This is a genomic window from Novosphingobium sp. KN65.2 (assembly GCF_001368935.1).
Classification (GTDB): Bacteria; Pseudomonadota; Alphaproteobacteria; order Sphingomonadales; family Sphingomonadaceae; genus Novosphingobium; species Novosphingobium mathurense.
Window position 1 is genome coordinate 1 of sequence record NZ_CCBH010000193.1, and the last position, 55461, is coordinate 55461.

Consider the following 55461-nt stretch of genomic DNA (forward strand, 5'->3'; position numbering starts at 1 on the left):
TTTCAAACAAAAAAATGAAAAAGGCCCGCCGGCATCGAACCGGCGGCCCTTTCATGTTCCCGACCGTGAAGGTCTGCGGGCTCAGCCCTGATAGCAGACCTTCTTGACCGCCTCGACGATGCGGGGCGTGTCGATCAGCGCGGCCTTCTCGAGGTTGGCCGCATAAGGAAGCGGCACGTCCTCGTTGCACACGCGCAGGACCGGGGCGTCAAGATCGTCGAAGCCTTCTTCCATGCAGATCGCGATGACTTCCGATGCGATCGAGCAGACCGGGAAGCCTTCCTCGGCGACGACCAGGCGATTGGTCTTGGCGAGGCTTTCCAGGATCGTCTGCTTGTCGAGCGGACGCAGGGTGCGCAGGTCGATGACTTCCGCATCGATGCCTTCACCGGCCAGCTGTTCAGCCGCTTCAAGCGCCAGGCCGACACCGATCGAATAGGAAACGATCGTGACGTCCTTGCCTTCGCGCATGATGCGCGCCTTGCCGATCGGAAGAACGTGGTCGTCCAGTTCCGGCAGTTCGAACGAACGGCCGTAGATCAGCTCGTTCTCGAGGAAGACCACGGGGTCTTCGCTGCGGATGGCAGCCTTGAGCAGACCCTTGGCGTCCGACGCGTCATAAGGCGCGATGACCACCAGACCCGGAACGTTGGCATACCACGGACCGTAGTTCTGCGAGTGCTGCGCGCCAACGCGCGATGCCGCACCGTTCGGGCCGCGGAACACGACCGGGCAACGCATCTGGCCGCCCGACATGTAGTTGGTCTTGGCCGCCGAGTTGATGATGTGATCGATCGCCTGCATGGCGAAGTTGAAGGTCATGAACTCGATGACCGGGCGCAGACCGCCCATCGCCGCGCCGGTGCCGATACCGGCGAAGCCGTACTCGGTGATCGGCGTGTCGATGACGCGCTTGGGGCCGAATTCCTCGAGCAGTCCCTGGGTCACCTTGTAGGCGCCCTGGTACTCGGCCACTTCTTCACCCATCACGAAGACGCGTTCGTCGCGGCGCATTTCCTCGGCCATCGCGTCGCGCAGGGCTTCGCGCACGGTCGAGGTCTTCATGTTGGTGCCATGCGGCACTTCCGGGTCCTTGCGCGCAGGTGCCGGAGCTTCCTCGGCCTTGGCCTTGGCGGGCTCGGACGATGCGGGCGCCGGGGTCGGAGCCGGAGTTTCCGAAACACTTTGGGCCACGGTCGAAGCATCCTCGCCCTCACCGGCGAGGACCGCGATCACGGTGCCGACCTTGACGTTCTCGGTTCCCTCGGGAACGACGATCTTGCCGATCGTGCCTTCATCGACGGCTTCGAATTCCATCGTCGCCTTGTCGGTCTCGATCTCGGCAAGGATGTCGCCGGAGGAGACTTCGTCGCCTTCCTTGACCAGCCACTTGGCCAGCTTGCCCTCTTCCATCGTCGGCGAGAGCGCGGGCATCTTCAGTTCGATCGCCATCAGTAACGCTCCACCAGGACGTCGGTATAGAGTTCGGACATATCGGGCTCGGGTGAATTCTCAGCAAAGTCTGCGGATTCGGCAACATCGGCGCGCACGCGCTTGTCGATCGCCTTCAGTTCAGCCTCGTCCACGCCCATTTCCATGAGCTCGGCCTTGGCATGCTCGATCGGGTCGCGCTTGTCGCGCACGCCCTGGACTTCCTCACGGCTGCGGTACTTCGCCGGGTCGGACATCGAGTGACCGCGATAACGGTAGGTGTTGAGTTCCATGAGAACCGGACCGTTGCCGCCGCGCACATGCTCGAGCGCGACTTCGGCCGCCTTGCGGACCTCGAGCACGTCCATGCCGTCGACCTGCATACCGGGGATGCGGAACGCCGTACCGCGACGGTAGAAGTGCGTCTCGGCCGACGAACGGGCGACTGCCGTGCCCATCGCGTACTGGTTGTTCTCGATCACGAAGATGATCGGCAGGTTCCAGAGGGCAGCCATGTTGAAGCTCTCGTAGACCTGACCCTGGTTGGCCGCGCCGTCACCGAAGTAGGCCATCGCGACGCCGCCGTCTTCACGGTACTTGTGCGCAAAGGCGAGACCGGTGCCGAGCGAGACCTGCGCACCGACGATGCCGTGGCCGCCGTAGAAGCGGTGCTCGACGCTGAACATGTGCATCGAGCCGCCCTTGCCCTTCGAGATACCCGAATGGCGACCGGTGAGTTCGGCCATGATGACCTTCGGATCGATGCCGTAGGCCAGCATATGGCCGTGGTCGCGATAACCGGTGATCACCGAGTCCTTGTTGCCGTCGAGCGCCGACTGAAGGCCGACCGCGACCGCTTCCTGGCCGATGTAGAGGTGGCAGAAGCCGCCGATCAGGCCGAGTCCGTACAGCTGGCCGGCCTTCTCCTCGAAACGGCGGATGAGCAGCATCTGCTCATAGAGCTTGAGAAGCTCTTCCTTGCTCGCCTTGTAACGGCGATCGGCCGCATGGGCTTCCTGGAGGCTGCGCAGGAGAAAGTCCTGGTCCTCTGCCGGCGACCCGGTCGAATTTGCGCCGGGCTGGGCGTCAGTCTTGGCTTTGGGCAATGAGGTTCCCCATCGTCGATGTGATCAATTTCGGGCGGTATAGGTAAGAGGTGGACAAAGCGAAAGCGCCCGGACGGGAAAATACGAATTCAGCAACAAAAAATTATTGCCTGCCGGATGCCTGCTTATCGCGGCTCAGGGGATGAGCATCACCATTTCGTCGGAACGGGCGACGTTGAGATTGCCGCGCAGCAATTCGCCGGCAAGGTCCGGATCCACGTGCTTGGGATCGAGCAGGTCGACGCGATTCTGAATGCGTGCGCGTTCCAGCTTGAGCGAAGCGAGATCGGCACGGCGCTGTTCGAGCAGGCGCTGGTTTTCACCCCAGGCGATCAGGCCGCTCGGACCGGCAATAACAAATGCGCCCATGAGCAGGAGCACGGCAAGGGACAGGCCCTGCACGAGTCGCTCTTTCGCAATGTTGGGTTCAGGGCGCATAGTCCTCATGGGAAGGGATAGAATCACAAGTGAATCAGCGTTGCAAGCACTATTCAATACGCTTTAACCTCAGGCACGCACAGCGCCCGTCCGGCCGTTCCAATGCCGGGGTACAAGGAATGATGTTGATAAGTCCTGTAGCGATGCCCGGATCAACGTTGGGCAACATTCTGCACTAAGGGATTTTCCGGAGTGTTGCCGATTGCCTTGTTGACGGCGACGTAGCTGGCGCGCAGCAGCCCTTCGTTCTCGGACAATTCCCGGCGGGCCTGGATCAGCGCTCTCTTCGCTTCGATCAGGCCCAGATAATTGATCGCCCCGCTTTCATAGCTCGCTTGCGCGATGGCGAGGGACGATTGCGTGGCTCCGAGCTTCCTCGTCAGGCTTTCGTGCTCCTGACGTGCGGCCGTGGAGCGGTTGAGGGCGTTGTCTATTTCCTGCCAGGACTTGAGCACCGTGGTCTGGAACGCGACGGCGGCCTCGCGCTGCTCCAGCTTGCGCAGCTTCACGACACTGCGCCGCCGACCGCCGTCGAAAAGCGGGAGATCGAGGCTGGGACCGATGGACCAGTTGCGGCTGGCCCAGTCGAAGAGATTCTGACTTCTGTAGGATTCCAGTCCGAAGCCGCCTCCGAGCCGGATGCTGGGATAAAGGTCCGCCACGGCCACGCCGATGCGCGCGGTAGCCGCGTGCAGGCCGGCCTCTGCCGCGCGGACATCGGGCCGCCGCAAGGCTACTTCGGAAGGCAGGCCAAGGGAAAGATCGGGCGGCAATTGCACCACATCGTTCCCGCGCGGAGCCAGCTTTTCCTTGAGACTGCCCGGAGGCTTCCCGAGTAACAGGGCGATTGCATTGGCCTGCGCGGCCTCCTTCGCCAAGGTTGCCGGCAAGCGCGCTTCCATGCCCTGCAGCGCCGCATCCTCGCGGTCGAGATCGCCGTGACTGTCGAGGCCGCCTTCGACGCGGGCCTTCACCAGCGAAATCCGATCGCGCAGCAAGGCGATATCCTCGCGCAGCAGGGCGATGTCCCGCTGGCTCGTGCGCAAGTCGAAATAGGTTGAGGCCACTTCGCTCGCCACGCTCAGGCGCGCCTGGTCCAGCAAGGCGCCCTTCTGTGCGACCGTCGCGTCCGCTGCCTCGATCGAGCGCCGCACCTTGCCCCACAGGTCGATTTCCCAGGAGGCATCGAACCCGCCGCGAAAGAGCGTGAAGGGTTGGGAGAGCAACTTGGCCAGGGCATCGCGGTCAGACCCGATGGCATCGAACAAACGGGTGCCCGCGCCATATTCGCTTTGCCGCTGCCTGCTGACGTCTGCACTCGCGCCGACTTGCGGCAAGGCTGCAGAAGCCGTGCCCGAACGCTGCACGCGCGCCTGTGCAAAGTGCAATGCGGCAGTCTCGAGATCCGGACTGGCCGCAAGCGCCTGACTGACGAGATCGTCGAGAACCGGGTCCTTGAAGGCAGTCCACCAATCGGTCGGCATCACGACGTCGGCATTCGCTGGCGCGAGCAATGACGGGTCGGCGCTGCGCCAGCTGGTCCAGTCCTGCGGCGCGTCGGGAGCGGAGCTGACATAGTTCGGGCCGACCGTGCAACCGCCCGGCGTGGCAAGGGCTATGGCGATGCCGGCAGACCGGCTCAGGCGATGGATTTTCGAGTTTGGGGACATGGCGGGCATCCGAAGATCAGGCAAGACGGTGACGAAACAGCCAGGCGGCAAGTGGCAGGGTCACGCCTGCCACCAGCACCAGGGGAATGAAATCAGTCGCGACGTCGGCCAGCCCCGCGCCTTCGAGATAGACGCGGCGGACCAGATCGACGCCGAAGCGCAGCGGATTGACGTACGTCGCTAGCTGCAGCACCTCGGGCATGTTGCGGATCGGGGTCAGCAAGCCGGAAAGCATCGTCAACGGCATGATGACGAGGAACGAGTAGAGCATGGCCTGCTGCATGTTCAGCGCAAAGGCCGATAATGACATGCCGATGCCGACCGCGGCGCCGGTGAAGCTGAGCAGGCCGAGATAGAGCAACCAGGGCGAACCGCTCATCGGTATCCGAAACCAGAACAGTACGATCATCAACACGATCGTCGACTGGGCGATTCCGACGAGGATCGAAGGCAAGGCCTTGCCCACCAGGATCTGCAGCGGCGATAGCGGCGTGACCAGCAACTGGTCGAAAGTCCCCTGCTCTCGTTCGCGAGCGACGGACAGGGCTGCCAGCAGAAGCGTCTGCAGCATACTGAGTGTCGCGATCATCGCCGGCATGATCTGCCAGCGCGAATTGAGGTTGGGATTGAACCACGCCCGTCGCTCTATCGTAATCGGAGGAGCCGCACCGCGCGCTGCATTGGCCCCTTGAGCGATGGCGTTGAGGTACCCCGCTGCCGCAGCGGCGGTAGACGAATTGCGACCGTCCAGGATGACCTGGATCGTCGCCCCCTCACCCCGTGCCAGTCTCTGATCGAAATCCGCCGGGATGGTGATGGCCAGCAGAACCTTGCCCGGATCGATGACAGAGGCAATCTGCTTGGCCGAAGTGAGCGTTGCCGCGCGCTCGAACACACCGGTGCCGTCGAGCCGGGTCACGAACTCTCGCGCCGCTGCGCCCCTGCTCTGGTCCAGCAATGCATAGGAAACGTGCGTCAGGTCGAAGGTCGCCCCATATCCGAAGAGCATCGTCTGGAAGAAGGCCGGGGCGAGCAGAATGATCCGGTTGGCCGGGTCCTTGAGGATCGCCAATACCTCCTTGCGGCAGAGGAAAGCGATCTGGGCAATATAGGCAATCACGGCCTGCATGGCGTCAGTCCAGCGTCTTGCGCAGGGTCCTGCGCGTCGCGAAAATGAGAACGAAGGCGTATGCCGCCAAGATCGTGCAATTGCGTGCGACCATCATCCAGTCCGTCCCGGCGAGGAACAGCGACTTCACCATGCCCATGAAGTGCGTGGCGGGCAGGAGCTGGGCGATGACCTGTACCGCGACAGGCACGTTGCGCAGATCGAATATAAAGCCCGACAGCATGAGCGCCGGCAGGAAGCTGGTCAGCAGGGCCACCTGGCTCGCCGCAAACTGGTTGCGGGTACGGCCCGATATGAACAGGCCGAGGAGCAGGGAAACGGCCAGATAGAGTGACGATGCCAGGACGATCGCGAAGAGCGAACCGCGGATCGGCACATGGAAGAGGAACCGGGCTGCCAGCAGGCACGTCGCCAGATCGACCAGGCCCACCACCATGTAAGGCAACAGCTTGGCCAGCACGATCTCCAGCGGCCTGACCGGGGTGACGAACAGCGCTTCCAGCGTTCCGCGCTCCCATTCACGGGCGATCAGCAACGAGGTCAGGAACGCCCCGACCAGCGTCATGACCAGGACGATCAGTCCCGGCACGAGATACCAGGTGCTGATCCCCGCTTCGTTGAACCAGGTGCGCTGCATCAGGGTGATCGATCCGCGATGGGGGGCTGCGCCTTCGCGGTCCATCCGGCGCAGCATGGCGTTCGATACGGAAGCCGAAACGTAGGCATCCAGCGAAGTCGCCGTCGTTGAATCGATGCCGTTCAGGATGAGCTGGATCGTGGCGCTCCCCGTGGCCTGTCGTCGGGAAAAATCGATCGGAACCCGAACGATCGCATCGACCTTGCCCGACTGAAGCATGGCTTCGGCACGCGCCATCGTGTCGACGTATACCGGCGAGAGGCAGCGCGAGCCTTCGATCCCAGCCACCGCTTCGCGCGCGATGGCAGAGTTGTCGTCCAGGACCACCGCGACAGGCGCGTCGCGCACATCGAACGACAGTCCGTATCCGAACAGCAGGATCAGGGCGACCGGCAGCAGAAGTCCAACCATCAGGTTGCTGCGATCGCGCAGCATCTGGCGGGCTTCCTTTCGGGTCAGCGCGGTCAGGCGGACGAGAAACTCGGAACGCATCACGCCGCTGCCTGTTCATCGGAAGCGCGAGCCCGGCCCTGCTCGACGATGGCGATGAAGGCACGGTCCATGTCGTCGGTTTCGCCGTTTCCGGCCTGCTCACGCACTTCGCGCGGCGTTCCCAGAGCCAACAGGTGCCCGGCATCCTGTATGGCTATACGGTCGCAATACTCCGCCTCTTCCATGAAGTGGGTCGTGACGATGATCGTCACGCCCTCATCGGAAAGCGCCGTGATCGTGCGCCAGAACGCGCGCCGCGCCAGCGGATCGATGCCGCTGGTCGGCTCGTCGAGGAAGAGAATGTCGGGCTCGTGGATCAGGCCGGTCGCCATCGCCAGGCGCTGCTTGTAGCCCAGCGGCAGCAGGCCGCAGGTCGCCGAAGCATCGAGATTGAACCGTTCTAGCGTTTCGCGCACGCGCCGGCGCAGCATCTTGCCGCGCAAACCATAGGCTCCGCCGAAGAATTCCAGGTTCTCTCGCACGCTAAGGTTCGAATAGAGCGAGAATTTTTGCGCAACATAACCGATGCGCGCGCGCGCAGCGGCGCGGGCGGTCCGCAAGTTGACGCCTGCAACATCGAGTTGTCCGCTGGTCGCCGGCAACAGTCCGCACAGCATCCGGAACGTGGTCGTCTTGCCCGCGCCATTGGGGCCGAGCAGCCCGAAGATCTCCCCTTTCACGACATCGAAAGACGTATTGGCGACAGCGGTGAAATCGCCGAACCGACGCACCAGATCGCGTACGCGGATCATGACTTCGCGCTCGCTCCCGCTGTCTTCACTGCCCACAGCCGGTGCAGCATTGGAGGCACCTGCGGTGAGTGGCGGCGGCTTGTGGGCTTCGCCGGACGTCTCGTGCTGGCGCAGCAGGAACATGAAGGCATCTTCCAGTTCCGCGGGACGAGGCTCGATCCGGGCGCCTCCAAGAAGCTCAGAGATCGATGCCGGCTCATGATCCTGAGCGCGGATGAGGCGCACTGCACCGCCACGCGGCACGGCATCGACGATGCGATCCCTTGCATCGATCAGGCGGGCCTGCAGGTTGCGGGCCAGCATGCCATCCGCCGGTGTGGCGATATAGGTCAGTCCATCGGCCTTGCCGCGCAACTGCTGCGGTGTTCCCTCCGCCAGCAGGCGTCCCTTGTTGAGGACGAAAATCTCGTCGCACCGCTCGGCTTCATCCATGTAGGCCGTGCTGACGATGACGCTGAGCCCTTCGTCCCCGATCAACTGCTCGAGGATCTGCCACAAGTCGCGCCGGGAAAGCGGATCGACGCCGACGCTCGGCTCATCGAGCAGGAGCAGTTCGGGCACCCGTACGAGGGTGCAGGCAAGTCCCAGCTTCTGCTTCATCCCGCCCGAAAGCTTGCCCGCCGGACGCTGGGTGAAGCGTGCCATGTCGGTCATTTCCAGCATCCGGGCGAAGCGCTCCTTGCGCTCGTCCAACGGAACACCGTGGAGGTCAGCATAGAGATCGAGGTTCTCCTGCACCGAGAGGTCCTCGTAGAGACCGAAACGCTGCGGCATGTAGCTGATGCGGTTCTGCACCTCCTGCGGATCCCGGCGCACATCTACGCCCAATACCGAAAGGGCACCTTCGTCCGGAGCCAGCAATCCGGCCATCATGCGCATCATCGTCGTTTTCCCGGCACCATCCGGTCCGACGAAGGCGCTCAAGGTTCCGGGCCTAACCTTGAACGAAACCTCGTCGATAGCGTTGAAGGACGTGCCGTCTGGCGCGGTAAAAGTCTTGCGCAAACCTTCGCTGACGACGGTTGCGACGGTTTCACTCACCGCGCCGGGCCCGCCGCGATCCGCACTGTCACTGGCTGCCCCAGTCGCAGGCGGTTCTGCGCGTCGTCCACCCGCACACGCACTTCATAGACAAGGCTCGTGCGCAGCTCTTCGGATTCGACGGACTTGGGCGTGAATTCGGCAACCGACGAGATATAGCCGACCTTGCCTGCAACCGGCTGGTCCGGAAAGCTGTCGCTCGTCACTTTCGCGGACTGACCCGGCTTGACGCGACCAAGATCTGCCTCGTCGATATAGACGCGAACCCATTTGGGACTGGTGAGCGCCAGTTCGTAGACCGGCCTTTGCGGCGATGCCATGTCGCCCACTTCGAGGAGACGCGTACGCACGACTGCATTTTCCGGCGCACGCAATTCGCCCTCCGCGATCTGGTGATCGAGCAAGGCCAGTTGCGCCTGCGCCCCCTTCAACTGGGCCTGCGCAGCGGCGACGTCTTCCGCCCTCGGCCCCTGTTCGGCCAGTCGCAACGCTTCCCTCTGTTCATTGGCGCGAGCCGCGGTAACCTTTGCCGCGTTGCGGGCGCTGTCGATCTCCTGCCGACTGACGCCGCGACCGTCGGTCCTGTCGGAAATCGCTTCCATCCGCGCCAGATCGTCGCCCGCGCGCTTGGCGTCGGCCATCGCCGCGGCAAGCCGTTCGCGAGCCTGCCGGATTTCCTCGGGCCGTGATCCGTTGCGCATGCGCAGCAGGTTCTGCTGGCTGGCCGACACCTGCGCGCGGGCCTGCTCTGCCTGCAATGACAGGGTTGTCGTATCGAGCCGAGCCAGAACCGTCCCGGCCGTGACCGCATCGCCCTCATCGACATTCAACTGCTCGACCCGGCCGTTGCCTTCGAAGGCCAGTGAGACCTGGCGAATATCGACATTGCCATGGAGGACGAGACCGTCGCCATCGGCACTTTGGCGCCCTTGGGAAACCCAGTACCCAAAGGCGATTACCACGATGAGTCCGATGATTGCGGCAGCGATCTTATTCATGCGGGCTTCCGATTTCGGTCCGGGGTGTCTGGCATCGCGGTTCTACCATCCATCATGCGGCTTCGCGATGGCAGCGCCTTAACTTAAATTGAATTTAAATTGAAGATTGGCTATTGTCCAGCCTCGATGAGCCAGAAGAAGCGAACCGACCGGAACGATGAAGAAGCCCCGCAGCGCACCACGCGTGGCGACGGGGCAAGAACCCGCGCGCGGATCATCGATAGCGCCGGACGACTGATCGGTGCCAACGGTTTTGCCGAAACCACCAGCAAAGCGATCGCTGCCGATGCGGGCGTCGATCTTGCCTCGATCAACTACCACTTCGGCAGCCGCGACGGCCTCTATAAGGCGGTACTGGTCGAAGCGCATCGGCGCTTCATCACCCTCGACGAACTGCAGGCCATCGCGACTGGAGACGGGCTCCCGCAAGACAAGCTGCGGCGAATCCTCGACAGGCTGGTGACGCGCGCCCTCGCCCCCAAGGAGTGGAACGGCAACGTCCTCGCCCGGGAACTGCTCTCCCCCGGTTCGCATATCGAGGTTCTGTTCGAGCAGGAAATCGGCCCCAAGTTCCGCGCCCTGTCTTCGGTCCTGAGCGAAATCAGCGACATCCCCGTAGGAGACCCCGCGCTTGTGCGCTGTGCTGTCAGCGTCGGCGCCCCTTGCGCCATGATCTTCGTCGCCCGCCGCAACGACAATCCCCTGTCCCGCCGGATCGAGGACATGGGCAAGGACGAACTTGTCGATCACCTCCTGAGCTTTGCCCTCGGCGGGCTGCAGGCGATCGGTCGCAGCCACTCGGCGGCTGTATCAGGATCAGACTGAAGCAAGGTCTAGCAAGTCCGCTTGGGATTCGCCGCGCCTCCTGCTAGGCGCGCGGCCATGTTGACGATCCGCGATCTGACCGTGCGCCTTGGTGGGCGCACCATCCTTGACCAAGCCACCGCCACCATTCCCAATGGCGGCAAGGTGGGCCTGATCGGCCGCAACGGCGCCGGCAAGTCGACTCTGGTCAAGGCAATCATAGGCGAGATCGAGCCAGACGGCGGCGCTGCCGAAATGCCGCGCCGCGCGCGGCTGGGCTATATCGCCCAGGAAGCACCGAGCGGCACCCGAACGCCCTTCGAAGCCGTGCTGGAAGCCGACGTCGAGCGCACCGAGCTGCTCGCCGAATCCGAGACCTGCACCGATCCGCACCGGCTGGGCGACGTGCACGAGCGGTTGATCGCCATAGACGCCTACAGCGCACCGGCCCGTGCCGCGCGCATCCTCGTCGGCCTCGGCTTCGATGAGGATATGCAGTCGCGTCAGCTCGACAGCTTCTCGGGCGGCTGGAAGATGCGCGTGGCGCTGGCCGCACTGCTGTTCTCGGCACCGGACGTGCTGCTGCTCGACGAGCCTTCCAACCACCTCGACCTCGAAGCGACGCTCTGGCTGGAAAGCTTCCTGCAAAGCTATCCGGGCACGCTCGTGATCATCAGCCACGAGCGCGACCTGCTCAACACCGTGGTCGATCACATCCTGCACCTGCAGCAAGGCAAGCTCACACTCTATCCCGGCACCTACGACAGCTTCGAGCGCATCCGCGCCGAACGCGTCGCGCAGGCCGAGGCCGCGCGGGCCAATCAGGAAGCCCAGCGCAAGAAGCTGGCCGACTATGTTGCACGCAACAGCGCCCGCGCCTCTACCGCCAAGCAGGCGCAGTCGCGCGCCAAGATGCTGGCCAAGATGCAGCCCATCGCGGCGATGAGCGAAGACCCCTCGCTCAGCTTCGACTTCCCGAGCCCGGATGAACTGCGCCCGCCGCTGGTCACGCTCGATCTCGCTGCCGTCGGCTATACGCCGGGCGAACCGGTCCTGAAGCGACTGAACCTGCGGATCGATCCGGAAGACCGCATTGCCCTGCTCGGCCGCAACGGCAACGGCAAGACGACGCTCGCGCGCCTGCTCGCGCGACAGCTGGAACCGATGGAAGGCGATATCACCTTCTCGGGCAAGATCCGCATCGGCTACTTCACCCAGTATCAGGTCGAGGAACTTCCGAGCGGTTCCACCCCGCTCGAGCTGATGACCCGCGCCATGGCCGACAAGCCGCCGCTGGCCGTGCGCAACCAGCTCGGCCGTTTCGGCTTCTCCGGCGAGCGGGCGACGGCGGAAACGCATACCCTGTCCGGCGGTGAGCGCGCGCGCCTGGCTCTCGCCCTCGTGACCCGCGATGCGCCGCACCTGCTGATCCTCGACGAACCGACCAACCACCTCGACGTCGATGCGCGCGAGGCGCTCGTACAGGCGCTCAATGCCTTCGAGGGCGCGGTCATCCTCGTCAGCCACGACCGTCACATGGTCGAACTGGCCGCCGACCGGCTCGTGCTGGTCGATCAGGGCAGCGCCAGGCCCTACGATGGATCGATGGAGGACTACATAGACTTCGTCCTCGGGCGGAACCAGCCCAAGGCGGAAGAAAGGCCCGGAGTCCCGGAAGCAAAGCCCCAACGCAAGGCCGGTGCCATCGCCCGTGAGGAACTCAAGGCCGCGCGCCGCAAGGTGTCTGAGGCCGAAACGCGCATGTCGCGACTGCAAAAGCAGCTGGACGAACTCGACAATGCCCTCGTCGATCCGGCCAAGGCCAAGGGGGAACTGGCGCGCCTGGGCATTGGCGAGATCGGCAAGCGCCGCACCGCGACTGCCGAAGAGCTCGAAGAAGCCGAAATGGCGTGGCTGGAGGCCAGCGAAACACTGGAATCGGTCATGGGAGGTGCAGCATGAGCGTCGCGTTCCGCCGCGAGAGCGACGAGGAACATCTCGAGCCCAAGTTCGAAGTGCCGATCCCGCCCGGGCCGAACCTCGTCACCGCGCAGGGCCTCGTGCGGATCCGTGCCCGCATTGCCGAGTTGGAGAGCGAGTTACCGACGCTGACCGAGGACGCCGACCGAAACTCGGCCAAGCGCGACTTGCGTTACTGGCGCGCCCGGCTGGCGACCGCACAGGTCCAGCCCGCTCCGACTGGCGAACTGGTCGCTTTCGGCTGCCAGGTGCGCTTCGTGCTGGCCGGCAAGCACCGCACGATCGAGATCGTCGGACACGACGAGGCCGAACCGGCCCGGGACCGGCTGGCTTTCACAGCGCCCCTCGCCCGCGCGATGATGGATGCGCAAGTCGGTGAATTCGTCGATTTCAATGGAAAGGAAGAGGCCATCGAGATCGTCTCGATAGCGCCCCTCAACGCGGAATAACCCTCTGGGGAGACGTCAGTCTCCCCGGCGATCCTTGCGCGGCTTCTTGCCGAACTGGCCGGGGCCGCCGGCCTTGTGTCCCGTCGGACGCGGCTGGTAGCGCTTGCCTTCACCGCGCGGCGGACCGCCCTCGCCTCGCGGGTGGCGGCGCGGAGCACCTTCTTCGCGACGACGTCCCTTGGCGACATCGCGCGGGGTATCGGGGGCCAGCTCGATCAGCACACCGCTTTCGTCATCAGCACCTTCACGCGCCGTGCGTGCCACGGACTTGGAGAACTGGTCTGCCTGTTCGCTGGGGATCTGGAAGTAGGTCTCATTGGCGGAAATGCGGATCGCGCCCACGGCATTGCGGGTCACATGACCGCGGCGGCAGAGCAACGGCAGGATCCAGCGCGGGTCGGCGTTCTGGCGCTTGCCGATATCCATGCGGAACCACACCACATCATCGAAGCCGGGGCGCTGGCGCTTCTGCTGCGCGTCCGCCGATGAACCGATGAGCTCCTCAGGCTGCGGCATACGCTCGCGGAAGCTGCGAACCAGGGCGGCTGCAAGCTCTTCCGCGCTCGTCTTGGCCAGCAGGTCCTTGGCGATCTCGCGATCCTCCTCGTCGAACTCCACCGGCTGCATGATCTGCTCGATCAGGCGCTCACGGTCGTTACGGCGGATTTGCTCGGGCGTGGGTGCTTCGATCCATTCCGCCTGCACGCGCGCACCGCGAAGCATGGTTTCGACGCGGCGACGGCGCGGGAACGGCACGACGATGACGGCCGTGCCCTTCTTGCCAGCGCGGCCGGTGCGGCCCGAGCGGTGCTGCAGTGTCTCGGCATCGCGCGGAATTTCCACGTGAATGACGAGGCTAAGCGAAGGAAGATCGATGCCACGCGCAGCAACGTCGGTGGCAACGCACACGCGCGCCCGACGATCGCGCAGGGCCTGCAGCGCGTTGTTGCGCTCATTCTGCGAATGCTCGCCGGACAGCGCCACGGCCGAAAAGCCGCGCTCGGTCAGCGTCGCATGCAGGTGCCGCACGTTATCGCGCGTGGCGCAGAACAGGATGGCGGTTTCCGCTTCGTGCAGGCGCAGCAGGTTGACCACTACGCGCTCGATGTCGGCCGGCGCGACGGTCACGGCCTGATAGGAAATGTCGCCGTGGCCACGCGATTCGCTCATCGTCGAGATGCGCAGCGAATTCTGCTGGTAGCGACGGGCCAGCGCCTCGATCGGCTTGGGCATCGTCGCCGAGAAAAGCAGCGTGCGACGGTTCTTTGCCGTGGCATCGAGGATTTCCTCGAGATCTTCGCGAAAGCCCATGTCGAGCATCTCGTCGGCTTCGTCGAGGATCGCGACACGCAGTTGCTCGAGGTCGAGCTTGCCGCGTTCGAGGTGATCGCGCAGACGCCCGGGCGTGCCGACGACGATAGTGGCGCCGTGCTCAAGCTGCTTGCGTTCACGAACCGGGTCCATGCCGCCCACGCAGGTCACGATACGTGCGCCGGTGCGGGCATAGAGCCAGGTCAACTCGCGGCTGACCTGCAAGGCAAGCTCGCGGGTCGGGGCAATGACCAATGCCAGCGGCGCGCCGGGGGATGTAATCCCCTCGCCCGCCAGAAGTTCGTCCGCCATGGCCAGGCCAAAGGCGACGGTCTTGCCGGAACCGGTCTGCGCGGAGACGACGAGGTCTCGTCCTTGCGCCTCGGCCTCGACGACAGCCGACTGAACTGCGGTCAGCGACTCGTAGCCATGCGCTTCAAGCGCCTCTGCCAGCGGCTGGGGAACCCGGGTAAATGTCATAGAAATACAATATCCTGCCGCAAATGCGGCCTGGCTGAGAAGGGATGACGGGATGCACGGCTCATAGGCCGGAATTTGCCTCCCCATAGAGGCATTCGGCAAAATATGCGCGGTTCATTTTTGACAAGGTGTAATTAGTTTTACGCGAACGCGATAAATTCCGGTGCAAACGGCTCTGCGCGCTACTCCCAGCCGCCGCCCAGGGCGAGGAAAATGGCGATCTGATCGTCGACCAGTCCGGCCTGTGCATTGGCGTAATTCGCTTCCGCCTCCGCCAGCGAGCGCTGCGAATCGAGCAAGGTCAGGAAATCGCTGCGTCCGAAGCGGAACAGCTTGCCGGCCTGTTGTGCCGAAAGTGCGGCACTTTCACGCGCCCGGCCCAAAGCCGCAGTCGTGTCGCGATCGCGTGCATAAACCTCGAGCGCGGTTTCGGTCTCGCGCAGAGCGGACAGCACGGTCGAATCGAAGCCCGCGATATCGGCTTCCACTTGCGCGTTGGCCTGGTCGATCGCGGCGCGCACCACCGGGCGATTGGGAAACGACCAGCTGATCAATGGACCGAGGCTGAAACCGAATGAGGTCGGGCCGCCGATATCCTTGAGCGGGCCGGAAACCCCAAGCGAACCGCCAAGGCTGACCTGCGGATAGAGGTCTGCCGTTGCCACACCGATGCGCGCCGTATCGGCGGCCATGGTGCGTTCGGCCTGGCGAATATCGGGACGCCGCCGGATCAACGCCGCGCCATCTCCCACCGGCATTGCCTTCGCGAGCGCGGGAAGTGTGTCGCACTGCTCGACTTCGCTCGGATATTCGCTGGGCGGGCGTCCCAGCAATGTGGCAAGCAGATAAAGCGCGCTGCGGCGCTGCGCCATGAAACCCGGCAATTTCGCTTCGCTGGCATCGACTTGCGCCTGCGCCCGGCTGACATCGAAGGCCGTGCCGCGACCGCCCTTTTCCAGCCGACGGGTGGCATCGAGGGTCTGGCGCTGCAGGGCGACGATGCGCTTCGTCGCCGCGAGACGGAAATTCGCGCCGCAAACGTCTGCGTAGGCCTTGGCCGTCGTGGCCGCGACGCTGACGCGCACGGCATCGCGGGCTGCGGCCACCGCATCGCGGTCGGCCTCACTGGCCTCGATGGCACGGGCAATCTTGCCGCGCAGGTCGAGCGGCAGGGCGAGCGCAATGCCCGCATCGTAATCGACCACGCCGGGGAGCGAGTAGCCGGTCGAAGATGGCCGCGCGAGACTGGCGCCGCCGGAGATCCGGGTGCTGAGAGTGCGGTTGGCGGCGGTTCCGCGAATGACCGCTTCGGCCCGCTTCAGGTTGGCATCGGCAGCGCGCAAGTCGGCATTGGCGGTCAGGGCTTGCTCGACCAGGCCATCTAGAACCGGGTCGTCATAGAGGCGCCACCAGCGTTCGGGCAGCGACTGCTGGGAAAAGGCGGCGTCGCTCGCCGAAACGAAAGCGCCATTGGCACTGTCGCTCGTCGCGACCGAATTGGACGGCGGCGCGTAATCGGGACCGGCCGTGGCGCAACCGGCAAGCAGCAGCGCAGCAGCGATGGGCAGGCACTTGCGCATCACTTGCCGTCCTTGTCTGCCGGCTAGATCGTGACGGTAGCAGTACGCCCGACGATGAGCCGCAGGTCCTTGGGCACATCGGTGAGGCGCACGCGCACCGGAATGCGCTGGGCCAGCCTGACCCAGGTGAACGTCGCCTCGACGCTGGGCAGGAGATTGCCCGAGTTGCTGCGGGCGGTATCGTTGATGCCGGCGGCAATGCTTTCGACCACGCCCTCGATCTTGCGATCCTCACCCATGAGCACCACCGTCACCGGGGCGCCAACGCGGATGTAGGGCAACTTGGTTTCCTCGAAGTAGCCCTCCACGCGGATGCTGTCGCTGTCGATCAGGGCCATGGCCTGGTTGCCCGCCGCCACGAAGTCTCCCGGATGCAGGTCGAGATTGGTCACGGTGCCGTTGACCGAAGCCTTCACTTCAGTGCGCGCAAGGTTGAGCTTCGCGGCCGCCAGCGCGCTCTGCGCTTCGGCCAGAGCCGCCTGCGCGGTTTCAACCGTCGCGAGGTTCTGTTCGTGGGTCTCGGTCGCCACGAGATCGCCGAGGGCAGTATCGCGCCGGGCCACGCGCCGGGCCTGATCGAGCGTCGCCCGGGCACTTGCCACGTTGGCCTGCGCCTGTGCGGCTGCCAGCGAGTAACGCGGCCGGTCGAGCACGAACAGGAGGTCGCCCTTGTGCACCTTCTGGTTGTCCTGCACCGCCACCGACGTCACGAGACCACTGATGTCGGGCGTCACGCGCACGACGTCGGCGCGCACGCGACCGTCACGGGTCCAGGGACTGGTTTCGTAGTGCCGCCACAGCCAGATCGCAACGAACGTCGCGATCACAACGATGACGATGGTGGCAAGGCTGGGGGCTATGCGCGAGAAGAAACGCTTCATTGGGGGAAACCGATCAGGGGGGCTGTCATGGCCAGAAGGCCAAGGACGAGAATGAACAGGCAGACGTCTACCAACGCACGGTAGGCGACGAAACGATAGAAACCGAAATCGTTGGCGAGCCGGACGACCACCGCCGTCAGGATGGCCGCGATGATCGCGAGAACGAGCAGCGTGGGTACGAACACGCCGAAGATGGAAAGCTCTCCCCTCATGCGGGCGTCTCCTTCATGGGCTCTGCTTCCGGGAAAAGATTGCGCCGCAGGCTGATGAGGGCAAGGGCGCCGGAGCGCACGAACCGGGGGTTCTCATCGCCCAGAACCTCCTTCAGGGCGCGGTCGATATCCGCCAGCAAGGCCGGAGCGGCTGGTTTCTCGCGTTCAGGCTCAAGCTTGCGGTAATATTCGCCGACATCGCGCAGGACCTTGGTCACCGGGGCCGACTTCTCCGCAGTCATGGCAAGGCGCAGGTCACGAAGCTCGCCGATCGCCACGCCCGTGCGCAAGTCTCGCAGGGCATCGTAGAGCGGCGAGCCGGGCGACTTTCCGCTCATGGCGAGGCGCGGGGCAAGTAACGCGATGCGGTCCAGCATGCGGTTGATCCAGCCCTGAAAGTCCGCAGGAGCCATGAGATTGCTGCGCTCGGCGATATCTTTCCAGCCTGCGCGAATGGTCCGACGGATTGCTGCCTCGAGACCCGAAGACTGCAGCAGCCGGATCATCGTAATGGCAAAGACGATCCCCACGAGTTGGGCGAGCGCCCCGTCCACGTAGCTGCCGAAGCGGCTGACATACGTGGGAGCGATCAGCAACGGACTGCCCAGGCCCAGCAACATCGGCAAGGCAAATCCGCCGTACCGCGGGGATGACATCAAGGCTCCCAGCAAGAGCAATGCCGGAGCCAAGGCCGCAGCGAATTCGGGGAAGCCATGCAGGGCAGGCAGGATCGCGTAGCCATAGATGGCGCCAATGACGATGGCGATCAGGGTGCCCAGGAAGAAGGCGCGCAAGGGAGCCAGCGGATCGGGCGCGGCGGAAAAGAGTGCGGAAAAGACGCCTGCAAGCATGACTCCCGCGTAGGCCTCGGTCCACCCGCTGCCGATCCAGAGCGCCGATCCTACGGCAATCGTGATGAATGCGCCTATCGCGCCCCTCGCCGCACCGCCGACATCGTAATGCAGTTCCCGCCCGCGCCTCCCTTCAAGAAGCTCGGCAGCGCGCGCGGAGACAGGCCTTCGGTCCAGCGAGGAAAGTTGTTCGGACAGGTCGCGGCAATCGCGGTGCGCCCGGATCAGGGTCGAAAGGCGCGAAACGAGACTGAGAAGCATGAGATCGTGCCAGCTCGAATCCGTCGAAACCACCGGCTCAAGCTCTGTGCAGCGCGCCTGCAACTGGCGGGCCTGTTCCTCGCGCTCCGCAGCCTCCAATCGATCAAGGTTTCGCAACCAGTCGCGCGCATCGTCCAGCAGGCTGTGCACATCGTCGGGAATTGCGGCTTCGACATCGAGTTGTTCGATGCGGTCGGTCACCGCCGCACCAAGCGGCATGATGAGAGAGAGCTGGTCCTGCAGGGCGCGCACGGTCCGGATCCGCGGCGCGACCCGTGCAGTCTCGAACGGCAGGTGGATCGAGAGCTGATGCAACTCGGTAATGTCCAGCGCCAGTCTTCGCCTCTCGGCGTCGACGCTCGGGTCGGGATTGGGCTGTAGGGAGTCCGAAGACCAGCGCTCTGCATCGAGCAGGATCGTTGAGACCCTGCGCAACAGGAAGGAAGAAATCGACTGCGGCAGAACAAGGCCATGAACCAGGCTACCGCAGAGGATGCCGACAGTGATTTCCTGCAGGCGCAGGCTCGCCGTCTCGAAGATGGCACCGGGCGTGTCGACGCTCGGCAGGACGATCAGGACTGCGGTGTAGCCTGCCAACACGAAAGCGTAAGCGCGTGGCGTACGATCAAGCAGCGAAACGAACACGCAAAGCGCAAGCCACAGGCCGATCGCGCCGACCAGAAGAACCGGCGAATTGACGAGGCCGGGCACCATGACCACGCTGGCCGCCGCGCCGACGAAAGTCCCGATGACACGGAACAGCGCCTTCGACAGCACCGCCCCCGCGAGCGGCTGGGCGACGATATAGGACGTGAGAAAAGCCCAGTACGGCCGCTCCAACCCGATCTGAATGGAGAAATAGACCGCCATCATCGCCGCGATGTAAGCCTTGAGCGAGAACACCGCAGAGTCGATTCCGAAGCGTTTCATCATCGACGGCCGGCCGCCTCTGCCATGCGGTCGGACAGGCGTCCAAGGACGTCGACGACCGTCGCGAGTTCCTTGTCATTCAGGTCCGCCAGCAGCTCACCACGTACGGCCACGAGACGATTGTCGATGCGGTTGCCAAGATCAACGCCTTTTGCGGTCAGCCGTACGTGCTTCGCACGCCGATCCTGCTCGTCGGCCCGTCTCTCGAGAAGGCCGGATTCCTCGAGGCGATCGAGCGTGCGGACCAGCGACGGCTCGGTGATGCCGATGCTTCGCGCCAGGTCGCCCTGCCTGACATCGCCGCCCATGCGAAGGAGATGGACAAGTGCCCAGCCTGCCGAGTTGGAGATGTCGAGGGACGCGAGGGCGGCATCGCCAAGCTGCTGCCAGGCGCGTGCCACCGGCCCCATCCGGGTCGCCAGGGTTCGTTGCAGACGCTCACGTTCGTTCATGACTAATAATTAGCACGCTAACGAATAAGCTCAAGCGGGCCGGCGCCGTCAATATCGCAAGCCAACTTTCCCAAAACGCAATCGCGTTTATACGGGTTTGAATCTCAGGGGCAATCCAGCTGCGACCATGACAACTTCGTCCGCCACCCTGGCAACGGCCTGATTGAGTAAGCCAGCTTCGTCCCGGAATTGCCGGGCCAGTGCGTTATCCGGTACGATGCCGAGCCCGACTTCGTTTCCGATCAGGGCAATGGGCACCTGGCAAGCCGCGATGGCATCGATCAGTCCCATCCGTCCCTGCCCGACGCAATGCTCGCCCAGCATCAGATTTGTCAGCCAAAGCGTAAGGCAATCGACCAGCAGGGCATCGCAGCGACTTGCCATCCGTGCAATCGCATCGGACAGTTCGAGAGGCGCCTCGCAGGTCTCCCAGCGCTCGCCGCGTCGCGCGCGATGCAGGTCGATACGCGCGGTCATCTCGTCATCGTGGGCCTGCGCCGTGGCGATATACCCGAGCCGCCCCGGCAGTGCTTCCAATCGCTCCTCGGCGTAACGGCTCTTGCCCGAGCGCGCGCCTCCGATCACCAGAAGGCGCTTCATCGCCACGAGTTCCCGGCCAGTTCGAGCAATCCGGGAATATCGACATGCGCTTCCAGCACTTCTGCAATCTCGTCGAGCGCCGTGTCCACCACATGCGACTGATCGAACGCAGTGCCCTGTGCCCCGATCCTGCCCAAAAGCGCCTTGCGCAGACCGGGAGTGCCAAGGAAACCGTGGCAATAAGTGCCAAGCACGAGGCCATCGGCGCTGATGGCGCCGTCGCTGCGCCCGTCATCGAATTGCGCGAAGGGACGGCCGCATCCCGGCCCATCGGTCACGCCCATGTGCATTTCATAGCCGCGGAGCGCCTCATCGAGAGCCGTGCCGCTGACGGCTTCAAGGCTTTTGACGACACCGATCTCGGTATCGACTTCGAGTAGGCCGAGCCCGGTGACCTGCGAAGGCGCTCCCTCGATCCCGCGCGGATCGGCGAGAGTGCGCCCAAGCATCTGGTAGCCCCCGCAGATACCCAAGACCATGCCGCCCCGGCGCCGGTGCGCCAGAATATCGATGTCCCAGCCTTGCTCGCGCAGAAAGGCCAGGTCGGCGATGGTCGCTTTCGAACCGGGTAGAACCACGAGAGATGCCTGCGCCGGGATCGGCGTGCCCGGCGGGATCATGGCAAGGTCGATTTCCGGCTCGCCGCGCAAGGGATCGAGGTCGTCGAAATTGGCGATGCGCGGCAAGATCGGACACGCGACCAGCTTGCGCCCGGGCCTTGCCCCCTGCCCGCGCTCGAGCACGACGGCATCCTCACTGGGCAGACGCGACGCCGCCGACAACCATGGCACGAGCCCATAGCCGCGCCAGCCGCTCCGCTCGGCAATGGCGTCGTAGCCATCCGTGAAAAGCGCGGGATCGCCGCGGAACTTGTTGATCAGGAACCCGCGGATCATCGCCGCGTCCTCTGGATCCACGACATTGCGGGTGCCCACGACCGCGGCAATCACGCCTCCCCGGTCGATATCGCCGACCAGTACCACCGGCACCCCGGCAGCCCGTGCGAAGCCCATGTTGGCTATGTCACCCGAACGCAGGTTGATCTCGGCCGGAGACCCCGCGCCTTCGACGACCACCAGGTCGCACTGCGCTTCGAGACGCCGATAGCTCTCCAGCACATCGGGCAGGAGATTGCGGCGGCCTTCACGAAAATTCCCCGAGCCAAGTGTCCCACGCACCTTTCCATGGACGATTAGCTGGGACGTGCGGTCAGCCTGCGGTTTGAGCAGCACCGGGTTCATGTCGACGTGCAGTGGCGCACGCGCGGCGATGGCCTGCAGCGCCTGCGCCCGGCCGATCTCCCCGCCTTCGGGCGTGACGGCCGCGTTGTTCGACATGTTCTGTGGCTTGAACGGCAGGACCCGCAAGCCCCGATTCGCCAGCGCCCGGCACAGTCCCGCCACGAGAACGGACTTGCCAACGTCCGATCCGGTTCCCTGCAGCATCAAACCAGCCATGCGGCCCCCAAGACGATAGCTCCCAAAAGGGCGCAGGCGCGCCTGTAGATCTTCACAGCGCCGGCGAGCGTCGCCGCGTCAGCTTCATCCCCCTGCCCTATCCAGGGCTTGTCCGCCAGCACGCCGTCATAGGCGATCGGCCCGGCCAACCGCACGGACAGCGCTCCGGCCATGGCCGCTTCGGGCCAACCGGCATTCGGGGAAGCGTGGCGGGCATGATCGCGCCAAAGCGTGCCCCATCCCGTCATGGCGACAGCGCAAAGCAAGACTGCGGATAGGCGCGCCGGCAGGATATTCGCCAGATCGTCGCTGCGCGCAGCCGCCCAGCCGAAGTGCGTATAGGGCATCTCTCTATGGCCGATCGTGCTGTCGGCCGTGTTGAGCGCCTTGTAGGCCCAGACCCCCGGCAGTCCGAGAACGAGCAGCCAGAACAGCGGCGCGACAACGCCATCGCAGAAGCTCTCCGACAGGCTTTCGATGGCGGCACGCGCGACGCCAGTCTCATCGAGAGCTGCGGTGTCGCGACCGACGATCCGGCCGACAGCCTCGCGCGCGCTCTGGAGGTCACCCTCCTGGAGGGCGCGCAAGATCGGGCGAACGTGATCATCCAGACTGCGTGCAGCCATGGCCGGCCATGCGAGCAGGCACAGGATCGGCCAGGCCCACGCTCCCGCGACCTGGCGCACCGCCTGTTCGATCAGCCATGCGCCGCCGCCTGCGAAGGCGAGCAGAACGCAGACCGTGACAATTCCGCCAAGCCGCCGGCGACTGTCGCTATCCTGCGAACGATTGAACCGACGGTCGCACGCACCGATCAGCCGCGCGAACAGGCCGACGGGATGGCCGAGGCGGCGATGCAGGCACGCGGGCCATCCGAGCACGGATTCGATGGCCATGGCGCAGAATGCGACAGGTTCAGCCATGCGGCAGGACCCGGTCAAGGCGACGCAAGTCCCGCAAGGATGCCGGAACGCCGATCCGCAACCAGTCGGGATGCCGTTCGAATGGACGCACCAGTATGCGGTTTTGAGCCAGATGGCGAAAAAGGGTTTCTGCGCTGCGAGTCTCGACGAGCCGGAACAGCGGGCAGGCTCCTCCCGGCTTCAGGCCATGTCCGGTCAGGACGGTGTCGAGCGCCCGGGCCCTGTCGAAGAGCGCGAGGCGCGTACCCGCGATCCAGGCTGCATCGCCATACGCTGCCGCACCTATGGCCAGTCCGGCAGCATGGACCGGCCAGTCCCCGATAGCCTCGCGCAGGGCGGCGATCAGGTCGCTCGGCCCCAGCACGAACCCAAGCCGCAGCCCGGCAAGGCCGAAAAACTTCCCGAAGGAACGCAGGACGATCAGTTGTCGGCCATCCTGAACTTGCGGGGCAACGCTCTCGGCGGGGTCGCAGTCGGCATAGGCCTCGTCGACAACGAGCCAACTCCCTTCGGCGGTCAGCCGATCCGACCAGACGAGGATGTCTTGCCCTTGCCGCAGGCGGCCATCGGGATTGTTCGGGTTGGCAAAGATCAGGGCGGTGGGCTGTTCCGGGACTTCCGCGAAGTTCGCAGGAGGACCGGCAAAAGCCTCCTCGTGGCTGCCATAAGCCGGTTGCAGTGAGCATCCCGGCAAATCGAGCAGGCGGGCGACAAGGCGGATCGCCAGTTCGCTCCCGCCGATTGCGCAGCAATGGACGGGATCGACGCCGAAGTGCGCTGCAGCCCTTGCCTCAAGCTCGCTCAGGGCATCGGGCTCGGGCAGTCGGCTCCAGTCTGTCGCCGGAAGGGATGCTGCAGGCCATGGCTCGGGATTGATGCCGGTGGACAGGTCAAGCCAGTCCTGCGGTCGGCCGCCGTAACGCCGGCAGGCCTCGTGGAGCCGCCCTCCGTGACGTACGGTTTGCAAGGCGCTCATGTGAGGACCAGTGCTGCAAGGAGGGCGGTCTCGCACAGCTCTATCCCCGCACCATGACCGTCGCCCGATATTCCGCCCAGCCTGCGGCGAAGCCACAGGGACCAGAGCGGGATTGCAGGGACCAGTAAGGCAAAGGCAGGCTCCCGCACGACGACAGGCAGCGCGGCGATGCCCCAGAGCACGAAATCCCGAAAGCGCACCCCGGCGCCCAGACGGCTGCCCAATCCTTCATGAAGCGGCGGCAACATCCTTGCCCAGAACAGGGGGCCGATGCGCGCAAGGCCCGGCAAGATGCAGAGCAGCGGCAAATCGGCGAGGCTAACATGCTGCAGCAGGACGAACTTGGCGAGCAACTGCAGCACGACGACGACGACGCCGAAGCTGCCGACATGCGGATCGGCCAGAACCTCGGAAAGCCGTGCTGGATTGCCATGCGCAGCACCGGTCGCATCGGCCACGTCGGCCAGTCCGTCGAGGTGCAGCGCGCCGGTCACCGCCACCCATGCCCCCAACGCTAGCAGCGCCGCCAGCCATGCGCCTTGGAACGATCCCAGCCACCAGGCGCCCGAAACGATGGCGCCCACAACCAGTCCCACCATCGGGAAATAACGCAGGAGCGCGGCGAAGTCCGCATCGTCTGCTTTCACGTTCGGCAGGGGCACGCGCGTGGTAAACTGCATGGCGAGAATGAAGCGGCGGATCATGGCGCGTCCGTCTCTAGCGCTATGATCTGCCCCGCACTCTTGCCTCCTGGCCATACCCGCAGGCTGATGAGCGCGCCGTAAGGCAGGTCGAACGCCCAGACACCGCGATGATCGAGCCCGGTGAGATATGATACTGCAGCGCGGATCGAGCCGCCATGCGCAACGACGAGGCAATCCTCACGAATATGCGCCAGTGCCTCGCCCACGCGCCGGACAAGGACCGACCACATCTCGCCTCCCGGCGGAGGGAAGGCATCCGGGTCGTCCCAGAACCGGGCAAGCGCGTCATTGGGCAACTGCTGCGGCGCCATGCCATCCCACGCACCGAAATCGAGTTCACGCCAGCGCGGATCGATATGTACTGCGAGGCCGCACTGCCCGGCTATCTCCCTTGCGGGAAGCAGCGCTCGGGCAAGATCGGAACACCTGATCTGCTTGAAGGCAAGTGCACCTGCGCGTTCCATGCAGGCGGCTACGCCGGAGGCCAGTGGCGGCTCGTCGAGATGGCCGAGCATCAGGCCGGGCCGCTGCGGAGCGCTGTGCCGCATGAGGTGCAGCACGAAATCCGTCATGCAACGCCCGCCACCTTGGCCTCGGCGAATGTCGCCATGCCGTTGTGCGCCGCAATGGCCGAGCGCACGAGCTGCGTCGCCACCGCTGCGCCGGTCCCTTCGCCCAGCCGCATTCCGAGTTGCAGCAGGGGGGCAAGGCCAAGCCAGTCGAGCAACCGCGCATGGGCCGCTTCCATGGAACAGTGGGCGGCAAGGCAGTGCGCGGCGAACCGCGGCTGATCGACCACCAGCGGCGCTATGGAAGCGCAGACGATGTAGCCGTCGAGCAGTACCGGAATGCGCTTTATCCGTGCGGCAAGGATGGCCCCTGCCATCGCGGCAATCTCGCGCCCGCCAAGCCGACGAAGGGTTTCGAAAGCGTCAGTGCAGAGGGTACCATGAAAGGCCAATGCCTGCGCGACGACGGACTGCTTGTGGGCGATCCCGTCCATGTCGAGACCCGTCCCGGCACCGACCCACTCGGCAGCGGTGCCGTTGCAGACCTGCGCACATAGCGCGGCGGCGGGCGTTGTATTGCCGATCCCCATTTCGCCGACGAAAAGTAGGTCCAGCCCCTCTTCGACGACCGATGCGCCCGCGTTGAGTGCCGCGAGGCAATCCTCCTCGCTCATGGCAGGCTCTTCGACGAAGTCCGCCGTAGGACGTTCCAGCTCGATCGGCACGATGACCAGTTCCGCGCCGCAGGCATCGGCCAGGGCATTGATGGCGGCACCGCCAGCCGCGAAGTTGGCAACCATCTGCGCCGTCACTTCGGGCGGATAGGCGCTGACCCCGCGCGCGGCGACACCGTGGTTCCCGGCGAAGACCGCAGCCCGGATGCGCTCCAGTACCGGCCGCTCCCTGCCCTGCCACGAGGCCATGAAGATCGCGATGTCCTCCAGTCGACCGAGCGAGCCCAGCGGCTTGGTCAGGTCCTCCTGGCGCAGCTGTGCAGCGGCCTGCGCAACCTTGTTGGCTTCGGGCAGATCGGCGAGCGCCGCAGAAAAGGCTTCGCGGCTTTCGAAGCCGATCATGTGCACAGGTAGCCTTCGGGCGGGGTGCGCGTGATGAAGTGCCCCTTCACGCCTTGCGGCCAGCTGCGATAGGGCACAACGCCCTCCTCGCTCTCGGCATGCTGCGCAGCATAGCTGAGGATCGCGTGTGCAGCCTCATGATCGGCAGCGAAGTCGCCCAGGACATAGCCCACCTTGCCGGGCGCCCTGATATGCACGGTGCAAAAGCGCTTGCAGGCGAACAGACACGGCATTTCCTGAACGGAAACGGCGGCCAAGGCGGGATCCTGAGCCTGCACCTCGCGCATGGCGGAAGCCAGCCGCGCGCCGCCACGCTGGCCGTGCTCGTCCTCACGCTCTGTTTCGGAATGGCGGCAGGTCGAGCAGACCACGACCGAGGCTTCGGCTTCGACGGCACGCAGCATCAGCATACCGTTCCCGAACGCGGACGACAGAAAGACATCAAGAGCATGGCAACGCTCCCTCCTTGCAAACGGCTCCAGTCCCACCGGAAGCTCAACCGGCGAGACGATGACTGTCGTTGCGCGAGGGGTGACCCCGCCATCGCGGGGCCCTCGAACACCCGGTGCGCCCTGCCCGGATGAAGAACGACTGCGTCAGGCAGGTCTCCTGGCTCACGGGTCAACGCCGCTCCGGCCGCCTTCTCAGGACCGCCTTTCGATCCCAATGGCGAAATGGCCGGATGGCTCGCCGCTTACAGTTGCAGGGGCAGCCCGGGACTTGCACCCGAGTTCCCTTTTGATCCCCTTGCGGGGAACCTGTCGCAGTCCGGCAAGTATCGCGCAGCCATGCCGTTCGCAAGCGCAATATGCTTGCAGGGCGCCTTGCCCTGACTTATCCGCGAAGGCGTAACGGGTGCCCGCAAGGGCTTAATCGGGAAGTCCGGGCGCCGAATGTTTCTCCGCGCTGACGGCACTGCTCCCGCAACTGTGACCGGTGAGCGCATCGCCACTACGCCATTGAACGGGGCCTTCCCGGTTCGAGAAGGCGGCGACAGGCGCGTCGATCCGGAAAGTCAGGAAACCGGCCCGCTACCGTCGTTCCTCTGCGCGGGCGGGATGAACCGTGCGGACGAGGGCCTCGCTTGCTGCGGGCAATCCCTTGGCGACGACAATCGTGCGTGCGTCGAGGAGGATACGTGAGTGACTGCCAATACCGCCAGACACCTGCGCCGGCCTCCTTCGCCCCGCCACCTGCCACACCCACGAGAGGCCGACCAATCATGACTGACACCGAGAACCTGACCGAAGAAGATCGTCGCCACAAGGAACGCACCCGCAAGCTCAAGACCGTAGTCGATGCCCGCATTGCCGCAGCCAAGATCGACAAGGGGCTGGTGCTGGTGCTCACCGGAAACGGCAAGGGCAAGTCGTCCAGCGCCTTCGGCATGGTTGCCCGCACGCTGGGCTACGGCCGTACGGCTGCGGTGTTCCAGTTCATCAAGAGCAAGGTCGACGTGGGCGAACGCGCCTTCCTTTCCAGGCAGCCGGGTGTCACCTGGGAGAATTGCGGCGAAGGCTTCACCTGGGAGACGCAGAACCTCCAGCGTGATATCGCCGCAGCCCAGGCCGGTTGGGAAAAGGCCAGGGTCGCGCTTGCCGATCCCGCGATCTCGCTCGTTGTGCTCGACGAGCTGACATACCTCATCAATTACGGCTACCTCACGCTCGAGGAAGTTCTCCCGGCGATCCGGAACCGGCCGGAGATGCAGCATGTGGTCATCACCGGACGCGCGGCCCATGCCGAGTTCATCGAACTGGCCGACACGGTCAGCAAGATCGGCGACGAGAAGCATGCCTTTCGCAACGGCATCAAGGCACAACCGGGCATCGACCTCTGACGCGCGCTTGCCTGCCCGGAACGTCAGGATCCTTGCACCTCGGCCCTATACCTATGGGACGGAACTGATAGGTTCTGTCCCGGCGGTCCCGCGAGTCCCTTGCCGAAGGGGCCATCGCCCTGACGAAATTCGATAGAAGCCACCCCCCGGAGAACCCTATTGCGCCGCCTCCTCCTGTCCGTCGGCATAGCCGCACTGACACTGACGACCGTATCCCAGGCCAGCGTTTCACAGGCCAGCCCTACCCCCGCAACATCCGTCGAGCAGAGCCGGACTGCCAAGGCGCCAGAGCGCGAGCAGTCCGGGTTTGCGAAGCATGCGATGGTCGCAGCGGCCAATCCCCTCGCGGTGAAGGCCGGGGTGGACGTACTGCGCAAGGGCGGCTCGGCGGTCGATGCCGCAGTGGCGATCCAAGCCGTTCTCGGCCTTGTCGAGCCGCAGAGTTCGGGGATCGGCGGCGGTGCCTTCATGGTCTATTACGACGCCAAGAACCGCAAGGCGACGTACTACGACGGACGCGAAACGGCGCCCGCCGGGGCTACCGACCGTCTCTTCCTCGACGATGACGGCAACCGCCTGCCCTTCTTCGATGCCGTACTCGGCGGCATTTCGACAGGCGTGCCAGGGGCCGTCGCCATGCTCGACATGGCCCACCACGATCACGGCAAGCTCGCCTGGGCGGACCTGCTCGAACCGGCGCGCGATCTTGCAGCGGACGGATTCATCGTCAGCCCACGTCTTGCCGGGATGATCCGGATGGAACGCGCGCCGCAGTCAACGGCGCCCGATGCCGTCACCTATTTCTCCAAGCCGGACGGCAGCCGCTATGCCGCAGGCGATCGACTGCGCAACCCGGCCTATGCCCGCACGATGGAGCGGATTGCCAAATTCGGGGCCTCGGGCCTGCTGACCGGCCCCATTGCGCATGACATCGTCAAGCGCGTCAGCGAAGGGCCGCGCCCCGGGACAATGACGCTGGCAGACCTTGCCGCCTATCGCCCGCGCACCGGTCCGGCGCTATGCGAACCCTACCGCGTCTATATGGTCTGCACCCCGCAGGCCCCGTCTGGCGGTCCGGGGCTGCTGATGGCGCTGGGCATTCTCGAACACACCGATATCGCCAAGCGCAATGCGGGCGACGAAAAGGCGTGGTTCGAATTCGCGCAGGCCAGCCGCCTCGCCTATGCCGACCGCGATCGCTATGTCGGCGATTCCGCCTTTGTCGAAGTCCCGATCAAGGGGCTGCTCGATCCGGACTACCTGGCCGCGCGCGCGAAACTGATCGGCGAGCGGGCAGGCTCCGTCAGCTTCGGCCATCCCGAAGGTGCCCCTGCTTTCGGCCCGGACGCTACGGCGGAACCGGGCGGAACCAGCCACTTCATTGTCGTCGATGCCCAAGGCAACGTCGTCTCGATGACGACCACCGTGGAGAGCATCTTCGGTTCGGGGCGGATGGTCGACGGGTTCTTCCTCAACAACCAGCTTACCGACTTCTCGTTCTCGCCCACGGACGGCGACGGAGCGCCTGCGGCCAATGCCCCGGCACCCGGCAAGCGACCGCGATCGAGCATGGCACCGGCTATCGTCCTGACGAAGGATGGCCGCTTCCATGCTGCTGCCGGATCGCCGGGCGGGACGTCGATCCAGGCATACAATCTCAAGGCTCTTGTAGCGATGCTGGACTGGAACATGTCGCCGCAGGACGCGGTCGCACTGCCCAACCTGGTCGCGAAGGGCGACGCGTTCCGCGCCGATCCGTTCCCCGAACCGATCATGACCGGTCTTGCCGCACGCGGTATGCCACTGTCGACTTCCCGCAGCGAGGAGTCCGGGATCCAGGCCATCGTGGTCAGGAACGGTGGTTATGAAGGCGGTGCCGATCCACGCCGGGAAGGCATGGCGCGGGGGTTCTGAAACCGGTCTTCATACCTCCGAATTCCCGCGTGCCAGTTCGGTACGCCGCGTCAATTTGAGTTAACAAACTGGCCGTTTTCCGTTAGTTTACGGCAACGGGGGAAGTACCATGATCCAGGACGGCCGGAGCAAGATCAATATCCGCCCAGCTATGCTAGGGGCGGCCCTGGCCATTGTATGGTCAGCGCCTGCATGGGCTGGCGAGGACGCCGTCAGTCGCATGGCCGTTGTCGACACGAACAGCGCAGGAGGTTGCATGACCGCCGGTGCCATCGTCAGCGACCGTGCCGCCTGCGTCACGTCGCCGCGCCCCGCCTCGGCTACAGCTGCGCAGGTGACGCCTGCGCGCATCACCGTGGGACGCGCCGTGGACCTCAGCGGGCAGGAACCGGTTCACTACCTTTCGTCCGCAGCCTCGCTCGATCAGAGCCGATCGGTCCTGATTTCGTCCAGCGGGCGTTTTCGGGATACGGTGCGCCTGCTTACGCCGCCGCCCGGGACCGGATCGGGCGATGCCCCCAAAGGCATGCCGTTGCGCGCCAGCAGGCTTTCGAGCCGCTTCGGCCTGCGCATGCACCCGCTTCTCAACCAGGTGCGCATGCATACCGGCGTCGACCTCGCTGCTGCGATGGGAGAACCCGTCCACGCGACTTCAGGTGGCGTCATCATGGCGGCCGGCTGGCAGGGTGGATATGGGCTGGCGGTGCGCATCAATCACGGCAAGGGCATCGAAACCCGCTATGCGCACCTCTCGCGCCTGAACGTCAGCGCGGGCCAGACCATCAAGCCCGGTGACGTCATCGGTTTCGTCGGCTCGACCGGGCGGTCCACCGGGCCCCATCTTCACTACGAAGTTCGCAAGGACGGGCTTGCGATCGACCCATCCTCCAGCCTGCACAAATAGGATCAGGCTTTCCTCAGATCGTCGAAGCGGCCGTGATCAACGTGCCCGCAGCAATCGCGATGCCGTAAGGAAGCTTGTCGAAGTTGTCGTCCGAACCGCGTCCGCTGATTGGCTTGCGCATGATCCGGCGCACGGTGAACCAGACGAGGAACAGGACAAGTCCTGCAATCGAAACCGACAGGAGCAGGCGCGATGCCTGCGACCAGGCGAACCAACCGGCGCATCCGGCATAGAACTTGGCATCTCCGCCGCCGATCATGTCGAAGCGAAACAGCACCATGCCAACCACCAGCGCAACCGCGAGGTGCAGGGCATGGCTACCCAGGCTGCCCAGCCCTGCATCGTAAGCCGCAAGTGCAAGGCCAGCCACTGCCGTCAGCAGGCACAGCCAGTTGGGAATGCGCCGCTGTACCGTGTCGGACCAGCTCGCATAGAAACAGGCGGGAACCAGCACCACCAGTTCCGCCCAGAAAGTAACGTTCATCTAATCGGCTACCCTGCGACTGTTAGCGCGAAGTCGGAAAATCGATCCGCACGAGCGGCTTGAACCCGGCAAGGTCGGCCTTCGCCGTCTTCGGCGGCTCGGCGTCCGAGGCCGTGTCTGCAGCATCTGCCTTTTCGGCATCAGCCTTGTCATGCTTGCGCCCTTCATCGGAAAACTCGATGCGCACGGCCGGCCGGAACGTGTCGAGCTTGCCGCCGCGAACGCCGACAACCGGCAGGGAACCGCGCCCCGGCTTGCTGTCGGGCTGGACCGACCGGATCATCACTTCGCCACGCGAAATGCGCTGGAGCCTCGTTCCGCTCGCCGCGCGTGCCGGTTGGTTCGAAGGTTCTGCAACGGCAGCAACTTCAGGCACGGCTGCCTGCGCCTGGATATCGTGCGCCCCCGTGAGCGTGCGCGCCGCAACTTGCGCTGCAAAGTCCGCCTCGTGCCTTTCGGCCAAGAGGTTCGAGCGCATCAGGCGTGCCATGTTGGCCTGATACATCGCATTCTTCGGATCGACCGCAAGCGCTTCGGAAAAGAAGCGATGCGCCTGTTCGAACTGGCCGAGCCGCACATAGGCGACGCCCATGCCGTTGGCAGCAGGGCCAATCTCGTCTCCGGCTGCGAGCGCCTTCTGAAACTCCTCGATCGCCTGCCCGGTCCGCCCCGCAGCCAGATGCGCCCGCCCCTCGGCCACCGCTGCGATAGCACTGTCGGCATCCGCGGTACGCACCTGGACTTCCGGCTTGGCATCGTGGCGCAGGCCAAAGAATTCGAGCGCCCGCCCGCACCCGCTCAGCGACATCGCCATCAGTACGACGCAAGCGATGCGCGTTCCCGTCTTACTTTGCATGTCAGCCCCCACTCATCACTGGAAGGATAATTCGCACGACCCGGATGGCCGCTGGCAGCATCAGCGTGCCTATCATCGACGGCAGCATGCAGGCCACAAGAGGAATTGAAATGAGAACCGGAATGCGATGTGCCTTTTCCTCGGCACGCATCCGGCGCTTTTCGCGCATTTCCGAGGCATAGACGCGGAGCGTCGTCGCAATGCTCGTACCCAGCTTGTCGGACTGGATCAGCAGCGTTGCAAAGGACGCAATTTCATCGATCCGCGCCATCGCGGCCATGTTGCGCAGCGCGGATTCGCGCGTGGCGCCGGCACGCAGTTGCAGCGTCGTGGTCACAAGCAAACGTGAAACCAGCGGATGCGAGCTCACCATTTCGCGCCCGACGCGGTCGAACGCGGCCTCAAGCCCCAACCCCGCCTCAACGCAGACCAGCATCAGGTCCAGCGCATCGGGAAAGCCGTTCAGCACTTCCCGCCGGCGCGATGCAGCGCGTGCGCGGACGTAGATATTGGGAACATAGAGCCCCATGACGGCACAAAACGTGCCAATGAAATAGAGCTTCATGTAGCTGACGTCACTGCCCGAGAGCAGCAAGGCTCCGATCAGCGCGGTCGGCAGGACAATTACCAGCACCAGTCGCACCAGCGTATAGACGCGCGCCGCAGCGGGAGATTCGAAGCCTGCCGCCTGCATCTGCTCGGTCAAGGCATCGGACTTGGTATCGCTGAGATTGAGCCCGGCCTTCTCGATCCGCATCACGAGGCGCGACCAGGCATCCTCGCTGGATCGGCGCAAGCTGGAAGCCGATTGCGAACTCACGCTTTCCCGCCCGATCACTTCGAGCTTCGTGCGAACCCGGGAGCGCTTCGATGTGGCGAGCATGACGGCCAGCGTCACACCGACCACGAGCGCGAAGATCAGCAGCAACAGGAAGTTGCGGATCAGGGCGTTGTTGGCGACAAATTCGACCATGTTACACCTTCAGGTCCGTCAGGCGTCGGATAGAGTAGACACCCACGCAGTAGAGGACGAAGAGCGCGGGAAAGCCGATGACGAAGATGGGGTCCTGGGCAACGTCGAGATAAAATATCGGGTTTACCAAGAACATGCCGAGCAAGGTGAAGACAGGCAGGACGGTCAGCATCCAGCCGGTCATGCGGCCTTCCGAGCTCAAGGCGCGGACCTTCAGGTAAAGCGCCGCCCTCTCACGGATGACCTTGGACAGGTTGTCGAGAATTTCAGCCAGGTTGCCGCCCGTCTCGCTCTGGACCGAGACGCACACCACGAACATGCGGATGTCCTCAAGATCCCAGCGCTCGGCCATGGCCGCAAACGCGTCATTAAGCTCGGCCCCATAGGCCACTTCGTCCGACACAAGTCCGAATTCGGTGCCGACCGGATCGGGCATTTCCTCGGTGATGATGCCGACTGCCGAGGCAATCGGATGCCCCGAGCGCAGCGAGCGCGAGAAAATGTCGAGAGCCACCGGGAACTGCTCTTCCATCCGCTTGCGGCGCTTTTCGGCCTTGCGGCTGATCAGCATGATCGGCAGCGCAATGGTCGCCCCCAGGCACAGGACCACGGCAAGCTGGACTACGCCCAGGGTGATCGTGATGCGAAGGATGAAAAGGACAAGCAGCATCAGGCACAGCGATGCGAAGAAGGCAATGACCATGCGCAGCAGGATCTGCTTCGCCTCGGTCCGTATTGCCGCCATCATCACCATGCGCACGAAATTGACGTACTTGCGTTCGAACCAGCCGGCGTCCGGCGAAAGATGCGGGGGCGCGTTCTTCAGCAGGGAGTAGGCCACCGCCTCGCGCGAGAGGCCCGCCCGCAACATTCGCAGACGTTCGTTGATGCCGGAGCGCTCCGATCGCCGCTCCCAGGCAAATCGCAGGAAGATCTGCGAAATGAGGAAGACGGCGATGAATGCCGCGAGCAGGACGAAGAGTCTGACGAAGAGGGCCGTCATGACGGGTCGAACGCAGCAGAGTGGCGGAACAGTTCGGGATCGAGGTGGATGCCCTGCTCGGCCAGTTGGCCCGCAAACTTCGGCCGGATACCCGTTGCCTCGAAATGGCCGATGACATTGCCGGCATCGTCGCGTCCGGACATCTTGAAGCGGAAGATCTCCTGCATGGTGATCGTGTCGCCTTCCATTCCGGTGATCTCGCTGAGCGAGAGCATCTTGCGCTTGCCGTCCGACAGTCGCCCGATCTGGATCACGACGTTGATCGCCGCCGCGATCTGGCCGCGGATCGAGCGGGCGGAAATATCGATGCCGCTCATGCCGACCATCTGCTCGATACGCGAAAGCGCATCGCGCGGGGTGTTGGCGTGGATCGTCGTCATCGAACCGTCGTGACCGGTATTCATCGCCTGCAGCATGTCGAAGGCTTCTCCGGCGCGACATTCGCCAAGGATGATGCGGTCCGGACGCATACGCAGGGCGTTCTTGACGAGCTCGCGCTGCGTAACTTCACCCTTGCCTTCGATGTTAGCCGGCCGCGTCTCGAGCCTGGCAACGTGCTCCTGCTGAAGCTGGAGTTCCGCCGAGTCCTCGATGGTGACGATACGTTCGCGCTCATCGATGAACGAGGACAGTGCATTGAGCATCGTCGTCTTGCCCGAGCCGGTGCCGCCGGAAATGATGATGTTGCGTCGGCCCAGCACGATCCCGCGCATCACCTCGGCGACCTGCGGGACGATGCTGCCGATCTCGACCATGCGCTCCATGCTGATCGGCTTCTTGGAGAACTTGCGGATCGAGAGCAGCGCGCCATCGATGGCCAGCGGCGGGACGATCGCATTGACGCGCGAGCCATCCTGAAGGCGGGCATCGACGAAGGGCGAAGACTCATCGATGCGACGGCCGACCGCACTCACGATCTTCTGGATGATCCTGAGCAGGTGGCGCCCATCCTGAAAGCGCGTGGTCACTTTCTCAAGGACGCCGAAGCGCTCGACAAAAACCGAATCCGGACCGTTCACGAGGATATCGTTGACGGTCTCGTCCTTGAGCAGCGGCTCAAGGGGGCCAAGGCCGAGAAGTTCGTCGAGAACCTCCTCGCACAGAGTCAGGCGCTCGGCCCGGTTCAGCATCTCGCTGCGCTGCTCGAGAATCTCGGCGACTATGACCGAGATCTCGTTGGCAATCGTCTCGCGCGACATCTTTTCGAGAGCCGCGAGGTTGATTTGGTCGAGCAACTGGCGATGGATCTCGATCTTGAGATCGAGCTGGCGCGATACCGCCCGCTGTTCCGGTTCGAAGAGAGGTGCCGGCGTCAGCTTGTCGAGCGACATCCTCGGTGCCGCGCTTGGCGGATCCTGAACTTCCGGCGTTCTGCGAAGCTGCCACATGGTCAGTCCTCCCTCTTGAGACTGCTGTCTCTCAGCAGCTGACCGAGCTTGCGAACGTCAGCCATGAACTTGCTCTTTCGGTGAACGGCACTCGCCAGCATTCCCTGGTCCTGCGACGTGCTGACAAGAGGCGATTCCAGCGCAACCTTGCCCAGAACCCGGTGATTGAGCGTGCGGGAAACGTCATCGAGGTCGATGGTCTTGAACAGGCGGTTCTCGACCCGGTTGACTACGATCTCGACGGCGGAACTCTCGATCCCGACCGAGGCGAACAGCTCCAGCCGGCGACGCGCCTGACGCAGGCTGGCGATCGAGAGCTCACACACGAGGATGATCGAGTTTGCAGCAAGAGCCGCGGACAAGGTCCAGTTCGTCCAGTTGGCCGGAAGATCCAGCACGACGTAGCCGAAGCGCTGGCGCAAAAGATGGATTACGCGCAGCAACTGGTCGATATCCACCGATTCCAGCGGCAGGATGGCATCGGGCGCAGTGACTACGGACAGGCCGCCGCCCGCTTCGCCGATTGTCGAAGTCAGCAGGTCGTCGTCGAGACGGTCGCCGGCTTCGAGCAGATCGTTGAGGCTACCCCGGGGATTGACGCCAAGGTAGATGCCGACGTTGCCGAACTGCAGGTCGAGGTCGACGATGACTGCCCCCGCGTCACCCGCATGCTCGGCGAGATCCGAAGCGAGGTGCGTCGCAATCGATGTCGCGCCGCAACCACCGATGGAACGCGCCACTGCCACCAGCGGGGCCAGCTTCCGCGCCGACCGGGGCCGCGTATCGCGCCGCACCGAGGCTTCGAGCACAACCTGCATGAGTTCTTCGGGTTCAAGGGGAAGCGACACGACATCGCTCACGCCCTGACGTACCAGCGTCCGCACCAGCGAGACGCTGGCATCGCCGATCGCAGCGATCAGCGGAATGTGGGAATAGTGCTCGCGAAGCGAAGACAGCCGCCGCATCGATCCTGCGTCGCGCGGATCGACTTCCGCGACGATCTGGGTGGCATCGCCGATCACCGCATCGGGCACCTGCTCGGCCGGGTCGAGTTCATGCGCACGCACCCCTGCCGGAAACTTGCCCCCGACCGCGGCACTGAAAGCGGAGATGTAAGGTCCGCTGGCAATGACGAGGATGTCGGTGTCGCTCTTCAACGTGCCTTCCCTTATCGATTGGGCGAGTTGTTCATGAATTCCCATTGAGGTCACCTAGTTGGACACTGTTCCGCTGCCATCTTCCATGGTCAAAGCGTACGCGAATGAAGGTAGAGGTACCGAAACCTGAAACAGCAGCGTGGTCAGCGGCGTATATGTCATGTTGCGCAGGCTGACGGTCGTCAGCGGGGCAACGTCCGGACCATTGGGATCGCCGGAGAAGCCGAGACCGGACCAGGCATAAGTCACCACCACGTTGCTTGCGGTGATATCGCTGTCGATCTGCGCCATGCGCGTGACGAGCCGCCCAAATGCCGCGTTATCAGCCGTCAGCGGGAAGTTGCAGGTACCACCGCTGGCGCAGGTGCACGAAGCCGTCGTGCCGTTGCTCTGACAGGTAACTCCGGGGAAGGCCGTCTGGTCGACGACCGTGCCCTGGGGGACACCGCCGGAAACGGCGAAACTATACGTTTTCAGGCCGCTCGCGACCATGTCGGTGGCAACAGCCCAGCGCGCGCCGGTTTGCGTCGCCTTTTCCGCCTGATTGATGTTCCAGGCATAGAGGCCGACATCTATGGTTCCGATCAGCGCGATCAGCAGGATCGGCAAGACAAGCGCAAATTCTGCCGCACTGGCACCGTTCTGGTCGCGGACAAGTTCGAGGAGACGCTTCATAGTCCCATCACCGGGCTTTGCGCGGAAGCCTTCAGCCTCCACCCTGTCGTCACCAGTCCGAGAGTCCCGAACAGTGAGGGATAGGCGACGTCGGCGCTGATCTTCACTCTGGGCGCATTCCCACCGACGCTGGCATAGATACCCTGCTGGCTGGATGAGCAGTCGACGGCAATCGTTACGTCCGCATTCGCCCAGCCATACACAGCGGCCGTGCCACCGGATATCTGTCCCGTCCGGGCCAGATTCTTCACCGCTGTGGCATCGCCACCGAAGGTTCCTGCACAATCGTACTGGCTGAAGGGCAAACGACCGGCATAACGGGCGGCGTCACGAACGCCCTTCACCACGCGGTGTTCGCACATGATGTAGTACGCGCCTTCGAACGTCCCGAAGATCAGCAGCAGGACCAAGGGCAGGATCAGTGCCATCTCGGCTGCTGCTGCACCGGATTGGTTCCGCAAGATGGCGTGAACACCGGACATCGTCACTTCACCAGATAGGGAACGTCGCGACGAATCTGCTGCGCCGCCGTGCTCCCTCCTCCGCCAAGCTGAGTCGCTCGCACGATTTCAACGTAGACGTCGCTCTTCTCGGTGTACTTCGATCCACCCGTTCCACGGGTCGCTGATGGTTCGACCAGGAATACGTCAACCCACGACTGAACATGGACGCCCGAAGTCGAACCGGTAATTCCTTCAGCCTGACAATTGATTACGGCGACGGAGATGAGGCGACGGTCCGGAGCCGATCCGTTCACCGGGATTCCGGGCGGTTGGCAATAAGGTTGCGGCCGCGAGACGATCGCACCGTCACTCTGGTTCTGCAACCGGCTCGCCGCATTATCGGCTTCGTATTTGTAGACCTGATAGCGCGTGGGCGTCGACGTCCCGAAGGTTCCCGAAATGCTGAAAGTGGTCGGATCGTAATTCGTGGAATTGGTCTTGAAATAGGCGTTACGATCCCAATTGCCGTCGCCGATAATTCCGCCGCTGCAAGAACCGGTCAGACTGATCGCGTGACACATATCCCGCGGATAGCCCATGGGCGACGTGTTCGAGATTTGCGTAGCGGTCAATGGTGTGGTGGCAGAGGTCGGCCTGTAAGGACGCGGCGCTTCGACCCAACCATTGCCGCCGCCGTTGGCAATCCCGCAATTGCCCGCTCCGCCCTTGTGCATCAGGTCCTTGCGGCTGTTGGCAGAAGGCGGGCAAAGGCTGTTTCCGACGCCGCAGGCCTGGTTCAGGCCGTTGTCGTAAATGTCGAAGCGCGTGTTCAGGGCGTCGAGAACGCTGACCTGTTCACCCGGCTTCGTGGTAACGTCGTCGACACCTACGCAGTCTCCGGGAATTTCGACACGCCCGAGCGTCTGCGCCGTCGCCTGTGCACCGTTCCCGGCGTTCGTCTGGAGATATCCGAAGTTACCCGGTCCGTAATTGCCACCGCCGTCATTGGCGATCAGCCGCATTCCCTTGCCGATATAGTTCGACACGGTGAACGTCGGATCGGTTGATTCCGCCGGATTGCACATGAAGACGGGCGGCACCTTGCAGATCGAAGATCCCAGCCCCGCCAGAGCGCTGGCATTGAGCGAGCCGCTCAACAGGCCCGTGACCGGCGTCAGTGCATAATCGACGGTCCTGACGTCAACGTCGACCTCGATGAAATGCGCGTTTGCGTCGCTTGTGGCGGCGGTGGTTGCATTCCTGTCCTGCCAGAACCGGACGCTGCCGGTCGCATCGCAGGCTGTCTCAGAAGGAATGGAAATCGTGTGCGTGGTGCTGGCCAGAAGCGTCGTATTGGTGACGAGTGAGATGGCCGCAGTCGCCGCGCGCGAGCAGGCGCCAGTCTTTCCGTCCAGCTGCGACGCCCCTGCCAGAGCGGCCTGGTCGGCACCGTTCTGCAATTCGCTGTCCATCGTCGAGAGCCGCGCGTAGTCGAACCCGACCCCCGCGACCGCGATCAATCCCATCAAGGCAAGGGCATATGTCGCCGCAACCGCGCCGTTTTCATCCTCTTTCAGAGTTCGGAAAACATCGCGCTCCATGGCTGCGTGCCCTTCCCCCGTCAGTTCGATCCGCCGCCTGACGACATACTCTTGGTAGTCGTCATACGTTCGGGCTTCTTGACCTTGTCCTCGCGATAACGTTCCACCGCATCGGCGGCGTGATCGCCCGAGGATTCGGGGATTGCTGTCTCGTAATGCGGGTCCGGATCGATAACCTGCGCCATCATCGTCTGGCGATTGGCTTCACCGAAGTTATCCGGGCCACCCATGTACGGCGGTGTGTCAGTCGTTGCGCAGGCCGAAAGACCAACCGCGAGAACGAGCGCTGCGGCGAGGCCCGGCAGCGGGGATTTCTCAATATTCATAGCCGTCCCCCTTGTCCTGCGTCCCGGACTGACCTTCCGTCGGCGTCGCCGGAGCGACGGGCTGCGGGCTGTAGGGCTGCCCGAGCAGGAAGGTGTTGAGTTCACCCGGATCGGCCACGCGATCGGTGGGCAGGCGCACCTGGCTCGGCTTGATCGGCGCGACGAGCCTTGGCGTCACCACGATCAAAAGCTCGGTCTCGCCCTTCTTGAAGCCGCTCGAACGGAACAACGAGCCGATGATCGGCAGCGAACCAAGGATCGGAACCTGCTTAATCGTCGTTTCGAAATCCTTCTGGAGCAGGCCCGCGATGGCAAAGCTCTCCCCATCGCGCAGTTCCAGGGTCGTGCTGGCCCGACGGGTCCGCAGACCCGGGATCACGATATTGCCGACCGTGATCGAAGCCGTTGGATCGAGAGCACTGACTTCGGGCTCAACGATCATGCTGATCGTCTTGTCCCCAAGCACCGTAGGCGTAAAGCCGAGGCTGACGCCGAACGGTTTGAATTCAACGGTGATCGCCTGATTGCCATTGCCGCCGCCCGAACTGCTCTGCTGCGCGACCGGCACCGGAAATTCGCCACCGGCAAGGAACGAGGCTCGCTCACCGGACAACGCGACCAGCGTCGGTTGCGCCAATGTCTTTGCCATCCCGCGCGATTCCAGCGCATTGAGCGTTGCATCGATGTTGAGCTTACCGATCGAGAACCGCTGCCGGAATATGCCGAAGGCATCGGTGATGGCGGAAAGCTGCAAGATACCTTCGCCGGTATCCGGGTCTGGAACCAGCTGCGAGCCCAGACCGGTGACCGAACGGAACTTGCCGTTGTCCGAATTCGCAAAGGCACTAACACCGATGTCCTTCCCTGCCGAGCGATTGACCTCGGCAAAGCGCACTTCGAGCATGACCTGCTGGCTGGAGCCCATCGTGACAAGATTGATGACCTTGTCCCCGGCATAAGCTTTCGCGAGCTGGGCTGCGCGATCCGCTGCACCGGCGTTGTTGACCATGCCGGTCAGGACTACGGAGTCGTTGGAGATCCGTGCATCGATCTTGCTGCCGGGGATCAATTCGTTGATCTGGTCGCTGAGCGCTTCGACGTCAGGGCCCACGGCAATGTCGATGATCGAGATCACCCGACCGGCGTTGTCGTAAAGCGTCAGGCTGGTCGTGCCCATCTTCTTGCCCAGCACGTAGATCGAACGATCCGTGACGGGAAGAATATCGGCAATGTCCGAGCTGCCGACCATCGCCTTGGCGATCGGGCGGTCGGCCGAGACCACCTGGCTCTTGTTGAAGGGCACTTCCAGCGTGCCGGCATGAAGACCGCCGGCAGTGAGGGCCTGCGCCCGCGCCGTGTCGGCCGATCCGGCGAGGCCGGCTCCCGACATGGCCACCAGGGCAAGGGCAAGCGCCGTGCGCGTCGTGCGATTAGTAGCCACGTTGCACCTCATACTGGCTGGGTTCGCTGCCACGGAAAATCGTCATCATCGGTCCGCTCCTGCGCGGCGCGCTCGTCGCGGGCGACATGACCGACCGTGAGATCGGTGCAGCCGGAGCTGACGGCGCGCGGCTCTCCCGCGAAGCAATGTAGATCTTCCGGGCTGTCAACTGGTTCGGAAGGACGGTTGATGCCGCGGTAACGGTTTGATCCGTAGCATTACGTAGAGCAAGGCTGAGCACGCCAAGCTGCTGCGCCAGCGCCAGCTTCTGCGCGCCGAGCGTATCGACCTGCAGAGTGGCGGTCTTGCCTGCTGCAGTCGGCTCCGTGCTCTTTTCGCTCGCATCGACATCGATGGCGAGGACAGGGACTGTCGAGAGGACAACGTCCGTCATCTTGTCATCGGTCGAGGCACCGTCACCAGGGATCTTGCGCGTCAGCAGCACGTCGACCGTGTCACCGGGACGAATGAAGCCGCCCGCGGCGGCAACGGCGCTGATCGGAACGGCAACAGCATACTGACCCGTAGGAAGGTTGGCCGAAAGGGTCGGCCGCGACGAGAGCTTGGAAGCAAGAACCGGCTCACCGGCTACAATGTTACGCAAGGTCGCATTACCTTTACCCGTTGCGTCAGCAATGGAAGTAAAGGCACCCTCAGGAATGGAGTTTGACGGCCAATTTGCAAGCCGGACGTTCTGATCGTTCAGAACGGTACCGAAGGGCAATTCTTTCGTTGCTACCACGATCTGACTCAGATTCTGCTCTTGCGCGATCCTTGCCTGTCGTTGTTCGACACCCGAAAAATAGGAATTTGCCAAGATCACGGCGACTAGGCCCAGAACAACAGCAATCCCTACGAGAATGATATTGCGCCCCTGCATTTGAGCGCCCCCCCTTGTTGCCCTCAGGAAATGAAGTAATGGCCCCCCCCCCCCTTTTTGGGGGGGGGGCCTTAACAAATCAGCAAGAACCACTATTACCACTAGCGTTGATGCAGGTAGTTGCCTTGTTCATAGCGCCCGAGACTGCGCCGCCGAGCTGGAATGCGGCGACAGCAATGCCGGTGCCGACGAGAGCAAGAATGAGAGCGTATTCGGCAGCCGAAGCGCCAGCTTCATCGTTAACGAAATTACGGATAAACTTGATCATAGCGCACTCCTAGTCAACATTTTGCGGTCCCCCAGCCCCATGGCTGCCCGCCTGACTAATGTTTTCAGGGCCCCGGCATCTATTTCCGGCTAACCCACCGTCCGTGAGAGAGTACACTGGAACCAACGCGACCTTTGTTCTTTTAGAACCGTGACTTGCATCGGCTCCTATGCGTAGGTTCCCTCACTGGGCAGGCTTAGAATTGATCGCGAAGGTCAAGTTGGTCAATTAAAAAGCTAAGTGTATTTTTTATCTCTGCAAATCAGTAGCTTACGAAAGTTAATCGTTGAAATAATTGGTTAATTTCCAAGCACTTGTGGGGATTTGGCATCAACCTAACCCGATTCGAAAACGACTCACCGCCGATTCCCCTCGCCAAATTTTACGCGAGCTTAACCAAGACCGACCATGTTAAAGGAGGAATGGAAAGGGAAAACCGAACATGTGGCAGCCGCAGATAACGGATGGTCGCAGGATCGAATACTACAAGGGCACACTCCTCTCCTGGCTGGAGAACCGGAGCATCGGTGTTGTGAACTTCTTCCATTCGCGAATGGAATCGATCATCACATACTGGCTAGTCACCATGTTGCTTTTCGCCCTGGCCAAAGTTGCCATTGCGGCGAACGACAAGACGCAGTTCGCAAGTCTTGCTGCCATGATCTTCCCCTTCCTCGCTGTCACAATGGCACCGGTAGTCGCTTACCGCATCGCCACGGCCTGTTTCCCGCTCCGCGACCTGGCATCGCAACCTTCGTTCCGGCTCTGTCGCTACGGCCAGTGGCGGCAGCTCGATTGTCTTCAGGCACGGAAGACCACGGCGTTCGGTCCGACAGGCTTTATGGCGTCGCTAATCGCCGGAATGCTGCTCAACGTGCCATTCCGGACGGCAGAATTCATGCTTGCCATGCCCGCAATGCCCGCAAGTGCTCCTGCCTGGGCAACGACGATGCTGGCGATGATGACGATGGATGTCGTCGTCCTGAACTTCTTCTACACAGTATGCTTCGTCATGGCCCTGCGCACCGCCCCTCTTTTCCCGCGTATGCTTGCTTTCACCTGGCTTCTCGACGTGATGATGCAGTTGCAGATTGCAGAGAAAGTCACGCAAACCGGCAACCTACCTGCTTCGGTTGCAACGGCATTGCATTCAATGCTCTCGGGCGACCTCGACAAGGTCCTGATCAGCGCGGCGATCTGGCTGCCTTACCTGATCCTGTCGGAACGGGTTAACGTGACCTTCCGCCATCGCACACGCGCAAAGCCTGCCGCCATTGCCGCTTGACGGGGCTCTTCACCACGCGCGGTCCGGTTTCCGGTGAGCCCACGTAGCGCCTTCGCTGGCAAACTATCCTTCGTGCAGCTTGGCTGGATCGATCGCCAGAGGCTCGTCGCATACTCCGCGATCCTGTTGATCGCTTCGCTGCCAAGCTTCCTGCATTTCTATATGCAGGCGAATGGCGAAAGCGGCAGCGATTTCCTGGCATTCTGGTCGGCCGGGAGACTGGTCCTGACCGGGGCAGCCGAAACCGTCTACGATCTCAAATCGACCTTCGCGATACAGGCTACAGTCGGGCGGAATGACGTCTTTGCATTCGTCAACCCGCCGCCGTTCCTCTTCATCGTCGCGCCGCTTGGCTTCCTGGCCTACAATCAGGCGTGGGTGGCATGGATCTGCGCCACTTACGGGTTCTGGCTCTACCAGACGCGCAAAGCCGATAGAGAGCTAACCTGGCCGATAGCAGCTTTCCCCGGCGCCCTGGTTTCAGCATGGCATGCGCAGACTGGTTTACTGACCAGCGGCATTCAAGCGGCCTTCGCAACCAATCTTGAGCGCAGGCCTTTCGTGGCGGGACTTTGGACCGGCACGCTCATCATCAAGCCGCACCTTGCGGTGCTGATGCCCGTAGCCTTCCTGGCATCGCGCAACTGGCGCGCAATTGCCGGTGCGGCGTGCTCAAGCACAATTCTATTGCTGCTGGCGTGGGTGGTCTTCGGCAGCGGAACAATGCTGGCCTATCCCAAAAGCTGGGAAGTAAGCCGCGCATTGATGGCCAATTCCGGACCGGAATTCTTCTTGCGCCAGACCACTGTTTATGCGGCCTTGCGTGCAACAGGCAGCGAGTATCTCGCGATCTGGGCGCAAGGCATGACCAGTGTCGTTCTCGTGTGTCTGACCTGGAGAGTTTGGTCCATAGAGGTCCCTACCGATGCCAAACTGGCCTTTCTTTTCGCAGCCAGCGCCCTGGTAACGCCGTATCTCTTTAACTACGATCTTGCGTTCCTCATCCTGCCTTGGCTCTGGCTGGCAAGGCAATCAAGGGAACGCCTGTTCGGAGCATGGAAGCGGCCGCTGTTGGTAGTGCTTTATCTTGCGCCTTTGGCTTGCCGTGCGTTGACGTTTCCGCTCGGGATCAATCTGACCTTTGCCTATTGCATACTGCTTACCGCACTGATCTGGCGCTGCATTATCATCGAGAAGAATTCGGCCAAGACGCAGCCTGACGCCCATCATCGTTAATATCCGCTAACCACGGCGATAAACGGCATATTGATGCCGGTGCGGCAAGTCTTTGCCGTATGAAGTGGTCCCATCTCGTTGCTGCGGGTGTGCCGGTTCTCGGCTTACAGCTCGCCATTGCCGCTCCGGCGCAGGCTTCGGCCTCGGTGGTGCTGGGGCTGCCGCTGGTGGCCGTTGCTGGGATATCGGGCCTTTCTAGTCTCACTCCATCGGGTTCGGACTTTTCTGCCAGCGCTTGTGAAGGGTCCGCCTCTGCGGGGCACGTCGCTCTGACGCCGGAACCTGTCGCCAGCAAGGCGGCTGCGCTGCTGGGCGGCGCGCCGAGCAAGCTTGAGCTGATCTCGATGCAGCAATCGTCTCGCAAAGGGCAATCGTCGCAGGCTCTGGCGCCGATCGCGCCGGCTGCCGGGGGCTGGCGCTGTGCGACACTGGCTGAGGCGCGCACGATGCCCGCGATCTACTCTGCAACGAGCCATACGCCGGCCAATCCCGACAACTTCCTGGGCAGCGCACGCCTGCCCCTGCGGCATACGAACTTCGATGCGCAGTGGGACCGGGTTCGTAGCGCCGGGCTGTCGAGCCGTGTCGTAGCCGGGATGGCTACGCGCTCCGGCGCTGGCGTAACCGAAACCGCGCTTGCAGCGGTCAATGCGTGGTCCAACCGGCATATCCGCTACCGCGAGGACAGCGACATCTACGGCAAGCCCGACTACTGGGCGACCGCCAGCGCCACCCTCAAGCGCGGCGCCGGGGACTGCGAGGACATCGCGATCTTCAAGATGCAGGCGCTTGCCGCACTGGGCGTGCCGCGTTCCGACTTGTACCTGACGATCGCGCGGGATACCGTGCGCAACGCCGATCATGCCCTGCTCGTCGTCAGGCTGGAGGGCCGCTACTGGCTGCTCGACAACGCGACCGACAAGCTTCTCGACGGCGCGATGAGCTACGACTACCGGCCGATCATGTCGTTCAGCGCCGGCGGCAAGTGGCTGCACGGCTATACGCGCGAACCGGATCAGGCGCCAACGCTTCTCGCCGCGCGCTGAACGGGTCGCATCGCGTTAAAATCAGCGCTCGGTCAGGGCCTCGTCGAAGGCGCGCAGAACCGGCTTGAACAGGTAGGTCAGGATGCTCTTGCGGCCCGTGACGATCTCCACGTCGCAGATCATGCCCGGCATGATCGGCAACTTCGTGCCGTTCTTGACGATGAACGCCTTGTCGGTCTCGACCATCACGCTGTAGTACGCCTTGCGCTCGACATCGTCGTAGATGCTATCGGCGCTGATGTTGCGCACGCGGCCCGTCAACCCGCCATAGATCGAGAAGTCGTAGGCCGTGACCTTGACGTTGGCAGGATCGCCCACCTTGATGAACGCGATGTCCTTGGGGTCGACGCGGGCCTCCACCAGCAGCTTTTCGCCCACCGGCACGATCTGCATGAGCTTTTCGCCCGCATTGACGAAGCCGCCGACCGTGGTGACCTGAACATCGTTGATGTAGCCGGTGGCAGGCGCGCGCAGCTCATTGCGTTCAAGGCGCGCTTCGGCGCCCTTGATCGTCTCTTCGTTGACGGCGATCTTGGTGGTGATCTCGCTGCGCTCGTTGAGCGCTTCCTGCTGGAAATCGAGGCGGGCCTGCCGCAACTGCGCCTCCGCTTCACGGATCGCCGCCTGCGCACGCCCGACGCCCTGCCGAGCGGCGGACAAGCGGCCCTGCGTATCGACCAGATCGCGCTGCGCGGTCAGCAGTTCGGTCTTGGGGACGATGCCCTTCTGCGCAAGCGGGGTGAGCATGTTAACCTGATCCTGCGCCAGCTTCGCGCTGTTCTGTAGCGAGGCGACGGTTGCCTGCCCCTCCTGCAGATCGCGGCGGCGCTGATCGACTTGCGCGACGAGAGCGTTCTGGCGGCTCTGGGCCGCGGCGCGGCGCACTTCGGAGAGGCGCGCTTCCTCGGCGCATATCGTACCTTCACCGCAGGAACTGTCGGTGCCGGTGCCCTCGCCTTCCAGACGATCGGCCCGCGCGGTGAGGCGTTCGTTCTCCGCCTGCAGCTGGCCCAGTGCGGAGGAGGACTGGGAATCGTCCAGGCGGACGAGCAACTGGCCCTTCTTCACCATCTGGCCGGGCCGCACGAGGATCGACAGCACCGTGGCCGGGCTGGCGGCCTGGACGAGCTGGGCCTTGCTGGAGGGCACGACCTTGCCCATGCCGCGGGTCACTTCATCGACGCGGGCAAGCCCGGCCCAGACGAACAACACCAGCAGGGCAACACCGCACAGGACGATCAACCTGCGGCTGGCATCCCAGTCGTCATACCCGATCCGCTCCCTGAAAGACGAAATCATGGCGTTCATCGTGCGAGCACTATCCTTGACGGCGCGGATGCCGTTTCCATTCCCGGTTCGACGGCCTGCGACTGGACCGACGTGGTGGCAGCGATTGCCGACTGGTATTTCGAGCTGGCCGAAACCGGATCGGGGATCGAAAGGCGCCATTGCTTGGTCGTGTCGATACGACCGCCGACATCGTTTGCGGCGTGGCGATCAGTCACGGCCGGCGGCACGGTCAGTCCCGGCACCGGAGCCGGTTCGTGCCCCTGCTGCGACGCGGCCAGAAGGCGCGCGCGCAGACCATCGTAATCGAGCACCGGGATCCGTTCGACGCCGCTGTAGGCGCTGGTGAACAGCGCACGCTGGCCCCACTTTCCGTGCAGTCGATAGAAGATGTGACGGCCGATCTTCTCGATCTTGGCGAGGGTGAAGGCCCACTTCGGCAGGACGTAATCGGCGTGATAGTTCGTCGCGGTACCGACGCTGGCCTCGACGCGTCCGGCCAGCGCCTCGCGCGCGACGTCCTGCGCCTCGGCCCACAGCGACGCCATTGGGGCACGAAGCAGCGCGCCGTCGCAGGTGAAGCTGAACTGACACCCGGTGTTGCGCTGCGAACCTTCGTAGACGACGCCGCAAACGCTGTTCGGATAGGCCGGGTGGCGCACGCGGTTGAGCACGACCTGTGCCACGGCCCGCCTGCCCTCCAGTGGCTCACGCGCCGCCTCGTAATAGACGGCCTGGCTCAGGCACTTCAGCGCCGTCCTGTAGGCATTGCCCGAGGCTTGGGGAAAAGCGAAACTCGCTGCACGCTCCACCGGCAGATCCGAAACGGCGATGGCCGCATTGCGCGCTTCGGCTTCGGTTCCCTCAACGAGGATCTGCGACTTGTCGTCGACCGTCATCGCTTCCACGGCGCGCAGTTGTTCGGGCGGTACGATGACCGCCACCGGCTCGCTTGCGTCAAACCCGAAAACGCTGCGCAGCGCGGGAACCTGGGTGCAGGCGGCGACGCCGAGCAGGACCATGCCGCCCATGACGCCGAACGCCACGCGCCGGTTGCGCCCGGACATCCCGTGCGCGGATCTCCGATGCGCTGCATGCTGTGCGATTGGGGCGGCTAGCGCACTCACGTTCTGGCTCCCATGCCTGCCGACGCGATGATCTCGTCACGCGGACCGTCCGCCACGATCCGACCCCTGTCCAGCACGATCAGGCGGTTGCAGACCGAGAAAAGTGCCGGTCTGTGGGTCGCGACAACAAGTGTCTGCGAAGCTGACATGGATTGGGACAGCCGTTCGACGAATAGTTGCTCGGTCTGGCTGTCCATGGCCCCGGTGGGCTCGTCGAGGAACAACAGGCGCGAGGGCTTCACCATGGCCCGGGCCAGCGACAGGAACGCCCGCTGCCCTCCGGAAAGCTGCACCCCGGATTCGCCGACCGGGCGATCGAAACCGCTGGCATCGCGCGAGAGGAATTCGTCCGCGCCGACCTGCCGCAAGGCACGCAGGAGGTCCTCGTCGTGCACGATGCCCGCGCCGATCGCGAGGTTGTCCTTGATCGAGCCACTGAACAGCACCGCGTCCTGACCGACGAAGCGATAGGCGTTGCGCAGGTCCTGCGGGCGGTACTGGCGGCTGTCGATCCCGTCGACCAGCATGGAGCCGGCTGTGGGCTGGTAGAGACCGCAGATCACCCGGCCGAGGGTCGACTTGCCCGAAGCGACCTTGCCGATGATGGCGATGCGGTCGCCTTCGTTGATCGTCAGGTTGATCCCGGCGAGCGATGGCACCGATGCCTGCGGATAGGTGAATTCAAGATCCTCTGTCCGGATATTGGCGCTGCGCACTTCGGGGGTCAGCGAAGCGCTGCCCATGGTGCGCTCGTCCTCTTCGAGCCAGACCTGCTGCAGCGAATCCAGCACCTTGCGCGCCTGCTGGCTGCGGGTGAGCAGAAAGGCGAGCTGCGCGGCAGGAGACAGCGAGCGGGTCGATAGCATGACGATGGCGATGATCGAGCCCATCGTGATCTTGCCCGCGTCGAACAGGTAATAGCCGCCAATGACAAGGCTGATGCTGGTGACCTGCTGGAACGTCGAGGCCAGCGAGATCGCCGCCGAACTCACGTCGCGCAGGCGGCGCTGCGAATGGGCTCCGGCTTCGGCCAGCTGGCGCCAGCGGCCGAGCATCGCACCCTCGCCCGACAGGCTCTTGAGCGTTTCGATGCCGGAGATCGATTCCACCAGCAGCGTCTGCTGCAACCCGTTGTCGACTTGCGCATCGAGCGCCGCGCTGCTGACCTTGCGCTGCAGCCGCAGGCCGAAGATCGCCATGCATGCCGCACCGATCAGCGGGACCATCGCCAGCCAGCCCGCGATATAGGCGATCACCGCAAGAAACAGGACAAGGAAGGCCATGTCGGCGACGAGCACGATGGTGGTCGATGCGTAGAAATCGCGCACCAGCGAGAATTCCGAAACGCGCGCCACGAGGTTGCCGGTGTGCCCCTTGCGTCCGGCAAGCGGCGAAGACAGCACCTTGGAGTAGATCTTCTGCGACAGCTTGAGGTCGAGATCGCGCCCGATCTGATCGAGAACGCGGGTGCGCGCACGTCGGATCATGAAATCCATGGCAAAGGCGATCAGCACGCCTGCCGCCAGCACCCACAGGGTCGCCTGCGCGCGGTTGGGAATGACGCGGTCGTACACGTTCATCGAGAACAGCGGGTAGGACAGCGCCAGGACGTTGACGATGACGGAGGCCACCATCACCGGCCAGAACTGGCCCCGCAGCTTGTAGAGCTCGCTCCAGAACCAGTGGCTTTTGGCCCGCTCCTGCCACGGTGCCCCGGCCTCCCGCGCGGTCGAGGAATCGCCGAAGACGGTGGCCATCCAGCCATCGTAGCGTTCGGCAAGGGCCGCAATCGGCTCCCAGCCTTCGCTGCGCGTTTCCGGACGCCAGACCAGCGCATCGCCGTCCTTCACCTCGTGAACGACGGCGACCTGGCCTTCCTCGAGCGAGACGATGGCCGGGTAGAACTCCGGCTTGGTCGGCAGCCTGGTCCGGCGCGAGGCATCGCAGTTGAGGCCGAGCAGTTCCAGCGCGGCTTCGGCCTGATGGCGCGGCAGGTACCCTTGCGCATTGCGCGCCAGCGACGAGAACATGACCGGTGCGCAGGACACCCCGGCCTTTTCCGCCATGCGGGCAATGCACGCGACGAGGAGGTCTTCCTCGCCGCGTTTCGTTTCCGTTCGTTCGAACATTACGCTCTTCCAGAGGAGCGGCAACCGGCCCCGTTAGCCCTTGCCGTCGATCGCCACGCTGCCATGCGGGCGATCAGGGATAGGTCCGGTACTGGGTCTCGGCCGGGTTGGGCGGGCCGTAGTGGAAGCGGTCCCGCTCGTTCATCCCGGCGCCGGCACCTGCGGGCACGTTGATCGTGGTGAGGAAGCGATTGGTCGCGGCCAGCACCTGATAACGGGCGAACATTTCCGAGAAGCGCGCGGTTTCGAGCCGCACCTGCACGTTGTAGCGCGTGTTCTGCGCATCGAGCACGTCGAGCAGTGACCGGCGGCCGACATTGAACTGACTGCGGTAGGACAGCAGCAGGTCGTCCGACACGCGGCTCTGGTTGCCCAGCTGTTCACCGATGCGCCCTTGCGTCTGCAGGGTGGTCCAGGCGGTCTGGACGTCCTCTTCGGCTTCGCGGGTGACCTGGTAGAGCCGGTAACGCGCTTCGCTCGCGCGGCGCACCATCTCCTGGTAGTTCGCGCGGTTGATGCCGCCGTCGAAGACGTTCCAGCGCAGGAACACGCGGGCCTGCACGTCCTTGGTGGAACCGCGGAAACCGTCGATGTCCTCACCGGCGCGCCCGTTCAGGTCCACGCCGATCTTGGGGAAGCCGTCACCGCGCACGCTGTCTGCCAACGCGCCGGCGGCATCGACGTCCGCCGCCGCTTCCTTGACCAGCGGATTTTCGGTGCGGGCAAGCCCGACCGCTTCGCTGAGCGTGCCCGGCAAGCCTTCCACCAGTTCGGGTGGCATCGAGACGTTGTCGATGTCGAGACCGGTCAGGCGACGCAGCTTGATCTTCGCTTCCGTCAGGTCCTGCTCGGCCTCCGACTGGCGGACGAGTGCGGCCTGCAGTCGTTCTTCCGATTGCTGCTGGTCGGCGATCGAGATCGATCCCTGTTCCACTCCAGTCGTCAGATCGTTCACCAGCGAGCGGTGAAACGCCACGTTATCCTCGCTCGCGGCAACGATGCGCTGCTGGAGGAGGATATCGAGGTACTGACGCGCGACCTGAAGGGCGATGTATTCCGAACGTTCGACCACCCGCAGCGAGGCCCCGTCGACGCGCGCTGCCTGGCGCAGCAGTTCTCCGCGACGGCGACCGAAGTCGAGCGCCACCCATTCCGCGCGCACTTCGGCGCTCAGCGGATAGAGCTCCTGCCCGGCAATACCGAGCGAACGGCGGGTCCTGTTCTCGAGGTGGCGCCAGCCTGCCGAAGCCTCGACATCGACGCGCGGGGCATAAAGGCCCTGCGCCTGTTTACGCTCGAACTGGATGGCCTCGGTATTATACTGGGCCTGCGCCACTTCGGGGTTCGAATTGACCGCAACGACGATGGCATCGCGCAGGCTGACCGGGCCGGCCGACTGCGCCAGCGCCACCGAAGCCGTTCCGGACAACAGGACTGCAATCCCTGCCGCGATGGTTCTACCGTACAACATCTTCACACCTCTCCCGGTCACTCGACCGTAATCTCAACGCGGCGGTTCTGGAGTTCGCGAACCCCATCCGCCGTCGGCACGCGCGGGTTGCTTTCGCCGAACGCCTGCGTGGACAAACTGGCCGTCGTGCCATGCGACACGAGGTAATCGCGCACGGCATCGGCCCGGCGCGTCGAAAGCCCCATGTTGTAACGGTCACTTCCCGAACGATCCGTATATCCGTCTATCCGGATCGCAGCCCCGCCGCAGCCTGCCGTCGATGCGACAGTGGAATCGAGGATCGTCGCCGCGTCTGGCGAGATCAGGCTGCTGTCCCAATCGAAGAACACGATGTAGGGACCGGGCAGACACGGCGCCGCGGCAACCGGCGGCGGAGCAACGGTCTCCTGCGACACCATCTGCGGCTGCGTCATGCGGCGATAGGCATCGTCGCACTTGCCGATGCTGACGGGGTCCTTGGTCCCGCTCTTCAGGAAGCCCAGGGCAATGCCGCATTGCGCCTTTGCCTGCGACGCCCACATGAATGCCGGCGTATCGGCCGCGACGACGTTCGCGTCCCCGGTCTGCGCCAGAGCAGCGTCGTAGCGCGTTCGGATCTCGTTCCTGAGCTCCCCTTTGCCAAGCGACATCAGGTCCGATTGCTGGTCCTGTGCCCATGCCGCCACCGGGACCAGACATCCAGCCAGCGCGAATGCCGTCAGAGGCCCCTTCCAATTGCCCGTCATTTTCATCCCCTCGATATCCCGGGTCGCGTCAGGCGACCGTCGTCGAATGTGCTTCCATGGCTGCGGCCATCGCAGCCATCTCAAATCCACCGGCCAGACCCGCAGCGTGCAGACCCTCAAGGCCGCCCCCGGCGAGCATGGTGCCAAGCGCGTGATCCAGAGCTTCAGCCCCCATCGCCTCGCCACCGGCGGGAGCGCCATGCGCGCCCAAGTGCCCGGCGAAGTGATCGATCAGCGAGTCCACAGCATGGTGCCCGGCGCTTTCAGCAATCGCTTCCTGCACGGCAGGTAGATCCACGGGGCCGTGTTCGCCCCCATGCCCGTTGCCCTGCCCGTTGCCTTGCCCATCCGAGCCTGCGGCCTGCTTGCCCTGTGCGGCCAGCAACAGCGCCTGCATCAAGCCGGAGTCGCCGCCGCCGAACAGGGTCGGTGCCGGGCTCGCCTGTGCATGGCCCTGCTCGCCCCCGCCAAGAGGCTGCGTCGCAACGTCCTGATGCTGGACCGCCTCGCCAAGACCGTGTCCCGCGCCCTGCTCTGCCGCATGCTGCGCCGGATGGCTTGCCGGTTCGCTGTCCTGGTGCACTTGCCGATCGTCATGCAGGAACGACACCGGCGGCGTCGCCGAGGCATGTTCCGGCACCGCAACCGTCACTTCGGGCAGATGCGTCTCGAAGGTCTGCATCGCCGCGGCAATCGCCTCGATCGCGATCGGGGATAGCGGCATCGCATGGGCTGCGCCCGACATCATGAAGCCTGCCGCAGCCGCCGTGATCGCCGCCATTTCCGCCGTGCGCGCCGTGGTCTGGCTGTCCACGCTCGCCGTGGCGAACGAGACGTCGGCCAGTGCGTAAGCAGCACCCTTCATGGTGTACTCACCGGTCGCATGAACGATGGCATCGCCGTTGGCTTCCAAAGATCCCGGGCCCTCTGCGGTCAGGTCGATCGCGGTGATCCCCATCTGCGCGAGCGTCTTGAACTCGCCCGCATCGACGACACCGTTGCTGTTCGCATCCTGCCAGACGCCGAACTCGCCGTAGGCTGCATCGGTCGCGGTCAGCTTGCCGTCGCCATTGCTGTCATAAGCGAGACGCAGGCCCTCAAGGTCGGTCTCCGCTCCCGCTGCATCGTCGGTGAAGACGATATCGAGGCCGTGACCGGTATCGTGTGCCAGCAGGCCGTCATCGGCGCCGACCCAGGCGGTCTGCACAAGACCGCTGCCATAGTCATGCGTGACACCGGCATCGAGCCCGAGGAATTCGACGCCGTCGCCATCGAGGTCGAGCGCCACCGGAGGCGTCGTCGTCACCGCCGTGATCGAGAGGTTCGACTGCGCCGAGACGTCGCCGTCGCCGTCCACCACTTCGACCGGAATGGTGAAGTTGACCGGGTCGTTCGTCAGCGTGCTCGCGCCGAAGTCTCCGATCTGGAAGGTGTCGCCACCGGCCCAGGTATATTCAACGCTGTTGAAACCGTCACCGGTGAAGACCGCGATCTGCGTGCCGGAGAGGCTGGCGCCCGAAGCACCCGCGACACCGCCGACATTGACCGAACCATCTGCCAGAAGCGTCACCGTGAAGGTATGGCCATTGACGATATAGTTTGTCGCCGTCGAGGTCGGGATGATGATCGGATTGCCGCTCGCATCTTCATAAGCGACACCCTGATATGCAATCGAGACACCCGTTATGGTGTCCTTCACGCCATCCCCGACAACGGTATTACCGTCGGGGTCATCGAATGCAGTGATGTTGACGGTCGATCCACTGCTCGACTTGAACAGGGCAACCGCGCCATTGACGGTATAGTGACCGTCGAACACGTGGTCGCGGTTCACCGCCGTATCATAGTCACCCTGACCGTCAGCCGGATCCCCGCGCAGATCGGTCACGAAATCGACACGGAAAGTCTCACCGGATCCAACTGAAGCACCTCCGCCGACACCACCGGTATTGGCCGTCGAGTTGATCGTGCCGTCATTGGTGTGATTGATCGACGGGGTCAGCAACAGGTCCTGACTGTTGTTGTCGATCGGCGCCCCTACCGTCTCACCCACGGGGATGAAGCCCGACCAGCTGTTGTTGCCGCCAACGAAATTGTACCCGCCCGCATTGAAGTCGATGTTCTGGATCGAGTCGATCGTCCCGTCCATGTCGACCGTGTACGTGGCGCTCGACGGGTCCAGCGTGACGGTGAAGATCTTGTCCGCACCGGCATAGGCTTCAAGGACCGTATCGCTGACCAGCGTGTAGGTGATCGTCACGAAGTTGTGGGTCAGCCCGCTGTCCGCTCCGTCCAGCGACGACGCGAAGCGCACAGTGCCCGCTCCATCGGCTCCGTAGTTGTCTATCACCGACATGTCGGCGTCGAGGTCCGCGGGTGCCGAGACCGGCGCCGCGCCGTTGGTCACCTGGATCGCCTCGGGCACAACGGCATAGGGCGTATCGTCGACGACATCGATCGAGATCGTGCCCGTCGTCGTGTTCCCGTTGGCATCGCTGGCGGTGTACGTGAAGCTTTCCGCGCCGAGCGCCGTCGTCACGCCATCGTTGGCTGACGGCGTCGTCGTAACCGGCGAAGTCAACGTGTAGGTAAAGGCACCGGTGCTATTGTTGAGCACGAGCGTGCCGTAAGTGCCCACCACTGTCGTCAGGTTGCCGTTAACCGTACCGCCGGCGATCGAATAGCCACTCGCCCCTGTCACGGAGACGGCGCCGCTCGCAGTTTCGCCCGTATCCGAGGGCATCGAACCGGTAATCGAACCCGCCGCAACGTCCGCACCCGTCTGGGTGGTATCGAGCGCTTTTTCGTAAACCGTGACGCTCTCATCGTCGCCGACCAGCGAAACATCGGTAAGGCTGATCGTCAGCGTCGT

General features: G+C 63.8%; 50 protein-coding genes and 2 riboswitches. Of the genes, 9 read left to right on the forward strand and 41 right to left on the reverse strand.

The window, feature by feature from the left end; all coding sequences use genetic code 11:
- Nucleotides 1-81: 81 nt before the first annotated feature.
- From SPHV1_RS20365 to SPHV1_RS20400, 8 genes are all read right to left on the reverse strand, one after another.
- Complete coding sequence (locus tag SPHV1_RS20365) at nt 82-1452, reverse strand: pyruvate dehydrogenase complex E1 component subunit beta (protein ID WP_054947830.1); 1371 nt, start codon at nt 1450-1452, stop codon at nt 82-84.
- Entirely contained in the window at nt 1452-2537 is a 1086-nt protein-coding gene (gene pdhA / locus SPHV1_RS20370; RefSeq protein WP_054947831.1) for a pyruvate dehydrogenase (acetyl-transferring) E1 component subunit alpha, read from the reverse strand. Before pdhA ends, SPHV1_RS20365 begins: the two co-directional genes overlap by 1 nt.
- Nucleotides 2538-2672: 135 nt before the next feature.
- Nucleotides 2673-2975 (reverse strand): septum formation initiator family protein, encoded by a 303-nt coding sequence (locus tag SPHV1_RS20375; RefSeq protein WP_079729533.1) that lies wholly within the window; start codon nt 2973-2975, stop codon nt 2673-2675.
- Nucleotides 2976-3127: 152 nt separating this feature from the next.
- Entirely contained in the window at nt 3128-4645 is a 1518-nt protein-coding gene (locus SPHV1_RS20380; protein ID WP_156367408.1) for an efflux transporter outer membrane subunit, read from the reverse strand.
- A gap of 16 nt (nt 4646-4661) precedes the next feature.
- On the reverse strand, nt 4662-5774 hold the full coding sequence (locus tag SPHV1_RS20385) for an ABC transporter permease (protein WP_054947834.1): 1113 nt from the start codon (nt 5772-5774) through the stop codon (nt 4662-4664).
- A 4-nt stretch (nt 5775-5778) separates the two neighbouring features.
- The gene (locus tag SPHV1_RS20390; protein ID WP_054947835.1) at nt 5779-6903 is read right to left on the reverse strand and encodes an ABC transporter permease; all 1125 of its coding nucleotides are present in this window, start codon (nt 6901-6903) and stop codon (nt 5779-5781) included.
- Nucleotides 6903-8696, reverse strand: a complete 1794-nt coding sequence (locus SPHV1_RS20395; protein WP_054947836.1) for an ATP-binding cassette domain-containing protein — start codon at nt 8694-8696, stop codon at nt 6903-6905. Before SPHV1_RS20395 ends, SPHV1_RS20390 begins: the two co-directional genes overlap by 1 nt.
- Complete coding sequence (locus SPHV1_RS20400; protein WP_054947837.1) at nt 8693-9694, reverse strand: HlyD family efflux transporter periplasmic adaptor subunit; 1002 nt, start codon at nt 9692-9694, stop codon at nt 8693-8695. Before SPHV1_RS20400 ends, SPHV1_RS20395 begins: the two co-directional genes overlap by 4 nt.
- A 126-nt stretch (nt 9695-9820) precedes the next feature.
- Between SPHV1_RS20400 and SPHV1_RS20405 the strand changes: the two genes are divergently transcribed.
- From SPHV1_RS20405 to SPHV1_RS20415, 3 genes are read left to right on the forward strand one after another with little or no spacing between them, the layout of a single operon-like run.
- Complete coding sequence (locus tag SPHV1_RS20405) at nt 9821-10519, forward strand: TetR/AcrR family transcriptional regulator (protein WP_054947838.1); 699 nt, start codon at nt 9821-9823, stop codon at nt 10517-10519.
- A gap of 57 nt (nt 10520-10576) precedes the next feature.
- On the forward strand, nt 10577-12460 hold the full coding sequence (locus tag SPHV1_RS20410; RefSeq protein ID WP_054947839.1) for an ABC-F family ATP-binding cassette domain-containing protein: 1884 nt from the start codon (nt 10577-10579) through the stop codon (nt 12458-12460).
- The gene (locus SPHV1_RS20415; RefSeq protein ID WP_054947840.1) at nt 12457-12927 is read left to right on the forward strand and encodes a GreA/GreB family elongation factor; all 471 of its coding nucleotides are present in this window, start codon (nt 12457-12459) and stop codon (nt 12925-12927) included. Before SPHV1_RS20410 ends, SPHV1_RS20415 begins: the two co-directional genes overlap by 4 nt.
- A gap of 15 nt (nt 12928-12942) precedes the next feature.
- Here the strand turns inward: SPHV1_RS20415 and SPHV1_RS20420 are convergent, their stop codons facing one another.
- The 14 genes from SPHV1_RS20420 to SPHV1_RS20485 form a co-directional block, all read right to left on the reverse strand.
- Nucleotides 12943-14718, reverse strand: a complete 1776-nt coding sequence (locus SPHV1_RS20420; RefSeq protein WP_054947841.1) for a DEAD/DEAH box helicase — start codon at nt 14716-14718, stop codon at nt 12943-12945.
- 182 nt (nt 14719-14900) lie between these two features.
- Nucleotides 14901-16298 (reverse strand): efflux transporter outer membrane subunit, encoded by a 1398-nt coding sequence (locus SPHV1_RS20425; RefSeq protein WP_054947842.1) that lies wholly within the window; start codon nt 16296-16298, stop codon nt 14901-14903.
- A 23-nt stretch (nt 16299-16321) separates the two neighbouring features.
- Nucleotides 16322-17179 carry an efflux RND transporter periplasmic adaptor subunit gene (locus SPHV1_RS20430; RefSeq protein ID WP_054947843.1) on the reverse strand — a complete coding sequence of 286 codons (858 nt, stop codon included), beginning with the start codon at nt 17177-17179 and terminating at the stop codon, nt 16322-16324.
- A complete protein-coding gene (locus tag SPHV1_RS20435; protein ID WP_054947844.1) occupies nt 17176-17391 on the reverse strand; it encodes a DUF1656 domain-containing protein in 216 nt (71 codons plus the stop codon). Before SPHV1_RS20435 ends, SPHV1_RS20430 begins: the two co-directional genes overlap by 4 nt.
- Nucleotides 17388-19436, reverse strand: a complete 2049-nt coding sequence (locus SPHV1_RS20440; RefSeq protein WP_054947845.1) for an FUSC family protein — start codon at nt 19434-19436, stop codon at nt 17388-17390. Before SPHV1_RS20440 ends, SPHV1_RS20435 begins: the two co-directional genes overlap by 4 nt.
- Nucleotides 19433-19885 carry a MarR family transcriptional regulator gene (locus SPHV1_RS20445; protein ID WP_054947846.1) on the reverse strand — a complete coding sequence of 151 codons (453 nt, stop codon included), beginning with the start codon at nt 19883-19885 and terminating at the stop codon, nt 19433-19435. Before SPHV1_RS20445 ends, SPHV1_RS20440 begins: the two co-directional genes overlap by 4 nt.
- Nucleotides 19886-19972: 87 nt before the next feature.
- Entirely contained in the window at nt 19973-20485 is a 513-nt protein-coding gene (gene cobU, locus SPHV1_RS20450; protein ID WP_054947847.1) for a bifunctional adenosylcobinamide kinase/adenosylcobinamide-phosphate guanylyltransferase, read from the reverse strand.
- Nucleotides 20482-21942 (reverse strand): cobyric acid synthase, encoded by a 1461-nt coding sequence (locus SPHV1_RS20455; protein WP_054947848.1) that lies wholly within the window; start codon nt 21940-21942, stop codon nt 20482-20484. Before SPHV1_RS20455 ends, cobU begins: the two co-directional genes overlap by 4 nt.
- Nucleotides 21930-22865, reverse strand: a complete 936-nt coding sequence (gene cbiB, locus SPHV1_RS20460) for an adenosylcobinamide-phosphate synthase CbiB (RefSeq protein WP_054947849.1) — start codon at nt 22863-22865, stop codon at nt 21930-21932. Before cbiB ends, SPHV1_RS20455 begins: the two co-directional genes overlap by 13 nt.
- Complete coding sequence (locus SPHV1_RS20465; protein ID WP_054947850.1) at nt 22858-23841, reverse strand: threonine-phosphate decarboxylase; 984 nt, start codon at nt 23839-23841, stop codon at nt 22858-22860. Before SPHV1_RS20465 ends, cbiB begins: the two co-directional genes overlap by 8 nt.
- Nucleotides 23838-24542 (reverse strand): adenosylcobinamide-GDP ribazoletransferase, encoded by a 705-nt coding sequence (gene cobS, locus SPHV1_RS20470; RefSeq protein ID WP_054947872.1) that lies wholly within the window; start codon nt 24540-24542, stop codon nt 23838-23840. Before cobS ends, SPHV1_RS20465 begins: the two co-directional genes overlap by 4 nt.
- A complete protein-coding gene (locus SPHV1_RS20475) occupies nt 24542-25117 on the reverse strand; it encodes a histidine phosphatase family protein (RefSeq protein ID WP_054947851.1) in 576 nt (191 codons plus the stop codon). Before SPHV1_RS20475 ends, cobS begins: the two co-directional genes overlap by 1 nt.
- Nucleotides 25114-26130 carry a nicotinate-nucleotide--dimethylbenzimidazole phosphoribosyltransferase gene (gene cobT, locus SPHV1_RS20480; protein ID WP_054947852.1) on the reverse strand — a complete coding sequence of 339 codons (1017 nt, stop codon included), beginning with the start codon at nt 26128-26130 and terminating at the stop codon, nt 25114-25116. The genes SPHV1_RS20475 and cobT overlap by 4 nt, the downstream gene beginning before the upstream one ends.
- A complete protein-coding gene (locus SPHV1_RS20485; RefSeq protein ID WP_054947873.1) occupies nt 26127-26534 on the reverse strand; it encodes a DUF1636 domain-containing protein in 408 nt (135 codons plus the stop codon). Before SPHV1_RS20485 ends, cobT begins: the two co-directional genes overlap by 4 nt.
- Before the next feature lie 177 nt (nt 26535-26711).
- A riboswitch (cobalamin riboswitch) is annotated at nt 26712-26907 on the reverse strand.
- Between the two features lie 59 nt (nt 26908-26966).
- Nucleotides 26967-27177, forward strand: a riboswitch (cobalamin riboswitch).
- Between the two features lie 175 nt (nt 27178-27352).
- On the opposite strand from SPHV1_RS20485, the gene cobO reads away from it, so the two are divergent.
- From cobO to SPHV1_RS25890, 3 genes are all read left to right on the forward strand, one after another.
- Nucleotides 27353-27970, forward strand: coding sequence for a cob(I)yrinic acid a,c-diamide adenosyltransferase (gene cobO, locus SPHV1_RS20495; RefSeq protein WP_197277760.1), 618 nt, complete (start codon nt 27353-27355; stop codon nt 27968-27970).
- 159 nt (nt 27971-28129) lie between these two features.
- Nucleotides 28130-29884, forward strand: a complete 1755-nt coding sequence (gene ggt / locus SPHV1_RS20500; protein WP_054947854.1) for a gamma-glutamyltransferase — start codon at nt 28130-28132, stop codon at nt 29882-29884.
- 256 nt (nt 29885-30140) lie between these two features.
- Nucleotides 30141-30788 carry a M23 family metallopeptidase gene (locus SPHV1_RS25890; protein WP_231634781.1) on the forward strand — a complete coding sequence of 216 codons (648 nt, stop codon included), beginning with the start codon at nt 30141-30143 and terminating at the stop codon, nt 30786-30788.
- A 13-nt stretch (nt 30789-30801) separates the two neighbouring features.
- Here SPHV1_RS25890 and SPHV1_RS20510 read toward each other — a convergent pair whose 3' ends face one another.
- The 13 genes from SPHV1_RS20510 to SPHV1_RS24615 all read right to left on the reverse strand — a co-directional run bounded on the left by SPHV1_RS20510 (nt 30802) and on the right by SPHV1_RS24615 (nt 42283).
- Complete coding sequence (locus tag SPHV1_RS20510) at nt 30802-31272, reverse strand: prepilin peptidase (RefSeq protein ID WP_054947856.1); 471 nt, start codon at nt 31270-31272, stop codon at nt 30802-30804.
- Between the two features lie 22 nt (nt 31273-31294).
- Nucleotides 31295-32128 carry a tetratricopeptide repeat protein gene (locus SPHV1_RS20515; protein WP_054947857.1) on the reverse strand — a complete coding sequence of 278 codons (834 nt, stop codon included), beginning with the start codon at nt 32126-32128 and terminating at the stop codon, nt 31295-31297.
- A gap of 1 nt (nt 32129) precedes the next feature.
- Entirely contained in the window at nt 32130-33101 is a 972-nt protein-coding gene (locus SPHV1_RS20520; protein WP_054947858.1) for a type II secretion system F family protein, read from the reverse strand.
- Nucleotide 33102: 1 nt separating this feature from the next.
- Complete coding sequence (locus SPHV1_RS20525; RefSeq protein WP_054947859.1) at nt 33103-34104, reverse strand: type II secretion system F family protein; 1002 nt, start codon at nt 34102-34104, stop codon at nt 33103-33105.
- Nucleotides 34101-35492: a CpaF family protein gene (locus tag SPHV1_RS20530; protein ID WP_139383900.1), complete on the reverse strand. Its 1392-nt coding sequence runs from the start codon at nt 35490-35492 to the stop codon at nt 34101-34103. Before SPHV1_RS20530 ends, SPHV1_RS20525 begins: the two co-directional genes overlap by 4 nt.
- Before the next feature lie 2 nt (nt 35493-35494).
- Nucleotides 35495-36649: a pilus assembly protein CpaE gene (locus SPHV1_RS20535; protein WP_231634782.1), complete on the reverse strand. Its 1155-nt coding sequence runs from the start codon at nt 36647-36649 to the stop codon at nt 35495-35497.
- 54 nt (nt 36650-36703) lie between these two features.
- Nucleotides 36704-37324: a TadE/TadG family type IV pilus assembly protein gene (locus tag SPHV1_RS20540; RefSeq protein ID WP_054947861.1), complete on the reverse strand. Its 621-nt coding sequence runs from the start codon at nt 37322-37324 to the stop codon at nt 36704-36706.
- Nucleotides 37321-37806 carry a TadE/TadG family type IV pilus assembly protein gene (locus SPHV1_RS20545; protein WP_079729556.1) on the reverse strand — a complete coding sequence of 162 codons (486 nt, stop codon included), beginning with the start codon at nt 37804-37806 and terminating at the stop codon, nt 37321-37323. The genes SPHV1_RS20540 and SPHV1_RS20545 overlap by 4 nt, the downstream gene beginning before the upstream one ends.
- Nucleotides 37807-37808: 2 nt before the next feature.
- Nucleotides 37809-39368: a TadE/TadG family type IV pilus assembly protein gene (locus tag SPHV1_RS20550; protein ID WP_054947862.1), complete on the reverse strand. Its 1560-nt coding sequence runs from the start codon at nt 39366-39368 to the stop codon at nt 37809-37811.
- A gap of 20 nt (nt 39369-39388) precedes the next feature.
- A complete protein-coding gene (locus SPHV1_RS20555) occupies nt 39389-39694 on the reverse strand; it encodes a hypothetical protein (RefSeq protein WP_054947863.1) in 306 nt (101 codons plus the stop codon).
- Entirely contained in the window at nt 39684-41135 is a 1452-nt protein-coding gene (locus SPHV1_RS20560) for a type II and III secretion system protein family protein (RefSeq protein ID WP_197277761.1), read from the reverse strand. Before SPHV1_RS20560 ends, SPHV1_RS20555 begins: the two co-directional genes overlap by 11 nt.
- Nucleotides 41125-42015 carry a Flp pilus assembly protein CpaB gene (gene cpaB, locus SPHV1_RS20565; RefSeq protein WP_054947865.1) on the reverse strand — a complete coding sequence of 297 codons (891 nt, stop codon included), beginning with the start codon at nt 42013-42015 and terminating at the stop codon, nt 41125-41127. The genes SPHV1_RS20560 and cpaB overlap by 11 nt, the downstream gene beginning before the upstream one ends.
- A gap of 79 nt (nt 42016-42094) precedes the next feature.
- Nucleotides 42095-42283: a Flp family type IVb pilin gene (locus SPHV1_RS24615; RefSeq protein WP_082431087.1), complete on the reverse strand. Its 189-nt coding sequence runs from the start codon at nt 42281-42283 to the stop codon at nt 42095-42097.
- A gap of 442 nt (nt 42284-42725) precedes the next feature.
- Between SPHV1_RS24615 and SPHV1_RS20570 the strand changes: the two genes are divergently transcribed.
- The 3 genes from SPHV1_RS20570 (at nt 42726) to SPHV1_RS20580 (ending at nt 45850) form a co-directional block, all read left to right on the forward strand.
- Nucleotides 42726-43568, forward strand: a complete 843-nt coding sequence (locus SPHV1_RS20570) for a DUF2569 family protein (RefSeq protein WP_054947866.1) — start codon at nt 42726-42728, stop codon at nt 43566-43568.
- A 72-nt stretch (nt 43569-43640) separates the two neighbouring features.
- Nucleotides 43641-44804, forward strand: a complete 1164-nt coding sequence (locus SPHV1_RS20575; protein ID WP_054947867.1) for a glycosyltransferase family 87 protein — start codon at nt 43641-43643, stop codon at nt 44802-44804.
- A 59-nt stretch (nt 44805-44863) separates the two neighbouring features.
- Nucleotides 44864-45850, forward strand: coding sequence for a transglutaminase-like cysteine peptidase (locus SPHV1_RS20580; RefSeq protein ID WP_054947868.1), 987 nt, complete (start codon nt 44864-44866; stop codon nt 45848-45850).
- Between the two features lie 21 nt (nt 45851-45871).
- Here SPHV1_RS20580 and SPHV1_RS20585 read toward each other — a convergent pair whose 3' ends face one another.
- The 6 genes from SPHV1_RS20585 to SPHV1_RS25535 all read right to left on the reverse strand — a co-directional run.
- Complete coding sequence (locus SPHV1_RS20585; protein ID WP_231634784.1) at nt 45872-47158, reverse strand: HlyD family type I secretion periplasmic adaptor subunit; 1287 nt, start codon at nt 47156-47158, stop codon at nt 45872-45874.
- A complete protein-coding gene (locus tag SPHV1_RS20590) occupies nt 47155-48204 on the reverse strand; it encodes a cell wall hydrolase (protein WP_231634785.1) in 1050 nt (349 codons plus the stop codon). Before SPHV1_RS20590 ends, SPHV1_RS20585 begins: the two co-directional genes overlap by 4 nt.
- A 56-nt stretch (nt 48205-48260) precedes the next feature.
- Nucleotides 48261-50393, reverse strand: coding sequence for a type I secretion system permease/ATPase (locus tag SPHV1_RS20595; RefSeq protein ID WP_054947869.1), 2133 nt, complete (start codon nt 50391-50393; stop codon nt 48261-48263).
- A 73-nt stretch (nt 50394-50466) separates the two neighbouring features.
- Nucleotides 50467-51864: a TolC family protein gene (locus tag SPHV1_RS20600; RefSeq protein WP_054947870.1), complete on the reverse strand. Its 1398-nt coding sequence runs from the start codon at nt 51862-51864 to the stop codon at nt 50467-50469.
- Between the two features lie 17 nt (nt 51865-51881).
- Nucleotides 51882-52589, reverse strand: a complete 708-nt coding sequence (locus SPHV1_RS25895) for an OmpA family protein (protein ID WP_054947871.1) — start codon at nt 52587-52589, stop codon at nt 51882-51884.
- 28 nt (nt 52590-52617) lie between these two features.
- Nucleotides 52618-55461, reverse strand: a 2844-nt coding sequence (locus SPHV1_RS25535) for a beta strand repeat-containing protein (RefSeq protein ID WP_369817963.1), incomplete at its 5' end; no start/stop codon positions are given.

Bases quoted from the DNA above. Each gene is read 5' to 3' on its own strand.
- SPHV1_RS20365 (WP_054947830.1), bottom strand. From the start codon at position 1,452: ATGGCGATCGAACTGAAGATGCCCGCGCTCTCGCCGACGATGGAAGAG.
- SPHV1_RS20375 (WP_079729533.1), bottom strand. From the start codon at position 2,975: ATGCGCCCTGAACCCAACATTGCGAAAGAGCGACTCGTGCAGGGCCTG.
- SPHV1_RS20380 (WP_156367408.1), bottom strand. From the start codon at position 4,645: ATGTCCCCAAACTCGAAAATCCATCGCCTGAGCCGGTCTGCCGGCATC.
- SPHV1_RS20385 (WP_054947834.1), bottom strand. From the start codon at position 5,774: ATGCAGGCCGTGATTGCCTATATTGCCCAGATCGCTTTCCTCTGCCGC.
- SPHV1_RS20390 (WP_054947835.1), bottom strand. From the start codon at position 6,903: ATGCGTTCCGAGTTTCTCGTCCGCCTGACCGCGCTGACCCGAAAGGAA.
- SPHV1_RS20400 (WP_054947837.1), bottom strand. From the start codon at position 9,694: ATGAATAAGATCGCTGCCGCAATCATCGGACTCATCGTGGTAATCGCC.
- SPHV1_RS20405 (WP_054947838.1), top strand. From the start codon at position 9,821: ATGAGCCAGAAGAAGCGAACCGACCGGAACGATGAAGAAGCCCCGCAG.
- SPHV1_RS20410 (WP_054947839.1), top strand. From the start codon at position 10,577: ATGTTGACGATCCGCGATCTGACCGTGCGCCTTGGTGGGCGCACCATC.
- SPHV1_RS20415 (WP_054947840.1), top strand. From the start codon at position 12,457: ATGAGCGTCGCGTTCCGCCGCGAGAGCGACGAGGAACATCTCGAGCCC.
- SPHV1_RS20420 (WP_054947841.1), bottom strand. From the start codon at position 14,718: ATGACATTTACCCGGGTTCCCCAGCCGCTGGCAGAGGCGCTTGAAGCG.
- SPHV1_RS20425 (WP_054947842.1), bottom strand. From the start codon at position 16,298: ATGCGCAAGTGCCTGCCCATCGCTGCTGCGCTGCTGCTTGCCGGTTGC.
- SPHV1_RS20430 (WP_054947843.1), bottom strand. From the start codon at position 17,179: ATGAAGCGTTTCTTCTCGCGCATAGCCCCCAGCCTTGCCACCATCGTC.
- SPHV1_RS20435 (WP_054947844.1), bottom strand. From the start codon at position 17,391: ATGAGGGGAGAGCTTTCCATCTTCGGCGTGTTCGTACCCACGCTGCTC.
- SPHV1_RS20440 (WP_054947845.1), bottom strand. From the start codon at position 19,436: ATGATGAAACGCTTCGGAATCGACTCTGCGGTGTTCTCGCTCAAGGCT.
- SPHV1_RS20445 (WP_054947846.1), bottom strand. From the start codon at position 19,885: ATGAACGAACGTGAGCGTCTGCAACGAACCCTGGCGACCCGGATGGGG.
- cobU (WP_054947847.1), bottom strand. From the start codon at position 20,485: ATGAAGCGCCTTCTGGTGATCGGAGGCGCGCGCTCGGGCAAGAGCCGT.
- SPHV1_RS20455 (WP_054947848.1), bottom strand. From the start codon at position 21,942: ATGGCTGGTTTGATGCTGCAGGGAACCGGATCGGACGTTGGCAAGTCC.
- cbiB (WP_054947849.1), bottom strand. From the start codon at position 22,865: ATGGCTGAACCTGTCGCATTCTGCGCCATGGCCATCGAATCCGTGCTC.
- SPHV1_RS20465 (WP_054947850.1), bottom strand. From the start codon at position 23,841: ATGAGCGCCTTGCAAACCGTACGTCACGGAGGGCGGCTCCACGAGGCC.
- SPHV1_RS20475 (WP_054947851.1), bottom strand. From the start codon at position 25,117: ATGACGGATTTCGTGCTGCACCTCATGCGGCACAGCGCTCCGCAGCGG.
- cobT (WP_054947852.1), bottom strand. From the start codon at position 26,130: ATGATCGGCTTCGAAAGCCGCGAAGCCTTTTCTGCGGCGCTCGCCGAT.
- SPHV1_RS20485 (WP_054947873.1), bottom strand. From the start codon at position 26,534: ATGCTGCGTGCCGTCGAAGCCGAAGCCTCGGTCGTGGTCTGCTCGACC.
- cobO (WP_197277760.1), top strand. From the start codon at position 27,353: ATGACTGACACCGAGAACCTGACCGAAGAAGATCGTCGCCACAAGGAA.
- SPHV1_RS25890 (WP_231634781.1), top strand. From the start codon at position 30,141: ATGACCGCCGGTGCCATCGTCAGCGACCGTGCCGCCTGCGTCACGTCG.
- SPHV1_RS20510 (WP_054947856.1), bottom strand. From the start codon at position 31,272: ATGAACGTTACTTTCTGGGCGGAACTGGTGGTGCTGGTTCCCGCCTGT.
- SPHV1_RS20515 (WP_054947857.1), bottom strand. From the start codon at position 32,128: ATGCAAAGTAAGACGGGAACGCGCATCGCTTGCGTCGTACTGATGGCG.
- SPHV1_RS20520 (WP_054947858.1), bottom strand. From the start codon at position 33,101: ATGGTCGAATTTGTCGCCAACAACGCCCTGATCCGCAACTTCCTGTTG.
- SPHV1_RS20525 (WP_054947859.1), bottom strand. From the start codon at position 34,104: ATGACGGCCCTCTTCGTCAGACTCTTCGTCCTGCTCGCGGCATTCATC.
- SPHV1_RS20530 (WP_139383900.1), bottom strand. From the start codon at position 35,492: ATGTGGCAGCTTCGCAGAACGCCGGAAGTTCAGGATCCGCCAAGCGCG.
- SPHV1_RS20540 (WP_054947861.1), bottom strand. From the start codon at position 37,324: ATGAAGCGTCTCCTCGAACTTGTCCGCGACCAGAACGGTGCCAGTGCG.
- SPHV1_RS20545 (WP_079729556.1), bottom strand. From the start codon at position 37,806: ATGTCCGGTGTTCACGCCATCTTGCGGAACCAATCCGGTGCAGCAGCA.
- SPHV1_RS20550 (WP_054947862.1), bottom strand. From the start codon at position 39,368: ATGGAGCGCGATGTTTTCCGAACTCTGAAAGAGGATGAAAACGGCGCG.
- SPHV1_RS20555 (WP_054947863.1), bottom strand. From the start codon at position 39,694: ATGAATATTGAGAAATCCCCGCTGCCGGGCCTCGCCGCAGCGCTCGTT.
- cpaB (WP_054947865.1), bottom strand. From the start codon at position 42,015: ATGCAGGGGCGCAATATCATTCTCGTAGGGATTGCTGTTGTTCTGGGC.
- SPHV1_RS24615 (WP_082431087.1), bottom strand. From the start codon at position 42,283: ATGATCAAGTTTATCCGTAATTTCGTTAACGATGAAGCTGGCGCTTCG.
- SPHV1_RS20570 (WP_054947866.1), top strand. From the start codon at position 42,726: ATGTGGCAGCCGCAGATAACGGATGGTCGCAGGATCGAATACTACAAG.
- SPHV1_RS20580 (WP_054947868.1), top strand. From the start codon at position 44,864: ATGAAGTGGTCCCATCTCGTTGCTGCGGGTGTGCCGGTTCTCGGCTTA.
- SPHV1_RS20585 (WP_231634784.1), bottom strand. From the start codon at position 47,158: ATGAACGCCATGATTTCGTCTTTCAGGGAGCGGATCGGGTATGACGAC.
- SPHV1_RS20590 (WP_231634785.1), bottom strand. From the start codon at position 48,204: ATGTCCGGGCGCAACCGGCGCGTGGCGTTCGGCGTCATGGGCGGCATG.
- SPHV1_RS20595 (WP_054947869.1), bottom strand. From the start codon at position 50,393: ATGTTCGAACGAACGGAAACGAAACGCGGCGAGGAAGACCTCCTCGTC.
- SPHV1_RS20600 (WP_054947870.1), bottom strand. From the start codon at position 51,864: ATGTTGTACGGTAGAACCATCGCGGCAGGGATTGCAGTCCTGTTGTCC.
- SPHV1_RS25895 (WP_054947871.1), bottom strand. From the start codon at position 52,589: ATGACGGGCAATTGGAAGGGGCCTCTGACGGCATTCGCGCTGGCTGGA.